Annotated in this window: 61 protein-coding genes and 1 riboswitch (2 of these 62 only partly in view); of the genes, 24 read left to right on the top strand and 37 right to left on the bottom strand. The window is 66.4% G+C overall.

Features of this window, described 5'->3' with window-relative positions:
- On the top strand, nt 1-196 hold the 3' portion of the coding sequence (locus M1247_RS12355; RefSeq protein WP_317156599.1) for a TetR/AcrR family transcriptional regulator. Its footprint begins 1,067 nt before the window's first position; 196 of the gene's 1,263 nt are visible here — the last part of the coding sequence; its start codon lies off the left edge, out of view; the stop codon is at nt 194-196.
- Here M1247_RS12355 and M1247_RS12350 read toward each other — a convergent pair.
- The 8 genes from M1247_RS12350 to thiC all read right to left on the bottom strand — a co-directional run bounded on the left by M1247_RS12350 (nt 163) and on the right by thiC (nt 7,397).
- The gene (locus M1247_RS12350; RefSeq protein WP_317156598.1) at nt 163-432 is read right to left on the bottom strand and encodes a DoxX-related protein; all 270 of its coding nucleotides are present in this window, start codon (nt 430-432) and stop codon (nt 163-165) included. The genes M1247_RS12355 and M1247_RS12350 overlap by 34 nt on opposite strands.
- 15 nt (nt 433-447) lie before the next feature.
- Nucleotides 448-1,932, bottom strand: coding sequence for a flavin-containing monooxygenase (locus M1247_RS12345; protein WP_317156597.1), 1,485 nt, complete (start codon nt 1,930-1,932; stop codon nt 448-450).
- A gap of 126 nt (nt 1,933-2,058) precedes the next feature.
- A complete protein-coding gene (locus M1247_RS12340; RefSeq protein ID WP_317156596.1) occupies nt 2,059-2,328 on the bottom strand; it encodes a DUF3303 domain-containing protein in 270 nt (89 codons plus the stop codon).
- On the bottom strand, nt 2,325-3,701 hold the full coding sequence (locus tag M1247_RS12335; RefSeq protein WP_317156595.1) for a cytochrome P450: 1,377 nt from the start codon (nt 3,699-3,701) through the stop codon (nt 2,325-2,327). The genes M1247_RS12340 and M1247_RS12335 overlap by 4 nt, the downstream gene beginning before the upstream one ends.
- A 46-nt stretch (nt 3,702-3,747) precedes the next feature.
- Entirely contained in the window at nt 3,748-4,308 is a 561-nt protein-coding gene (locus M1247_RS12330; RefSeq protein WP_317156594.1) for a septum formation family protein, read from the bottom strand.
- Between the two features lie 34 nt (nt 4,309-4,342).
- Nucleotides 4,343-4,960, bottom strand: coding sequence for an alpha/beta hydrolase family protein (locus tag M1247_RS12325; RefSeq protein WP_317156593.1), 618 nt, complete (start codon nt 4,958-4,960; stop codon nt 4,343-4,345).
- Nucleotides 4,957-5,793: a bifunctional hydroxymethylpyrimidine kinase/phosphomethylpyrimidine kinase gene (thiD, locus tag M1247_RS12320; protein WP_317156592.1), complete on the bottom strand. Its 837-nt coding sequence runs from the start codon at nt 5,791-5,793 to the stop codon at nt 4,957-4,959. The genes M1247_RS12325 and thiD overlap by 4 nt, the downstream gene beginning before the upstream one ends.
- Nucleotides 5,790-7,397 carry a phosphomethylpyrimidine synthase ThiC gene (thiC, locus tag M1247_RS12315; RefSeq protein WP_317156591.1) on the bottom strand — a complete coding sequence of 536 codons (1,608 nt, stop codon included), beginning with the start codon at nt 7,395-7,397 and terminating at the stop codon, nt 5,790-5,792. The genes thiD and thiC overlap by 4 nt, the downstream gene beginning before the upstream one ends.
- Nucleotides 7,387-7,496, bottom strand: a riboswitch (TPP riboswitch). (Overlaps the previous gene by 11 nt.)
- A 165-nt stretch (nt 7,497-7,661) precedes the next feature.
- Between thiC and M1247_RS12310 the strand changes: the two genes are divergently transcribed.
- Both M1247_RS12310 and M1247_RS12305 read left to right on the top strand, forming a co-directional pair.
- The gene (locus M1247_RS12310; protein ID WP_317156590.1) at nt 7,662-9,419 is read left to right on the top strand and encodes an MFS transporter; all 1,758 of its coding nucleotides are present in this window, start codon (nt 7,662-7,664) and stop codon (nt 9,417-9,419) included.
- Nucleotides 9,420-9,506: 87 nt separating this feature from the next.
- Nucleotides 9,507-10,238, top strand: a complete 732-nt coding sequence (locus M1247_RS12305) for a hypothetical protein (RefSeq protein ID WP_317156589.1) — start codon at nt 9,507-9,509, stop codon at nt 10,236-10,238.
- Between the two features lie 29 nt (nt 10,239-10,267).
- Here M1247_RS12305 and M1247_RS12300 read toward each other — a convergent pair whose 3' ends face one another.
- From M1247_RS12300 to M1247_RS12290, 3 genes are all read right to left on the bottom strand, one after another.
- Entirely contained in the window at nt 10,268-11,200 is a 933-nt protein-coding gene (locus M1247_RS12300) for an MPT63 family protein (protein WP_317156588.1), read from the bottom strand.
- 183 nt (nt 11,201-11,383) lie between these two features.
- Nucleotides 11,384-12,166: an exodeoxyribonuclease III gene (locus M1247_RS12295; RefSeq protein WP_317156587.1), complete on the bottom strand. Its 783-nt coding sequence runs from the start codon at nt 12,164-12,166 to the stop codon at nt 11,384-11,386.
- A 4-nt stretch (nt 12,167-12,170) separates the two neighbouring features.
- Nucleotides 12,171-13,028, bottom strand: a complete 858-nt coding sequence (locus M1247_RS12290) for a LysR substrate-binding domain-containing protein (protein WP_317156586.1) — start codon at nt 13,026-13,028, stop codon at nt 12,171-12,173.
- Nucleotides 13,029-13,156: 128 nt separating this feature from the next.
- Here M1247_RS12290 and M1247_RS12285 point away from each other — a divergent pair, with 128 nt between their 5' ends.
- Entirely contained in the window at nt 13,157-13,870 is a 714-nt protein-coding gene (locus M1247_RS12285; protein WP_317156585.1) for an SDR family oxidoreductase, read from the top strand.
- On the opposite strand, the gene M1247_RS12280 is transcribed toward M1247_RS12285, so the two are convergent.
- Nucleotides 13,857-14,774 (bottom strand): N-acetylglutamate synthase, CG3035 family, encoded by a 918-nt coding sequence (locus M1247_RS12280; RefSeq protein WP_317156584.1) that lies wholly within the window; start codon nt 14,772-14,774, stop codon nt 13,857-13,859. The genes M1247_RS12285 and M1247_RS12280 overlap by 14 nt on opposite strands.
- On the bottom strand, nt 14,774-15,367 hold the full coding sequence (locus M1247_RS12275) for a peptide deformylase (protein ID WP_317156583.1): 594 nt from the start codon (nt 15,365-15,367) through the stop codon (nt 14,774-14,776). Before M1247_RS12275 ends, M1247_RS12280 begins: the two co-directional genes overlap by 1 nt.
- Nucleotides 15,368-15,493: 126 nt before the next feature.
- Between M1247_RS12275 and M1247_RS12270 the strand changes: the two genes are divergently transcribed.
- The 7 genes from M1247_RS12270 (at nt 15,494) to M1247_RS12240 (ending at nt 19,519) form a co-directional block, all read left to right on the top strand.
- Entirely contained in the window at nt 15,494-15,802 is a 309-nt protein-coding gene (locus M1247_RS12270; RefSeq protein ID WP_317156582.1) for a nucleoid-associated protein NapA, read from the top strand.
- A gap of 48 nt (nt 15,803-15,850) precedes the next feature.
- Nucleotides 15,851-16,318: a LytR C-terminal domain-containing protein gene (locus M1247_RS12265; RefSeq protein ID WP_317156581.1), complete on the top strand. Its 468-nt coding sequence runs from the start codon at nt 15,851-15,853 to the stop codon at nt 16,316-16,318.
- A 9-nt stretch (nt 16,319-16,327) separates the two neighbouring features.
- Nucleotides 16,328-17,035 (top strand): superoxide dismutase[Cu-Zn], encoded by a 708-nt coding sequence (sodC, locus tag M1247_RS12260; RefSeq protein ID WP_317156580.1) that lies wholly within the window; start codon nt 16,328-16,330, stop codon nt 17,033-17,035.
- Nucleotides 17,016-18,146, top strand: a complete 1,131-nt coding sequence (locus M1247_RS12255) for a glutamate--cysteine ligase (protein WP_458695220.1) — start codon at nt 17,016-17,018, stop codon at nt 18,144-18,146. Before sodC ends, M1247_RS12255 begins: the two co-directional genes overlap by 20 nt.
- A gap of 9 nt (nt 18,147-18,155) precedes the next feature.
- Nucleotides 18,156-18,548: a hypothetical protein gene (locus M1247_RS12250; RefSeq protein ID WP_317156578.1), complete on the top strand. Its 393-nt coding sequence runs from the start codon at nt 18,156-18,158 to the stop codon at nt 18,546-18,548.
- Nucleotides 18,549-18,552: 4 nt separating this feature from the next.
- Complete coding sequence (locus tag M1247_RS12245) at nt 18,553-19,179, top strand: LON peptidase substrate-binding domain-containing protein (protein WP_317156577.1); 627 nt, start codon at nt 18,553-18,555, stop codon at nt 19,177-19,179.
- 145 nt (nt 19,180-19,324) lie between these two features.
- Nucleotides 19,325-19,519, top strand: a complete 195-nt coding sequence (locus M1247_RS12240) for a hypothetical protein (RefSeq protein WP_317156576.1) — start codon at nt 19,325-19,327, stop codon at nt 19,517-19,519.
- 14 nt (nt 19,520-19,533) lie between these two features.
- On the opposite strand, the gene M1247_RS12235 is transcribed toward M1247_RS12240, so the two are convergent.
- The 7 genes from M1247_RS12235 to M1247_RS12205 are packed head-to-tail and all read right to left on the bottom strand — an operon-like array spanning nt 19,534 to nt 26,572.
- The gene (locus tag M1247_RS12235) at nt 19,534-20,448 is read right to left on the bottom strand and encodes an SAM-dependent methyltransferase (protein WP_317156575.1); all 915 of its coding nucleotides are present in this window, start codon (nt 20,446-20,448) and stop codon (nt 19,534-19,536) included.
- Nucleotides 20,435-20,797 carry a monovalent cation/H(+) antiporter subunit G gene (locus M1247_RS12230; protein WP_317156574.1) on the bottom strand — a complete coding sequence of 121 codons (363 nt, stop codon included), beginning with the start codon at nt 20,795-20,797 and terminating at the stop codon, nt 20,435-20,437. The genes M1247_RS12235 and M1247_RS12230 overlap by 14 nt, the downstream gene beginning before the upstream one ends.
- The gene (locus tag M1247_RS12225) at nt 20,794-21,075 is read right to left on the bottom strand and encodes a monovalent cation/H+ antiporter complex subunit F (RefSeq protein ID WP_317156573.1); all 282 of its coding nucleotides are present in this window, start codon (nt 21,073-21,075) and stop codon (nt 20,794-20,796) included. The genes M1247_RS12230 and M1247_RS12225 overlap by 4 nt, the downstream gene beginning before the upstream one ends.
- 31 nt (nt 21,076-21,106) lie before the next feature.
- Complete coding sequence (locus tag M1247_RS12220; protein ID WP_317156572.1) at nt 21,107-21,640, bottom strand: Na+/H+ antiporter subunit E; 534 nt, start codon at nt 21,638-21,640, stop codon at nt 21,107-21,109.
- The gene (locus M1247_RS12215) at nt 21,637-23,235 is read right to left on the bottom strand and encodes a Na+/H+ antiporter subunit D (RefSeq protein WP_317156571.1); all 1,599 of its coding nucleotides are present in this window, start codon (nt 23,233-23,235) and stop codon (nt 21,637-21,639) included. The genes M1247_RS12220 and M1247_RS12215 overlap by 4 nt, the downstream gene beginning before the upstream one ends.
- Nucleotides 23,232-23,693, bottom strand: coding sequence for a Na(+)/H(+) antiporter subunit C (locus M1247_RS12210; protein WP_317156570.1), 462 nt, complete (start codon nt 23,691-23,693; stop codon nt 23,232-23,234). Before M1247_RS12210 ends, M1247_RS12215 begins: the two co-directional genes overlap by 4 nt.
- Complete coding sequence (locus M1247_RS12205) at nt 23,690-26,572, bottom strand: Na+/H+ antiporter subunit A (RefSeq protein ID WP_317156569.1); 2,883 nt, start codon at nt 26,570-26,572, stop codon at nt 23,690-23,692. The genes M1247_RS12210 and M1247_RS12205 overlap by 4 nt, the downstream gene beginning before the upstream one ends.
- A gap of 193 nt (nt 26,573-26,765) precedes the next feature.
- Between M1247_RS12205 and M1247_RS12200 the strand changes: the two genes are divergently transcribed.
- Nucleotides 26,766-28,190, top strand: a complete 1,425-nt coding sequence (locus M1247_RS12200) for an FAD-dependent oxidoreductase (protein WP_317156568.1) — start codon at nt 26,766-26,768, stop codon at nt 28,188-28,190.
- Between the two features lie 114 nt (nt 28,191-28,304).
- Here M1247_RS12200 and M1247_RS12195 read toward each other — a convergent pair whose 3' ends face one another.
- Nucleotides 28,305-29,621 (bottom strand): ArsB/NhaD family transporter, encoded by a 1,317-nt coding sequence (locus M1247_RS12195; RefSeq protein ID WP_317156567.1) that lies wholly within the window; start codon nt 29,619-29,621, stop codon nt 28,305-28,307.
- 12 nt (nt 29,622-29,633) lie between these two features.
- Nucleotides 29,634-30,092: a CBS domain-containing protein gene (locus tag M1247_RS12190; protein WP_317156566.1), complete on the bottom strand. Its 459-nt coding sequence runs from the start codon at nt 30,090-30,092 to the stop codon at nt 29,634-29,636.
- 230 nt (nt 30,093-30,322) lie between these two features.
- On the opposite strand from M1247_RS12190, the gene M1247_RS12185 reads away from it, so the two are divergent.
- The gene (locus M1247_RS12185) at nt 30,323-31,291 is read left to right on the top strand and encodes a sensor histidine kinase (protein WP_317156565.1); all 969 of its coding nucleotides are present in this window, start codon (nt 30,323-30,325) and stop codon (nt 31,289-31,291) included.
- Nucleotides 31,292-31,939 (top strand): response regulator, encoded by a 648-nt coding sequence (locus M1247_RS12180; RefSeq protein ID WP_317156564.1) that lies wholly within the window; start codon nt 31,292-31,294, stop codon nt 31,937-31,939.
- On the opposite strand, the gene M1247_RS12175 is transcribed toward M1247_RS12180, so the two are convergent.
- The 3 genes from M1247_RS12175 to M1247_RS12165 are packed head-to-tail and all read right to left on the bottom strand — an operon-like array spanning nt 31,906 to nt 33,284.
- Nucleotides 31,906-32,343 carry a DUF1707 domain-containing protein gene (locus M1247_RS12175; RefSeq protein WP_317156563.1) on the bottom strand — a complete coding sequence of 146 codons (438 nt, stop codon included), beginning with the start codon at nt 32,341-32,343 and terminating at the stop codon, nt 31,906-31,908. The two genes, M1247_RS12180 and M1247_RS12175, sit on opposite strands and share 34 nt — an antisense overlap.
- A 60-nt stretch (nt 32,344-32,403) precedes the next feature.
- Nucleotides 32,404-32,895, bottom strand: coding sequence for an SRPBCC family protein (locus M1247_RS12170; protein ID WP_317156645.1), 492 nt, complete (start codon nt 32,893-32,895; stop codon nt 32,404-32,406).
- Nucleotides 32,895-33,284, bottom strand: a complete 390-nt coding sequence (locus tag M1247_RS12165; RefSeq protein WP_317156562.1) for a hypothetical protein — start codon at nt 33,282-33,284, stop codon at nt 32,895-32,897. The genes M1247_RS12170 and M1247_RS12165 overlap by 1 nt, the downstream gene beginning before the upstream one ends.
- A gap of 21 nt (nt 33,285-33,305) precedes the next feature.
- On the opposite strand from M1247_RS12165, the gene M1247_RS12160 reads away from it, so the two are divergent.
- A complete protein-coding gene (locus M1247_RS12160) occupies nt 33,306-33,890 on the top strand; it encodes a TetR family transcriptional regulator (RefSeq protein WP_317156561.1) in 585 nt (194 codons plus the stop codon).
- Nucleotides 33,891-34,010: 120 nt separating this feature from the next.
- On the top strand, nt 34,011-34,196 hold the full coding sequence (locus M1247_RS12155) for a hypothetical protein (protein WP_317156560.1): 186 nt from the start codon (nt 34,011-34,013) through the stop codon (nt 34,194-34,196).
- A 3-nt stretch (nt 34,197-34,199) separates the two neighbouring features.
- Here the strand turns inward: M1247_RS12155 and M1247_RS12150 are convergent, their stop codons facing one another.
- Nucleotides 34,200-36,137, bottom strand: coding sequence for a DUF222 domain-containing protein (locus tag M1247_RS12150; protein ID WP_317156559.1), 1,938 nt, complete (start codon nt 36,135-36,137; stop codon nt 34,200-34,202).
- A gap of 992 nt (nt 36,138-37,129) precedes the next feature.
- Here M1247_RS12150 and M1247_RS12145 point away from each other — a divergent pair.
- On the top strand, nt 37,130-37,585 hold the full coding sequence (locus tag M1247_RS12145) for an SRPBCC family protein (protein ID WP_317156558.1): 456 nt from the start codon (nt 37,130-37,132) through the stop codon (nt 37,583-37,585).
- Nucleotides 37,586-37,595: 10 nt separating this feature from the next.
- Here M1247_RS12145 and M1247_RS12140 read toward each other — a convergent pair whose 3' ends face one another.
- The 8 genes from M1247_RS12140 to M1247_RS12105 all read right to left on the bottom strand — a co-directional run bounded on the left by M1247_RS12140 (nt 37,596) and on the right by M1247_RS12105 (nt 45,469).
- Entirely contained in the window at nt 37,596-37,910 is a 315-nt protein-coding gene (locus M1247_RS12140) for a type VII secretion target (protein WP_317156557.1), read from the bottom strand.
- Between the two features lie 30 nt (nt 37,911-37,940).
- Nucleotides 37,941-38,675 carry an EspA/EspE family type VII secretion system effector gene (locus tag M1247_RS12135; protein WP_317156556.1) on the bottom strand — a complete coding sequence of 245 codons (735 nt, stop codon included), beginning with the start codon at nt 38,673-38,675 and terminating at the stop codon, nt 37,941-37,943.
- Nucleotides 38,676-38,773: 98 nt separating this feature from the next.
- Entirely contained in the window at nt 38,774-39,517 is a 744-nt protein-coding gene (locus M1247_RS12130; RefSeq protein ID WP_317156555.1) for a hypothetical protein, read from the bottom strand.
- Nucleotides 39,518-39,551: 34 nt separating this feature from the next.
- Entirely contained in the window at nt 39,552-41,771 is a 2,220-nt protein-coding gene (locus tag M1247_RS12125; protein ID WP_317156554.1) for an AAA family ATPase, read from the bottom strand.
- Complete coding sequence (gene pssA, locus M1247_RS12120) at nt 41,768-42,625, bottom strand: CDP-diacylglycerol--serine O-phosphatidyltransferase (RefSeq protein ID WP_317156553.1); 858 nt, start codon at nt 42,623-42,625, stop codon at nt 41,768-41,770. Before pssA ends, M1247_RS12125 begins: the two co-directional genes overlap by 4 nt.
- Nucleotides 42,622-43,320, bottom strand: a complete 699-nt coding sequence (locus M1247_RS12115; RefSeq protein WP_317156552.1) for a phosphatidylserine decarboxylase — start codon at nt 43,318-43,320, stop codon at nt 42,622-42,624. The genes pssA and M1247_RS12115 overlap by 4 nt, the downstream gene beginning before the upstream one ends.
- 35 nt (nt 43,321-43,355) lie before the next feature.
- Nucleotides 43,356-44,543, bottom strand: a complete 1,188-nt coding sequence (gene moeA / locus M1247_RS12110; RefSeq protein ID WP_317156551.1) for a molybdopterin molybdotransferase MoeA — start codon at nt 44,541-44,543, stop codon at nt 43,356-43,358.
- A 2-nt stretch (nt 44,544-44,545) separates the two neighbouring features.
- On the bottom strand, nt 44,546-45,469 hold the full coding sequence (locus M1247_RS12105) for an SDR family NAD(P)-dependent oxidoreductase (RefSeq protein ID WP_317156550.1): 924 nt from the start codon (nt 45,467-45,469) through the stop codon (nt 44,546-44,548).
- 37 nt (nt 45,470-45,506) lie between these two features.
- On the opposite strand from M1247_RS12105, the gene M1247_RS12100 reads away from it, so the two are divergent.
- Genes M1247_RS12100 through M1247_RS12085 form a run of 4 tightly spaced genes read left to right on the top strand, consistent with a single transcriptional unit; the run spans nt 45,507 to nt 49,211 of the window.
- Nucleotides 45,507-46,019 carry a PH domain-containing protein gene (locus M1247_RS12100; protein WP_317156549.1) on the top strand — a complete coding sequence of 171 codons (513 nt, stop codon included), beginning with the start codon at nt 45,507-45,509 and terminating at the stop codon, nt 46,017-46,019.
- Between the two features lie 59 nt (nt 46,020-46,078).
- Entirely contained in the window at nt 46,079-47,485 is a 1,407-nt protein-coding gene (locus tag M1247_RS12095; protein ID WP_317156644.1) for a PH domain-containing protein, read from the top strand.
- Between the two features lie 49 nt (nt 47,486-47,534).
- Nucleotides 47,535-48,347: a class I SAM-dependent methyltransferase gene (locus tag M1247_RS12090; protein WP_317156548.1), complete on the top strand. Its 813-nt coding sequence runs from the start codon at nt 47,535-47,537 to the stop codon at nt 48,345-48,347.
- A 48-nt stretch (nt 48,348-48,395) separates the two neighbouring features.
- Nucleotides 48,396-49,211 carry an HAD-IIA family hydrolase gene (locus M1247_RS12085; RefSeq protein ID WP_317156547.1) on the top strand — a complete coding sequence of 272 codons (816 nt, stop codon included), beginning with the start codon at nt 48,396-48,398 and terminating at the stop codon, nt 49,209-49,211.
- Here M1247_RS12085 and M1247_RS12080 read toward each other — a convergent pair.
- Nucleotides 49,208-50,914 (bottom strand): DEAD/DEAH box helicase, encoded by a 1,707-nt coding sequence (locus tag M1247_RS12080; RefSeq protein WP_317156546.1) that lies wholly within the window; start codon nt 50,912-50,914, stop codon nt 49,208-49,210. The two genes, M1247_RS12085 and M1247_RS12080, sit on opposite strands and share 4 nt — an antisense overlap.
- 83 nt (nt 50,915-50,997) lie before the next feature.
- A complete protein-coding gene (locus tag M1247_RS12075) occupies nt 50,998-51,492 on the bottom strand; it encodes a cupin domain-containing protein (RefSeq protein WP_317156545.1) in 495 nt (164 codons plus the stop codon).
- A gap of 126 nt (nt 51,493-51,618) precedes the next feature.
- Here M1247_RS12075 and M1247_RS12070 point away from each other — a divergent pair, with 126 nt between their 5' ends.
- Complete coding sequence (locus tag M1247_RS12070) at nt 51,619-52,752, top strand: alpha/beta fold hydrolase (RefSeq protein WP_317156544.1); 1,134 nt, start codon at nt 51,619-51,621, stop codon at nt 52,750-52,752.
- On the opposite strand, the gene M1247_RS12065 is transcribed toward M1247_RS12070, so the two are convergent.
- Entirely contained in the window at nt 52,745-53,668 is a 924-nt protein-coding gene (locus M1247_RS12065; RefSeq protein WP_317156543.1) for an SDR family NAD(P)-dependent oxidoreductase, read from the bottom strand. The two genes, M1247_RS12070 and M1247_RS12065, sit on opposite strands and share 8 nt — an antisense overlap.
- Nucleotides 53,669-53,772: 104 nt before the next feature.
- Between M1247_RS12065 and M1247_RS12060 the strand changes: the two genes are divergently transcribed.
- Together M1247_RS12060 and M1247_RS12055 are read left to right on the top strand one after the other, a co-directional pair.
- Nucleotides 53,773-54,333: a TetR/AcrR family transcriptional regulator gene (locus M1247_RS12060; protein WP_317156542.1), complete on the top strand. Its 561-nt coding sequence runs from the start codon at nt 53,773-53,775 to the stop codon at nt 54,331-54,333.
- Nucleotides 54,330-54,962, top strand: partial view of an LLM class F420-dependent oxidoreductase gene (locus M1247_RS12055; RefSeq protein WP_317156541.1) — the 5' portion only. Its footprint extends 204 nt past the window's final position; 633 of the gene's 837 nt are visible here — the first part of the coding sequence; it begins with the start codon at nt 54,330-54,332; its stop codon lies off the right edge, out of view. The genes M1247_RS12060 and M1247_RS12055 overlap by 4 nt, the downstream gene beginning before the upstream one ends.

Here is a 54,962-nt window from a genome sequence, read left to right as displayed (position 1 = left end):
GGTGACGCCGCTGCGACCGCAGTGGAACGCGGGACAGGCACGTTTCGCCGTTCACGCTGCGCTGGCCCTGGTGATCGACCTGGGCCGGCTGATGGAATACCAGAACTCCACGCAGGCCCGGGTCGTCGTCGCCACCATGGTCGATCTGACGCTGCTGGGCCGTTACCGGTTGCGGACGGCGTTGCCGGCCAGGTAGGCGAGGTAGCCGAGGGTCCCGACGACGGCCACCCGGCGGGTCTTGCGGCTGACCAGCCCCAAACCCAGTGCCGTCTCGATCCCGCCGTTGGTGTAGATGTGCTGACGGGTGTTGCGCGGGAACGCGGGCTTGGTCACCGACTCGAAAAGCTGGGGGCTGGCGAAATGCGCGAGGCCGGCACCGGCCAGTCCCAGGCCGGCCAACTTGGCCACGGGCGAGTTCTTCTTGTTCTCCATCAGGTCCCTCTCTGATCAGGCAAATATGTAGTCGCTCAACGGGAAACGTGAAGCTTCCGTGACAGCCCGGCGGGTCGTCATCGGCCGTAGCAGCGTAGCCTCACCGCTCGGGTTGAAATAGTAGGACCGTGCGGAAGCGCAGTTGCCGAGGGTGAACAGTGAATCACCCAGCGCGGTGGTCATCCGGTCCAGGTACCGCGTGTTGGCTTCCTCGGTGACCTCGAAGGTGGTGGCGCCCCGGCGCTTCACCTCGCCGAACAGCCGGTCCATCAGGTGCATCTGGTATTCCATGGTGTTGAAGAAGTTCAGCCCGAGGAACGCGTACGGGCTGGCCAGGCTCAGGTAGTTCGGGAAGTGCGGCATCGAAACACCCTGGTAGGCCTGGAACCTCGTGTCACGCCACCACTTCCCGAGGTTTCGACCGTCCCGGCCGATCACCTCGATGGCGGGGAAGTTGGCCTCCCACAGATCGAACCCGGTGGCCAGCACCAGAGTGTCGATGACCGTCTTGGTGCCGTCGGCGTTGACGATGCCATCCGGTTCGATCACCTCGATGCCGTCGGCCTGCAGGTGCACGTGCGGTCTGGTGAACGTGCGGTAGTAGCCGTTGGAGAATGTCGGCCGCTTGCAACCGAAGTCGTAGTCGGGGGTGAGCTTGCGGCGGAGCTCCGGGTCGCGGATCGAGGCGAACCGATGCAACTTGGCCAGATCGGCCGCGGCGATGTTCAACCGGCGAAAGTACCGGTGCTTGAGCACCGCGGTGTCGACCATGAAGGCGTAGATGCCGTCGGTGACGGCGCGGATCACCCGCTGCGTCAGCGGAATCCGGGCGAACAATGTCCTGGCCCGTTCGGAGAACCTCAGGTCGATCTTGGGCACCACCCAGATCGGGGTGCGCTGATAGACGGTCAGGTCGGCGACGCGCCTGGCCAACTCCGGGATGAGCTGCACGGCCGTGGCGCCGGTGCCGATGATCGCCACCCGTTCGCCGTCGAGTTTGTGACTGTCGTCCCAGTCGGTGGTGTGAATGACCGTTCCGGCAAAGTCGGCGATCCCGGGGATGTCGGGAGTGCGCGGTTGGGACAGGAAGCCCGTGGCGGTGAACAGGTATCGGGAGGTGAGAGTCTGCCCGTCGGTCAGCCCGATCTGCCAGCGGCTTTCTTCTTCGTCCCAGCGGGCGCCCTCGACGGTGGTGTTGAACCTGATGTGGCGACGCACATCGTATTTGTCGGCCACGTCGTCGGCGTACTGCTTGATCTCGGCGCCCGTGGAGAACAGTCGCGACCAGTTCGGATTGGGTTCAAAAAAGTATGAGTAGGTGGTGGTGGGGACGTCGACGGCCAGGCCCGGATAGTGGTTGACGTACCAGGTGCCGCCGAGATCATCCTCCCGTTCGACGATCACGAAGTCCTCGATGCCCATCCGCTTGAGCTGGATGGCCGCGCCGATGCCGGCGAATCCTGCCCCGACGATGACTGCGTCGTGCACACCTGGACTCATGCAGCAGACAGTACCGCAGGTACCGGGTACTTTGTCGAGGGGGCGTTTGGACGTTCACGCGAGTAACGCCATGGCGGAAATCGGCGCCCGGATTTCGCCACTGCGTTACTTACGTGGGAGTCCAGCTCAGAACAGCTTGGCGAGCACCTCGCCGGCTTCGGTGTCCTCGACTGCCGGCGTGACGTCCATCGTCAGGAATTCGCCCCACTCAGCAACCGACTCGAACATGGCCTTGGCGTTATCGGTCTCGACGACCGCGAAGCCCTGCCCGTTCATGCCCCACCAGCGTCCCAACATCGTCACGCCGTCGGGCATCTGGGCGCCGTTCTTCTTGAACCGGTCGATGGCGTCGCGGTAATTGGTCTGGGACTGGGTCCAGTGCACGATGAACTTCATGGTGTTCTCCTTCTGGTGATACGGGCCGGGATCGGCGCCGCGGCGACCACGGTGAACGGTGTCTCCACCGGGAAATCGTCATCGATCGATTCGATGTGGACCGCACGCACAATCGTGGCCAACGCAAGCGTCGCCTCCAGCATCGCGAAGTGATCGCCCACGCAGGACCGAGGCCCACCACCGAACGGCAGGTATTGCCAACGGTTTCTGCCCGCCGAGCGCTCCGGGGTGAACCGCTCGGGGTCGAAGGTCAGCGGGTCATCCCACAGCGCCGGATCGCGGTGCATGGCGTAGAAGCTGACCGCCGCCAGCGTCCCGGCCTCGGCGCGGTAGCCGTCGATCGTCATCTCCTCGTTCAACGTGCGCATGGTTCCTGCGCCGGGCGGACACAGCCGCAGGGCTTCATGCAGGACCCGAATGGTGCACTCCAGAAGCGGTACGTCCTCGGGGGTGAGAGTCCGGGATCCGAGCGAGGCCACCTCGGCGTGGACCGCTGCCTGGATATCGGGGTGGTGGCCGAGTGCCCAGAGCGAGTAACAGAGTGTGGTCGACGTGGTGTCATGCCCGGCGAGCATGAACAGCACCAGTTCGTGGCAGATTTCGTCGTCATTGAGCCGGCCACCGGTCTCGGGGTCACGGGCATCGATGAGCGCACGTACCAGCGGTGCGTCCCGATCGGGATCACGTCGGGCCGACGCGAGAATCTCGGCTGCCAGCCGGTGCAGGCGGGCGTTGGCGGCGCGGGCGCGCCGCTGGCCGCCGGTGGGGAACCATTGCGGAAGGTTGATGGGACGCACCGCGCGATCGGCGACCCACGACAGCGCGGTGCGTAATGCCGGACCGACGTCGTCTGCGCGTTCGTCCAAGTCGAGACCGAGCACGGAACGACCGAGTGCTCGCAGTGTGAGTGCCCGGCAGTCGGTATCGAGATCGATGGTATGCCCGTCGATCCAGCCGTCGGCAAGGGATTCGGCAGCCTCAGCCATGTGTCCGGCGAAGCGGGGCACATGCTGTTTGGTGAACATCGGCTGCAGCGTGCGCCGGCGGGGCAGCCACCGGTCATGCGGCAGGTCGAGCAGATTGCCACCCATGAGCCGGCGCAACTCGACCATTGCCGTGGTGTTGCCGCGGTCGGCGACCGCGTCGGGCCGGCTCAACACATCACGAGCGCCCTGGGGCGAAGCGATCAGGACAATCGGTGGCAGCAGCCAGCGGGGTCCCAGTACGACGCGGCTGACGGGACCGCCGGCGTCGAGCAGGTGCTGAAAGCCCTCGATATAGGACCGCAGGCAGGTGATCTGTTGGCGGTACGGCAGCGGATTGCGGGGCGCCAGCGGCAGCGTCGTGGGGGCGCGACTGTCGATCTCGACCATGGATCGAGTGTGTGCCCGGCGGGGTCGCGAAACTTAGCGTAGTGCGCTACCCCAGTTTCCCGGTGCGGGGTTGTTCACTGGTCGCGACGCACGTCACCGTCCGGTCGCCCTTTTCCCAGGAATCCGCGGTCGGATACAGGACGAACAGGGTGAGATTCGGATCGTTGGTCGCCTGCGGCGCATATTGGGCCAGCGCAGGCGCGCACTTGTCGGTGTACTTGAGGACCGCGGTGTCACCGGGGAAATCACCGTCGGGCATGGGGAGCACAGCGAAGACCTCGCCCTTGTGCGGCGTATCGCACGCCACGGTTTTGACCGTCAGCACCCGGCTGGAATCGGGGATGTCCGCGAGGCAGTCACCCGTCGTGACGTTGGTGGCCTGTGTCGAGTCGCGGTCCATCAGAAAGTAGACCGCAGCGCCGGCGGCGATGACGATCACGCCGACCACGGCCGCCACGACGAGCACCCATTTCAGCACTCCGGACTTCTTCGCGTGCCCGGGGACCTCGCCGGGCTGCATCGGGTACGGGAGCGGCGGAGGCGGTGGATAGCGCGGGTCCGGTGGTGGGCCGTACGGCGGTGGCGGGGGACCCGGCGGCATCGTCATACCCCGACGATATCTGGAGACGAACCTGCGGCCGTCAGCCCCGCAGCCGTAGCGCCGCATCGACGGCGAGCGTCGGCACATCCAACGTCTTCGAGCCCAGATCGTGTCGTGCCCCGGTGATCTCGACCACCTCGGTGCGGCCGCCGACCAGCGCCGCGGCAGCCCTCAACTCGTCCATGGTGCCGAACGGATCGGCCGTGCCATGGGTGAACACCGTCGGCACCGCGATCTCGGGAAGATGCTCGGTGCGGGCCCGCTCGGGCTTGCCCGGCGGGTGCAACGGATAGGAGAACAGGGTCAGCACGTCGACAGTGGCCAGCTTCTCGGCCAGAGCCATCGAGGTCATCCGCCCGCCGTACGAGTGCCCGCCGGCGATCACCGGGCCGGGGCCGAGCGTGCGGGCCAACTCGACGGCCTCGACGATTCCTGCCTGGTCCGTCTTGGCCGATCCCGACGGCGGGCCCTTCGGGCGGCGTCGGCGATAGGGCAGGTTGTAGCGCACGGCGAGCCAGCCGCGGCGCGCCCATTCATCGCAAATCCTGACCAGCAGTGGCGATTCGCGGCTGCCACCCGCCCCGTGCGTCAGGACCACGACGCCCTGCGGGGTGCCCTGGGGTTCGTGAGCGACGCCCGCGATGGCCTCGACGCTCATGAGTGCAGTCTGAACAGTGCCGAGACGGGACCGTGGCCGTGCCCCAGTGGATAGGAGGCGCGGATACATTCGGTGACCCAGTTTTTCCCGAACTCGACCGCTTCCGGCACCGAAAAACCATGTGCCAGCGCACATGCCGTGGCAGCGGCGAGGGTGTCGCCGGCCCCGTGGTCGTTGCCGGTGTCCACGCGGGGTGCGGCGAACTCGTGGAAATCGCTCCCGTCGAAGAGGACGTCGGGACTCGCGGACGACGACCGCAGGTGCCCGCCCTTGACCAGCGCCCACTGCGGACCCAGCGCGTGCAGTGCCCGCGCCGCGTCACGCTGGGATTCCGCGTCGACGACGTCGATGCCGGTGAGCAGGCGTACCTCGTCGAGGTTGGGAGTGACCAGCGTGGCCAACGGAAACAGCTCGGTGCGCAGCGCGTCCAGTGCGCTCGGATGCAGCAGCGGATCACCGTGCATCGACGCGCACACCGGGTCGACGACCAGCGGCACATTGCCTGCGAGGTCCTCGGCCCGCCACGTCTCGGCGATGGTGGAGATGATGTCCGAGGAGGCCAGCATGCCGGTCTTGGCTGCGTTGATGCCGATGTCGGAGGTCACCGCGGAGATCTGATCCGAGACGATGTCCAGTGGGAGCTCGTGGAAACCCTTGACCCCGACCGAGTTCTGCACGGTCACGGCGGTCATCGCGACGCAACCGTGCAGGCCCAGCATGGCGAAGGTCCGCAGGTCGGCCTGAATGCCCGCACCGCCGCCGGAGTCGGAGCCGGCGATGGTCATCACCCGCAGCGGTGTCTGCCCGACGGGGGTCAACGGCAAGTAGTTCACGTCGACAATGGTAGATAGACGCGATTGCCGTGGTCGGCGAACTCCTGCGATTTCTCGGCCATGCCGCGTTCGATCTCGTCGGCCACTCCGTTCGGGTACGCATCGCGGATGTCCTGGGTGATGCGCATCGAGCAGAACTTCGGTCCGCACATCGAGCAGAAGTGGGCGGTCTTGGCGGGTTCGGCGGGCAGGGTTTCGTCGTGGAATTCACGGGCGGTGTCCGGATCCAGCGACAATGCGAACTGGTCGTGCCAGCGGAACTCGAAGCGCGCCTTGGACAACGCGTTGTCACGCAACTGGGCGTGCGGATGTCCCTTGGCGAGATCGGCTGCGTGCGCAGCGATCTTGTACGCGATCACGCCGTCCTTGACGTCTTTCCGGTCGGGCAGGCCGAGGTGTTCTTTGGGGGTGACGTAACACAGCATCGCGGTGCCTGCCTGGGCGATGATCGCCGCGCCGATCGCCGAGGTGATGTGGTCATACGCCGGGGCGATGTCGGTCGCCAGTGGCCCGAGGGTGTAGAACGGTGCTTCCTCACACCACTCCTCTTCCAGCCGCACGTTCTCCACGATCTTGTGCATCGGGACGTGTCCCGGCCCTTCGATCATCACCTGGACCCCATGGGATTTGGCGATCTTCGTGAGTTCGCCCAGGGTGCGCAGCTCGGCGAACTGGGCCTCGTCGTTGGCGTCGGCGATGGACCCTGGCCGCAGTCCGTCGCCGAGGGAGAAGGTCACGTCATAGCGCGCCAGGATCTCGCAGAGCTCGTCAAAATTGGTGTACAGGAACGACTCTGTGTGGTGTGCCAGGCACCAGGCCGCCATGATCGAGCCGCCCCGGCTGACGATGCCGGTGACCCGGTGGACGGTGAGCGGGATGTAGCGCAGCAGCACCCCGGCGTGCACCGTCATGTAGTCGACGCCCTGCTCACACTGCTCGATGACGGTGTCGCGGTACATTTCCCAGGTCAGCTTGGTGGGGTCGCCGTTCACCTTCTCCAGCGCCTGGTAGATCGGCACTGTGCCGACCGGCGCGGGGGAGTTGCGCAGGATCCACTCGCGGGTGAGGTGGATGTCCTTGCCGGTGGACAGGTCCATGATGGTGTCGGCGCCCCATCGGGTGGCCCACACCATCTTGTCGACCTCCTCGGCGATCGACGAGCTGACCGCCGAATTGCCGATGTTGGCATTGACTTTCACCGCGAACGCCTTGCCGATGATCATCGGCTCGCTCTCCGGATGGTTGTGGTTCGCCGGGATGACCGCGCGGCCGCGGGCCACCTCATCGCGCACCAGCTCCGGCGAAACACGTTCGCGTTCAGCGATATACGCCATCTCGGCGGTGATCTCCCCGGCCCTGGCCCGCTGCAGTTGCGTGCCGCGGTCTGCCACCACACCCGGTCGCGGTGGCAGGCCCGCGTTGAGGTCGATCACCGCATCGGCATCGGTGTATGGCCCGGAGGTGTCGTACAGGTCGAGGTGCTCGCCATTGGTCAGATTCACCCGGCGGAACGGCACCCGCATCCCGTCGAGATCTCGGTAGACCTTCGTGCTCCCGGTGATCGGACCTGTGGTCACGGACGGATGCACAACAACATCAGACATTTCGTCTCCCTACGCCGGCATTACCCGGTCAGGTTCGTACGGTCGACGGGCCTACCCGTCCTCTCAGCGCGCTCGGTGTGCGCTCCCGCGTATTTGATTTGGCAGCCCCCAACCTAGCGCAGGACTCCGTCGAGGGTCCAGGCAACGCCGGTTTGGACGTCAGGTCGAATCGGTTCGAATTGCCGTTGAAACTTTGTATAGCTAATATATGTGTTTTGGCATACGGCCGGTTGCGGCCCGATTTTCTGCTAGGCGAAAGCGCGCATGACGACTGACTTCGAGGCGACGAAATCCGGGGGCGATCCGGCGGCGGTCGAGACTGCCGTGCGGCGCAAGCGGATGGATCACGACCATCCCTTCTACAAGTGGGTGGTGCTGTCCAACACGACGTTGGGCACGTTGCTGGCCACCATCAACGCATCGATCGTGCTGATCTCGCTGCCCGCCATCTTCCGGGGGATCGGACTGAATCCGCTGGCTCCGGGCAACGTCAGTTACCTCCTGTGGATGCTGATGGGCTACCTGGTGGTCACCGCGGTTCTGGTGGTGTTGTTCGGCCGCCTCGGCGACATGTACGGCCGGGTGCGGATCTACAACCTCGGGTTTGTCGTGTTCACCGTGGCCGCGGTCGCGTTGTCGGTTGACCCGTTCCACCTCGGTGGAGGCGCGGTGTGGCTCATCGCATGGCGCGTGGTCCAAGGTGTCGGCGGCGCCATGCTGATGGCCTCGTCGTCGGCGATCCTCACCGACGCCTTCCCGGCCAACCAGCGCGGCATGGCGCTGGGAGTCAACATGGTCGCCGCCGTCGCCGGGTCCTTTCTCGGCCTGCTCATCGGCGGGGTGCTCTCGGAATGGGACTGGCGGGCCATTTTCTGGGTCGGCGTACCGGTCGGCATCCTGGGCACCATCTGGAGTTACCGATCGCTGAAAGAACTCGGCGTGCGCAGTCCCGGCCGGCTGGACTGGGCCGGGACATTCACCTTCGGCGTCGGGCTGACCGTGCTGCTGATCGGCATCACCTACGGCATCCAGCCCTACGGCGATGCCAGCACCGGGTGGACCAATCCGTGGGTGCTGGGGTCGATCGTGGCCGGGCTGCTGCTGTTGGTGGTGTTCTGCGTGATCGAACTTCGGGTCGAGCATCCGATGATGAACATCCGCCTGTTCCGGATCACCGCGTTCGGCATGGGCAACCTGGCCGGATTGATGTCCTCGGTGGGTCGCGGCGGGCTGCAGTTCATGCTGATCATCTGGTTGCAGGGCATCTGGCTTCCCTTGCACGGCTACAGCTTCGAATCCACCCCGCTGTGGGCCGGTATCTACATGCTGCCGATGACCATCGGGTTCCTGGTGTCGGGTCCGCTGGCCGGGACCCTGTCGGACCGGTACGGCGCGCGACCGTTCACCGTGGGCGGCATGCTGCTGATGGGCGTGACTTTCGTGGCGCTGGTGATGATCCCGGTCAACTTCGACTACTGGCTGTTCGCGGCGTTGGTCTTCCTCAACGGGCTGGGTGGCGGCATCTTCACGGCGCCGAACACCGCCTCGATCATGTCCTCGGTACCTGCGGCCGAACGCGGCGCCGCCTCGGGCATCCGGGCCACGTTCTTCAACGCCGGATCCTCGTTGTCGATCGGCATCTTCTTCTCGCTGATGATCATCGGTCTGGCCGGAACGCTGCCCACCGCGATGAGCGCAGGCCTTGAACAGCAAGGCGTTTCGGCGGCGGTGGCACACGACGTCGCACAACTTCCTCCGGTCGGCAGCCTGTTCGCGGCATTCCTGGGCTACAACCCGATCGCCGAGCTGCTGGCCCCCTCGCATGCGCTGCAGCAGCCGGGTGTCAATGCCGACGTGCTCACCGGGCAGGAGTTCTTCCCGCAGCTGATCACCGGACCGTTTCATACGGGCCTGATGGTGGTGTTCATCGCAGCCGCGGTGATGATGCTGCTGGGCGCGGTAGCGTCGCTGTTCAACGCCGGTCGCTACGGCACTGACGTGGGTGCCGACAACGAGCGCTGACGCATCTGTCTCAGCACGGCCACCGGTAACGCTCCGCGCACTACCATTTGCCTAGGCGGTAGTCAGGTTCTATCGGAGGTGTTGGCATTGAGTACATCCCCGCCACCCGATTCGGGATCTTCCGGGCCGGAGATCCCTGAACCGGGCGAGTCGGGCGGCTCACCACCGCCGATGTGGGACCAGTTGTTCGAGCTCGACGGTGTCCGGCGTGGTGGCCATGCAGGGGTGTTGCCGCGCAGCACGTCCGGCACGCCGCGGCGCCGTCGCCCCCTGATCCTTGCCGGAGCGGTGGTTGTGGTGGCCGTCGTCGTTCTGGTCGCCTGGCTGCTGTGGCCGGCTCCGGGCAACCCCAATGAGGCTGGTTCCAACGCAACGGAATCCAGCACCGCTGCCGCTGAGGCACAGGAACGACTGTCGGGCATGGTCCCGGCCGGCTACCGGATCGACAGCTGTTCGCCTGCCGGAACGCCGGACGCAGCGCTGGCCAAGGTGTCGTGCGGGGCGAACACCGATCCGAACGGACCACCGATGGCGACCTACACCCTGGTCGCCGACAAGGCCGCGCTCACTACGGTTTTCAACGAGGTGGTCAAGGCGTCCACCACTGTCGAATGCCCCGGACGGATCCAGTCACCCGGACCATGGCGTCGTAACGCGACACCGAAACAGGTCAGCGGCACCCTGTTCTGCGGTCTTCAGCAGAATCGGCCGGTGGTCGCGTGGACCGACGAAGCCCGGCTGATGATGGGTGAGGCCCGCGCCGGCGCGCAGGGGCCGACCTTCCCCCAGCTCTACGCGTGGTGGTCGGCACATTCGTAACTCCCACCAGCGCAAAAGAAGTGCGATCGTCAGGGAGTCGGTGTTCCCGGGTTGGCTGCGGGAACGAGCGTCGGGATGCCCCCAGCGGTGAGCGGGGCCTCGCTGCCCGCGGGTGGGGCGGCGGGAGCCGGGGCGGGTGCGCCAGGCGCTGGGGCGGCCTCGACGCCCGCGGGAACCGGAGTGCCCTGGCTGCCGCCGGGTGCAGGTGCGGCTTCGGCGCCCACCGGGACGGGAGCATCAGCAGGCAGGGGAGTGCCCTGGCTACCTGTCGGCAGCGGCGCACCCTGGCCGGCCGGGAGGTCGGTGGCGCGGGTACCTGCGCCCGCGCCCACCGGTACCGGAGCGTTCGCCGCCGGCGCGGGAATGTTGGCCGCCGGTGCGGGAGTGGCGACCGGAGCCGGGGCGGTCACAGCGGGTGCGGGTGCGGTGCGCGCAGGCGCCTGGCGGGCGGGGACCTGGCGCGGTGCGGGTGCCGCCGACTCCACCCAGGTCAGCAGGTCCTGATCGCCGGTGCTGTAGACGACACTTGTCGGCTTCTCGCCGGTGACGTCGAAATAGACCTTGCCGGTGGTCTTCTGGCCCTGGGCCAGGGTGGCGGGGTTGACGCCCTGGGGCGTGGCGACCTGGAACAGCACTCGGTAGTTCTGACCGTCGGCGGCACGGGCATTGAGGTTGGAGACGATGGGGGTGGCCGAGCCCTCGAGGGCTTCGTCGGTGGCCGTGGCCTCCCAGAGCGTGCCCTGGACGCGGTAGGGGATGGTGTCGGTGCTGGGCTTGAGGTCGTTGATCGTCCAGGCCTGGACGACGTTGCCGTCGGCGAGTTTGGCCTGGCTGCCGATCGGGCTCGTGGGAGCGGCACCGGCGTCGGCTTCGGCGAAAGCGGTCGCCGCGCCGATCGTGCCTGCTGCTCCCGCCACGGCAACACCGGCGGCGAACACGGCGGTCAATCTGGATATGTTCATGGGCAATTCACTCCCTAGTCGTCCTGTGACGGCTCCCCCGAACTGGGTGCTCACTGTGAGCGAAGTTAGCAGCCGTAACGATCGTACGTAACCGTTTTCTACATCCGTGAGAGTGACGAAATGGTCGATTTGTCGGGGCCGTAGCAGCCATTACGCTGATCTGGCGACACGATCCGGCCTCGCTCAGGTCAGTTCGACGAGCACCGGGGCGTGATCGCTCGGGCTCTTGCCTTTACGTTCTTCGCGGACGATCTCGGCATGGGTCACCCGTTGGGCCAGCGCGGGGGAGCCCAGGATGAAGTCGATCCGCATGCCCTGCCGTTTCGGGAACCGTAGCCGCGTGTAATCCCAGTAGGTGTAGACCCCCGGGCCCGGGGTGAAAGGCCGCACCACATCGGTGAATTGAGTGTCGACGATGGCGTTGAACGCGGCCCGTTCCGGCCCGGTGACATGGGTGGAACCGACGAAGAAGTCGACGTCCCACACATCCTCATCGGTGGGCGCGATGTTCCAGTCGCCGACCAGCGCCACCTGGGCATGCGGTTCGGCGGTCAACCATTTGTGCGCGTTATCCCGCAGCGCTGCAAGCCATTCCAGCTTGTATACGTAGTGGGGCGAATCGACGGTGCGTCCGTTGGGGACGTACAGGCTCCATACCCTCACCCCGCCGCAGGTCGCGGCAAGGGCCCGCGCCTCCGAGGCGGTGTCCCAGACGGGCTGGCCGTCGAAACCGATCTGCACGTCATCGAGACCGACCCGCGAGGCGATCGCCACCCCGTTCCACTGGCCGAGCCCGTGGTGGACCACCTCGTAGCCGAGGGCGGCGAACGGCATCGTCGGAAACTGCTCGTCGGAACACTTGGTCTCCTGCATCGCCAGCACATCCACGTCCGCACGGGCCAACCAGTCGGTGACCCGGTCGACGCGGGCACGGATCGAGTTGACGTTCCAGGTGGCCAGGCGCATGGGCTTAGACGGTACTGGCGTCGACCTGATGCAGGAACGCGCGGGCGGCCGGACTCGCGCCCGCGGTGAGCGCCAACGCGAGCGTCCGGGTGGTCCTTGGCAGCAGTGGGCGAGCGACGATCCCGGCGGTCGTACCCATGCGGGCCTCCGGCAGGATGCTCACCCCGAGTCCGGCGCGCACCAGGTCGATGACCGCGCTCATCTCGTGGGCCTCGAACGCGGCCCGGAGTTCCACGCCCGCCGTCGCGGCGACCGGAGTGAACACGGCTGCGCAGCCGCCTGTGGAACGGATGAACGGCTCAGCCGCCAGATCGGAATACGCGACCGCATCCTGTTCGGCGAGCCGATGTCCGACGGGCAGGACCGCCACCATCTCCTGCTCGCCCAACACCGTCGTCTCCAGCTCCGGCGCCGGAAGACTGACCACGCCCACATCGGCAGCGCCACGGGCGAGCCAATCGCGGATCTCGGGTTCGCTGCCTTCCAACAGGTGCACCGTCACGAGTGGATGCTCGTCGGCGAACACGCGTAGCGCCGGTGCGATCACCGTCCCGGTGGTGAACGGCAGGCTGGCCAAACGCAGAGTTCCGGTGACGCGGCCCGCAAGTTCGGCGACCTCGGTGTGCATCTGCTCGATGTGGTGCAGGGCCCGGCGGGCGTGCCAGGCGGCTCGGGTTCCGGCGGCGGTCAGTGAGACCCCGTCGCGGTGGCGGCGCAGCAGTGGCAGGCCCAGTTCGCCCTCCAGACTGGCGACGGCCCGGCTGACGGCGGGCTGCGACAGGTCGAGCACGCGGCCCGCGGCGGTGAAGCCCTGCTGGTCGGCCACCGCCAGGAACGATTTGAGCTGCAATAACGTCGGCATCCGAGCCTCTTCTCCGAACTATGCGGAATCTACCTCCGCATATATCAAAAACAGTATGGAAGAAGGGAAATTCCAGAACGTTTACGTAATACAACTGAGGAACGTCGATACTAGGTAAGGAAACGCACATGTCGTCACGACGGGTACTGATCACCGGAGCCTCCAAGGGCATCGGGCGCGCGGTCGCCGACCGCCTCGCAGCCGCGGGCCACCACCCGGTCGGTTTCGCGCGGAGCGCCTCCCCTGATTTTCCTGGGACCCTCATCGAGGTCGATCTCAGCGACCGGACAGCCACCGACGCGGCCCTGGCCGCCGTCCTGCGCGATGGCCCGATCGAGGCGGTGGTGAACAACATCGGCCTGGCTCGATTCGCGCGCATCGGCTCGATCGATCTGGATGACCTGTTCGAGACCTACGACATGAATGTGCGCACCGCCGTGCAGGTCGTGCAGGCCGCGCTTCCGGGCATGCGGGACGCCGGCTGGGGCCGCATCGTGAACGTCACCAGTCTGACGACTCTCGGCACCCCTGAACGCACTCCCTACGCGGCGGCCAAGGCGGCGCTGGAAGCGGCCACCCGGATCTGGGCCGTCGAACTGGCGACGACCGGGATCACGGTCAACGCGGTGGCACCCGGCCCGACCGAAACGGAGATGTACCGGATGCGTAGTCCTCAGGGATCGGCACGGGAACTGAGTCTCCTCAACACCATCCCGCTCGGTCGGGTGGGCACTCCCCGGGAGATCGCCCATGCGATCTGCGCCCTGCTCGACGAGGACGCGGGCTATATCACCGGCCAGGTCATCCGGGTCGACGGCGGTGGCAGCATCAGCGCGGCGTGATCACGTCTTCCGCGGCGAGGTAACGGTTCTGGTGATGCAGCCGGAAGCCCATCGACGTGTACAGGGCGATGGCCGGGTCGTTGTCGACCTCCACCTGAACGTAGGCGCGCCGGGCGCCCAGCTCGGCGCCCCAGCCCAGTAGCGCCTCACAGACGGTGCGGGCATGGCCCTGCCTGCGATGCTGAGCCGCCACGCGCACCGACGAGATACCAAGCCACGGCGTGCCGTCGGGCGCTGGGGTCACCGCGCCGCGCCCGACCGCCTGCTCCGGGATCGAGGCGAATGTCACCTGACCGTCGAGCACCGCGGTCAGCACGTCGACCGGGACATCGCGTTCGTAGGTCTGCCGCCATTGTCGGTCCGGTTGACCCGCCAGCGTGACGCCCGGTGTCGAGGGTTGCGCGGGCGTGACGCCGGGGGGCAGGTCACACACCATCACCCGGGTCGGCTTGAAGCCCGCCGCACGCAGCGGCAACAAGCGCTCGGGCACGCTCAGCCAGGCCGGCAGGCCGCGCTGCCGGTACCACTCGATCACCGCGGGCAGGTCCGTAATCTGCGCTGAAAACCCCAGTGGAACAGCTGAGTTGGCGCGGCTGGTGGCACCGTGTCCGGCGCGCAGGAACCAGCCGTCCAGCCACTGCTGTTCGGTGCCGGGCCAGGCCAGGGCGGCCGCATGCTCCAGCGCGCGGATCTCCGAGGCGCGCACCGGGACGTGGGAAAGCTCACGCACGCTCACGACGGCGTCGGGGGCGACGTCGACCAGTTCGCCTGACTTGGTGCGCACCGACACCGTCGGCTCGAGCCGCTCCACGTATCCGACCACGTCGGTCAGCGGTTTGTCCGCCCCGGCTCCGAGGCGGTAACGCAAGCTCACCCGGGTGCCCACCGCGGGAAGCAGTGGCATCAGTGGCCGAACGGGTCGGGATCCTCGCCGGGATTCCAGGACAACCCGGGCACGCCCCAGCCGTTGCGCTTCACGGCGCGCTTGGCGGCGCGGGCGTGCCGGCCGACCAGCTTGTCGATGTAGAGGAAGCCGTCCAGATGCCCGGTCTCGTGCTGAAGCATCCGGGCAAACAGATCATTGCCCTCCAGCGTGATGGCCGAGCCGTCAGCGTCCAGGCCCGTCACCCGCGCCCAGTCGGCCCGGCCGGTCGGAAAGTTCTCACCCGGAACCGACAGGCAGCCCTCCTCGTCGTCATCCGGGTCCGGCATCGTCTCGGGCACTTCGGAGGTCTCCAGAACCGGATTGATGATCACGCCGCGGCGACGCGACGTGCGACTGCGGGTCTCTGCGCAGTCGTAGACGAACAACCGCTTGGCGACGCCGATCTGGTTGGCAGCCAGGCCAACCCCGTTGGCGGCGTCCATGGTGTCGTACATGGTTTGGATGAGCTCGGGCAGATCTGCGGGTAGCGAACCGTCAGCGCCGACCGGCACCGGCTCGGTCACGGTGTGCAGAACAGGATCTCCGACAATGCGAATCGGTACGACAGCCATGGTTGGCAAGCTTATGTGAGCCGACTCGCGGGCTCAGGTGTCACCTCAAGCCAGGAAGGCGTGGTTGAATATCGGCGAACCACAGCGATGTCATTTCTTTAGTGTCGGAAGGGTCCAGGGAGCAATATGGACGGCGCCATGGCGCGTACTGAGCAATCCGGGAACGACTCTGATCTGACCGATGGGCTTACGCGCCGCGAACACGATATTTTGGCCTTCGAACGCCAATGGTGGAAGTACGCGGGTAGCAAGGAAGACGCGATCAAAGAGCTGTTCTCCATGTCGGCTACGCGGTACTACCAAGTGCTCAATGCGCTGGTGGACCGCCCGGAGGCGTTGGCTGCCGACCCCATGTTGGTCAAGCGGCTGCGCAGGCTGCGGGCCAGTAGACAGAAGGCGCGGGCCGCGCGTCGGCTCGGCTTTGACGTCACATAAGGCTCACGCTGTGCGGGATCGGGCGGTTCGCTCGATACAGTGGACCCGATGAACCAGCGAGAATCCTCCGGGCTACCCCTGCGCGCCATGGTGATGGTGTTGTTGTTCCTCGGGGTCGTTTTCCTGTTGGTCGGGTTCCAGGCGCTCGGCTCTGACGACGCTTCCTCCGGCGAGGAGTCAACGGTGGCCGCGGCCACCACCACGACCACGAAGACCTCGGCGAAGGCCGAGCCCGAACCTGCGGCGAGGGCTGAGGTGCGGGTCTACAACATCTCCGAGGTCGCGGGTGCAGCAGAAGAAACTGCCAACCGGTTGCGTGACGCCCACTGGGATGTCACCGAGACAGGCAACCTGACCCTGGAGGGCGTCGCGGGCACCACCGTGTTCTTCGGCGAAACCCCGGGCGAGCAGGAAGCCGCCGACGAGGTGGGCAAGCTGCTTGAGGCGCCCGTGGAACCAAGGCGCGCTGAACTTGCCGAGCAACCACCGGGCGTGATCGTGGTGGTCACCGGTTAGGCTTTGCACATGCTGAAGTCCGTCAGTGTTGCCATCCTGTTCGCTGCCCCCGTCGTCGCGTTGAGCGCCTGCGCTCCCAACGAGCCGGTGGCCACCCAGCCCGGTACCACCCCGGCGATCTGGACCGGGTCATCGTCGCCGTCGGCCTCTCCCGGTGAGCACGGCAGTGGGCACAGCCCGGGCGGTGCGAGCACCGCAGGTGAGACGTTGACCGCCGACATCAAGACCGCGGACGGCACGTCCGTCGCGACCGCCGACTTCCAGTTCGCGAACGGCTTCGCCACCGTGACCGTCGAGACCACCGCGCCCGGGCACCTGACTCCCGGATTCCACGGCATGCACATCCACTCGGTGGGCAAGTGCGAGGCCAACTCGGTGGCCCCGACCGGCGGCGCTCCCGGCGACTTCAACTCCGCCGGTGGTCATTTCCAGGTCCCCGGACACACCGGCCACCCGTCCAGTGGCGACCTGAGTTCTCTGCAGGTCCGCGCGGACGGCTCCGGCAAGGTCGTGACCACCACCGATTCGTTCACCGCCGAGGATCTGCAGGCCGGTACCAAGACCGCGATAATCATCCACGAGAAGGCGGACAACTTCGCCAACATCCCGCCGGAGCGCTACCAGCAGGTCAACGGCACTCCCGGACCCGATCAGACCACGATGGCCACCGGCGATGCCGGAAGTCGAGTGGCGTGCGGTGTTATCGGCGCCGGCTAACAGCCGCATCGACTTCGCCGGGTCACCCCGGCCCACCGTCGGCGTCGAATGGGAGTTTGCTCTCGTCGACGCCGACACCCGCGAGCTGAGCAACGAAGCCGCGGCGGTGATCGCCGAGATCGGCGAGAACCCGCACGTGCACAAGGAACTGTTGCGCAACACCATCGAGATCGTCACCGGCATATGCGAGAACACCGGTGAGGCGATGGATGATCTGCGCGGCACGCTGCGCACCGTGCGTAGCAGCGTCCGCGGCCGCGGCATGGAGTTGTTCTGCGCTGGCACGCATCCGTTCGCGAGCTGGTCGTCGCAGCAGTTGACCGATGCACCCCGTTATGCCGAACTGATCAAGCGCACCCAGTGGTGGGGACGGCAGATGCTGATCTGGGGTGTGCACGTGCACGTCGGTGTCTCGTCGGCGCACAAGGTGATGCCGATCATCTCCTCGCTGGTCAACCAGTATCCGCATCTGCTGGCGTTGTCCGCGTCGTCGCCGTTCTGGGAGGGCGAGGACACCGGCTACGCCAGTAACCGGGCGATGATGTTCCAGCAGCTCCCGACAGCCGGCCTGCCGTTTCAGTTCCAGGCCTGGTCGGAGTTCGAAGGCTTCGTGCACGACCAGAAGAAGACCGGCATCATCGATGATCTCAACGAGATCCGTTGGGATATCCGACCGTCACCGTATCTGGGCACGGTTGAGGTGCGCGTTTTCGACGGAGTGTCCAACGTCCGTGAACTCGGCGCGCTGGTGGCGCTGACCCACTGCCTCATCGTCGACTTGGACCGCCGTCTCGACGCGGGCGAGCAACTGCCCACCATGCCGCCGTGGCATGTGCAGGAAAACAAGTGGCGCGCTGCGCGTTACGGTCTGGACGCGGTCATCATCCTCGACGCCGACAGCAACGAGCGTCTGGTCACCGAAGACCTCGACGAACTGCTGAACCGCCTCGAGCCGGTGGCCAGGTCATTGCACTGCGCCGACGAACTGTCCGCCGTCGCCGACATTTATCACTCGGGAGCCTCCTACCAACGGCAGCGCCGCGTCGCAGAGGAGAGCGACGGCGACCTGCGTGAAGTCGTTGACACCCTGATCGCCGAGCTTGAGTTATAGGGTGCAGCTATGCGGCGTTTGATGGTGGCAGGGCTTGCTGTTGCGGCGATCGGATTAGCCGGCTGCAGCACCGTCACCGACGGACAGCCCATGGCCGACCCTGATCAAACCGGCATCACGACACCCACCACCACTCGACCCGCGCCCACCACCACGCCGCGGACACCCAGATCACCCACCGCCACCAAGCCTCCGGCTCCCGGGATGGCCAGTACCACCTGCGGCGACTACCTGGAGATGGATGAGGCGACCAAACGGGAGGTGATCGCTGCGATCGGGGCGGACAACGAACTCATCGGGATGAATCCCGAGCTGTGGATCGGTATGGCCGACATGATGTGCCGGTTCACCGACAAGACCACTCTGGTCAGAGATGCCGTCACCGGAGAGAGCTTCGGCTGACGCAATGACCGCGACGCCGATGTTCCCGCTCGAGGTGGCGATGCTGCCCGGCGAGGAACTCCCGCTGCGGATCTTCGAACCCCGCTATGTGGCGATGGTGGGGGACTGCATGGCAATGGCGGAACCGGCGTTCGGCGTGGTGTTGATCGCGGCCGGTCGTGAGGTCGGCGGTGGTGATCAGCGCTGCGATGTCGGGGCGCTCGCCCGGATCGTGGACTGCCAGGACTTCGGCGTCGAGCGATACCGGCTCAGATGTGTGATGGGCGAACGACTTCGAGTGGTGCGCTGGCTCGAGGACGACCCGTATCCGCGCGCCGAGATCGAGATCTGGGCTGACGAGCCCGGCGACCCGGTGGACGCGTCGCGCGTCGCTGATGTCGAGGACCGGATGGTCGCGCTGTTCGACCGGATCGGCGAAGCCCGTGGCACCCCGATCCGCAGCCGCGACATCGTGGCGGGCGCCAGTGCCGATCCGGTCAATCATCTGTACGCGTTGGCCGCCCGGGTTCCGATGGGGCAGGCCGACCGGTATTCGATCTTGTCGGCACCGACGCAGGCGGCCAGGTTGGAGGCGCTGAGCGAAGCTGTCGACAGTGTCACCGCATTGGTGGAATTTCAGCTGTCGGAGTAGCTACTCGACCCCTGACAGGAAACCGGCGCAATCCTCCCAGCGTTCTTTCATCGACGCCCCGTCGCCACCGGCTTAGTGTTGGGCACCCGCTGGCCCGATATTGAGGAGACGTCCGATGTACCTGCAAGCCACTGCGCTTCACCGCGTGAAACTGTTGGCAGCGGCCGCCGGACTCGGCGCCCTGTCGGTCTTGGGCTTCGTGGCCGCGATCGATGGCGCCGCTCCGAGTTCGGCCGCGACGTCGGCCATGAAGAGCGGTAGTACGACAACGATGAGCCCACCGCCGGCAACGCCCGAAATTTCGTTTGCCTCACCGACCGTGAAGGCTCCGCACAAGTAGCGCGTTGCCGGTACTCAACTTTCGTAGTGTTCGACCAACACAGCTTCGACGAACTCGGTTGGCATACTGCCCCCTTCGGCGTCTGGTGAAACGGCACGGTGATAGCGGGCCATCAGGTCGTCGGCCTCGATCATCGATACCTGCCAACCTCGCTCACTCAACCACTCGGTGACCATGGCCCGTTCCTCGATGAACCACAGGCCCTCCGGGTCGGGCATGTCCTCGCCTGCCGCACCGGCTTGCTCGCGCAGCTGCCGCATCTGGTCCCGGCGTCGGGCCAGGTACCGCTCGGTGAAGAACTCGGCGGCGAAGGCTTCGACGCCCACCCTGCTGCCCAATGCCGACAGCCCCGTGATCCGCTCGAACAGAACGTCCTGTGCGTCGGCAGGCAAGTAGGGCAGTAGGCCCTCGACCGACCATGCGGTCGGCTGCGTGGCATCGAATCCCATGGCTTGCAACGACTTCGGCCAGTCCTGGCGCAGGTCGACGGGAACAGCCACATAGTGGGTTCCCGGCTGCGCATGCTGCGACTGCAGAACCTCGGCTTTGAACTGCAGCACCTGCGGTTGATCGATCTCGTATACCGCGCTCTCCTGTATCCAGGGCAGTCGCCAGGCGCGGGAGTCCAGGCCGGCGCCGAGGATCACCGACTGCCGGATGCCGTTGGCGCCCGCGGCGATGAAGAACTCGTCGAACCACTTGGTGCGTGACGCGGCGTAGCCCGAGATGGCGCGGATCCGCTCTGCCATCGGCCCGCGCGGCCGCCGCCAACCGCGTGCCGTGGCGGCGTCGAGGAATGCCTGTGCATAGGGGTCGGTGAACAACGGATGCTCAGAAGTGGTCTCGTCCGCCCGCGCCATCGCGACCGCAAGCGCGGTGGCGCCGACGCTTTCGGTGATGTCCCAGCTGTCGTCGTCACGCCTGGCCATGAGGTCCGGATTCCCCTTCTCCGTCGAACTCCCGCAACTCATCGCGGATCAGCATGTCTTCTCGAACGTTCTGCTCTCGATACGCCAGCTGACCCACCCTGTTGGCGATCACCGGCGCGGTGATGAGGGTAAACAATCCGGTGAGAATCAGCATGCCGACGTCGGCATGACCGCGCAACCGGATCGCGGCGCCGGCCAACACCAGCAGCAGACCGAGCACCTGAGGCTTGGTTGCGGAATGCATCCGGGACAGGGTGTCGGCGAAGCGCACCACGCCGACCGCGGCGGTCAGGGCCAGAGTCGACCCGCCGAGTATCAGTACCGCGGTGATGACGTCGAGAATGTTCACAGTGCTCTCCGGCGGCCTTTGTCGGTGTCGGGCACGCGGAACCGCGCCACGCTCACCGAACCGACGAAGCTGATCAACGCCAGGGCGGTCAGGCTGTAGGTCACCGTGGTGTCAAGGCTGAAGGCCGCCCAGGTACCGATCGCACACAGCGTCACCGCGACGAGGGTGTCCAGTGCCACCAGCCGGTCCAGGGTGCTCGGCCCGGCCAGCAATCGGAACATCGTGATGGCCGCGGCGGCGGTCAGCATGACCGCGGCAATGGTCCAGACGATACTCATGCGCGATCCGCCTTCGCTCCTCGCTGGACGTTCATGCAGTCTCCTTGCTGGCCGATGGGCGCCAGTCAGCCTCGCGTTCGAACGCGGCCACCAACATGCGCTCCAAGGTGGAGATTTGGCGATGGAATCGGTTCACCGCACTCTCGGAGCCCACGTCGATGACGTGCACGTAGATCAAGCGGCGGGTCTGGTCGATCTCCAAGACGATGGTTCCGGGGGTCAGATTGACGATGTTGACGCCGAGCGCCAGCACCAGATCCGATTTCACCGCCAGATGCGCCCGCAGTACCGCGTTCTGCGGCGGCGTCCCGGGTTTGACCGCCAGCCAAGCCATCTGGAACGAGGACATCACCAGCCATGCGCCGACCCGGATGATCAGCCGCAGCAGGGACAACAGATGGACCCGGCCCTCGACGGGGACGGCGGGCAGCGGCAGCAACAACGTGATCACCAGAGCGACCGCCAGGCCCGACAAGATGTTGGCCGCAGAAACACTGCCCCACAGCAGCACCCACACCAGCATCAGCCAGCAGAGGATCCAGGCTCGCAGCAGCACCCATCTCATTGCACATCACCTCCGAGCACTGCCGAGATGTACTGACCACGATCCAACACTTCGGCGGCGGCCCGCTCGCTGTAGCTGATGATCGGGCCGGCAGCCACCGTCAGCGCCAAGCCGACCAGGATCAGCGCGGCTGTCGGCACCAGCATGCCGACGGGCATCCGGCCCACGTTGTCACGGTCGGCGAACTCGATGTCCTCCGCATCGTCGAGCAGGACCGCGGGTGCGGCGGCGGCCAGATGCCCTTCTGGCGCGTCGGCCCTGGACCGCCAGAATGCTTTCGTCCAGACCCGGGCCACCACGTACAGCGTCAGCAGGCTGGTGACCACCGCACCGGTGACCAGAATCCAGGCCAAGGCCGAACCGTTCTCGGCGCCTGCCTCCAGCAGTGCCACCTTCCCGATGAAGCCCGAGAACGGCGGAATGCCACCGAGGTTGAGCGCCGGAATAACGAAGACAAACGCCAGCACCGGGCTGGCTGCCGCCAGCCCGCCGAGTCGTTGCAGGGTGGACGCGCCGGCTTGCCGCTCGATGAGCCCGACGACCAGGAACAACGTCGTCTGCACCACGATGTGGTGCGCCACGTAGTAGATCGCCCCCGACATGCCCAGCTCGTTGCCCAGCGCAATGCCGAACACCATGTAGCCGATGTGGCTCACCAACGTGAAGGACAGCAGCCGCTTGATGTCGCTCTGGGCGATGGCGCCGAGGATTCCGATCACCATGGTCAACAGACCGGCCACCAACAGCACGGAATCCAGCTTGCCACCGGGGAACAGCAGCGAATGGGCGCGAATGATCGCGTACACACCGACTTTCGTCAGCAACCCGGCGAACACCGCGGTGACCGGTGCCGGCGCGGTCGGATACGAGTCCGGCAGCCACGTCGACAGCGGGAACACCGCGGCCTTGATACCGAACGCCACCAGCAGCACCGCGAACAGCGCGACCCGGGTGCCTTCGGACACCCCGCCGAGGCGTACGGCCAACTCGGCCAGGTTCAACGTGCCGGTCGCGGCGTACACCAGGGCAATGCCGATCAGGAAGATCAGCGACGACACCATCGACACCATGACGTAGGAGATGCCGGCGCGGACCCGTTCCTCACTGGCGCCGATGGTCAGCAGCACGAAGCTCGCGGCCAGCAACACCTCGAAGCCGACGAACAGGTTGAACAGGTCACCGGCCAGGAACGCCGTACACACACCGGCGGACAGCACCAGGTAGGTGGGCAGGAAGATCGACACCGGCTGGCGTTCGTCGCCGTCGCGGATACCCTGCCCGATGGCGTAGACCACGACGGCGAGCAACACGATGGAGGACACCACCAGCATCAGCGCGGAAAGCCGGTCCACCACCAGGGTGATTCCGAGCGGGCCCATGCCCGGGACGCTCTGGCCCCAGCCGCCGACGTGCAAGGCGAGCGTGCCGTCGCGGTCGGCCAGGTAGAGCAGCGCCACACACACCGCGACCACCGCGACCAGGGCGACCTGGGCGATGATCCGCTGCAGCTGCGGGCGTCGTCCGGCGACCAGCGTGATCGCCGCGGCCAGTGCGGGAATCAGCACGGGCAGCGGTATCAGGGCTTGGGCGGTCATTTGGAACCCTCGAATCCGGGCAGTGCGTCCAGTTCGTCGGGAGCGTCGGTGTCGCGGCTGACATCGGCGGGCGGCAGTTCCTCGTCGTCCTCGGTGCCGGACTGCTGCGAGACGCGGGTGTCCTCGGGGTCGTTGCTGACTTCCTCGACCGTGGTGAGGCGGTACGACCGGTAGGCCAGGGCGAGCACGAATGCCGCGATACCCATGCTGATCACGATGGCGGTCAGGATCATGCCCTGCGCCAACGGATCTGCGGTGGTGGAGGAGCCGTTGCTGCCCCGGCCACGGATCGGCGGATTACCGGAGGCACCACCGGCGGTCAGGATCAGCAGGTTGACCGCATTGCCGATCAGGAGCAGTCCCAACAACATTCGGGTCAGGTTGCGTTCCAGCAGCAGGTAGACCCCGGTGCTGGTGAGGCCGCCGACGATGATCAGGGGAACTAGAAATGTCGTCATCGTGCCCTCGTCTTCAACCGCTCGGCGGCATTGCTTATCTCCACGTCAACTCGGGCACCGAGGCTGCGCAGCACGTCGAGCACGAGGCCGACGACGATGAGATACACGCCCAGATCAAAGAACAACGCGGTCACGAACTTCACCGAACCCAGCACCGGCAGGTCGAACTCCACCAGCGCCGACGACAGTGCAGGCGCCCCCATCAGGACTGAGGCCACCGCGGTCCCGGCGGACAGGCCAAGCCCCGTGCCCAGGATCTTGCCGGCGTCCAGCGGCAGTGTCTCCCCGAGTTCATAGCGACCACCGGCCAGGTAGCGCAGCACCAGTGCCAGCCCGGCGGTCAGTCCACCGGCGAACCCGCCACCGGGGGTGTTGTGTCCGGCGAAGAAGAAGTATGCGGACAACACCATGATGAGCGGGAAGATGACGCGGGTGGCTACCTCGAGCACCAGCGAGCGGTACCGCGGATCGCGCAGATCGCTGCCGCGCAGCCAGGTGACGTCGCCGACGGCGGGGCTGTAGGCGCCGATCGGTCCGATGTCGGGTTGTCCGACGGCAGTGCTGACTCGAGGTGCCGAGCCGAATCGCCGGTTCCGGAAGACCAGGGATGCCACGCCGGTCGCGGCTACCAGCAGCACCATGACTTCGCCCATGGTGTCCCATGCCCGGATATCGACCAGCAGCACGTTGACGGTGTTGGCGCCGTGCCCGCGGTAATAGGCGGCGTCTGGCAGCAGGTCGGCGATACCGGCCCCGGTACGGGCGGCCATCGCATACACCGCGAGCGTGGTCACCGTGGTGCCCACCGCCAGCGCCAGCAGGGCACGCGGAAGGCGATTGCGGTTGATGTTCGTGGCGTCGGCCTCGGCCGGAAGTGACCGCAGCACCAGCACGAAGATGACCAGAACCAGTGTCTCGACCAGGAATTGGGTCAGCGCCAGATCGGGCGCACCGTGAAACGCGAAGATCGCGCCGCAGCCGTAGCCCGTGACGCCGACCAGCAGGACCGCGGCGAGCCGGTTGCGCATCACCGTCGCGCCGATCGCGGCGGCCAGCATCAACAATCCGACCACCACCTGCAGCGGCGAGTCCCACAGTGCGATGTCCGGGCGGTCGCGGGCTCCGATCGCCAGCGTCACGATGGGCAGCAGCACCAGGGTGCACAGGATCACCGACTGGGTGGCGGGCAGAGAGCCGCGCTGCGTCGATGCGGTCAGCCGGATCGAGACCACGTCCAGACCGCGGATCACCGCGTCGTAGATACGGTCGGCATTGCCGAGCGGGACGTACGGGAGCTGCTTGCCTCGCAACCGGCTTCGAGTGACGAACAGCGCAGTGCCCACAGCGAGCACGATCACCGACAGCACCAGCGGCAGGCCTACGCCATGCCACAGTGCCAGGTGGTAGCCCGAGCCACCGGGCAGCGTGTCGGCGTAGGCGTCGAGCGCGTTGTCCAGGCCGGCCGGCCACAACCCGAACACCAGGCCCGCGGCGGCCAGGATGGCCGGCGCGGCCAGGAAGGAAACCGGGGGATGATGCATTTCGGCGACCCGGGTGCTGGGTTTCGGTAATCCCTTGGTGGCGAAGGCTCCCCAGATGAAGCGCAGGCTGTACATGGTGGTGAAAATCGACCCGAACACGATGCCGGCAAGCACGTACGGCGCGGCGGAGCCGAGTGCCGGACTGTGTAGCACCGTCTCCAGGTCGGCTTCCTTGGCGACGAAGCCGAAGAACGGTGGCAACGCCGCCATGCTGGCGGTGGCGCCGACGGCGATGATGAGCAACGGTCGATGGTGGCGCCCCAGGCCGGCGAGGCGGCGGATGTCGCGGGTACCGGTGGCGTGGTCGATCACGCCGACGACCATGAACAGCGCGGCCTTGAACATCGCGTGCGCGCACAGCATGGCCAGCCCGGCCAGCATCATGTCCGAGCCACCCGCGCCCACCATCACGGTGATCAGCCCCAACTGGCTCACCGTGCCGAAGGCCAGGATCAGTTTCAGGTCGTATTCGCGGACCGCCCGCCAGCCGGCGATCAGCATGGTGAGCAGGCCGAGGCCCACGACCATGGGTCGCCACAGCGGCGTGTCGGCGAAGCCTGGCGTCATCCGGGCCACCAGGTAGACACCCGCCTTCACCATCGCCGCGGCGTGCAGGTAGGCGCTGACCGGGGTCGGTGCCGCCATCGCGCCCGGTAGCCAGAAGTGCAGCGGCACGATGGCCGACTTGGACAGCGCACCGATCAGGATCAGCGCCACGCCGATAGATGCCGCCGCCCCGGTAGGAGGCGCGGCGATGAGCTCCGACAGCAGATAGGTGCCTGCCATGTTTCCCAGCACCACGATGCCGACCAGCATCGCCAACCCGCCGAACGTCGTGACCAACAGCGCCTGGGTGGCGGCACGTCGGCTGGTGGCCCGCTCGGCGTAGTGCCCGACCAGCAGGAACGACAGCACCGTGGTGGTTTCCCAGAACACGTAGAGCACCAGCATGTTGTCGCTGACCACCAGGCCGAACATGGCGCCGGAGAACGCGACGAGTTCGGCCGCGAAGCTGGGCAGACGTTTCTCGAGGTGTCCATCGTGATGGCGGAAGTAGTCGGCGCAGTAGAACAACACCAGTGCTCCGATGGCCAGCACCAGCACGCTCATGATCGCGGCGAGCGCGTCGAACCGCAGAGTGATGTCCATCGACAACTCGGGCACCCACGGGACGTTCACCGTCGGGGCCGGGCCGTCGCCGGGCCAGTTCAGTGCCACCCACACCAGCGAGCCGAGTGGCACCAGACTCAATGGATAGAACGCCGCCCGCCCCCATCTGGCCACCAAAAGTGGCGCCAACGCGGTGGCGACCGCGTGGGCGAACAGGACGGCGAGCATGGCACTCCGATCTGGTTGGGGTCGGGGTGTCGGCTACCGATGAATGCTCGCGCGATGAGCATCTGTAGAGATGCGCGCCGCACGGAGAGCACCGGCTGGGCAGCTATGTCGTTTTGACGAACGCCATTCTACGTGGGCGGTTGTGGCTACCGTCATCGTGCAGAGGCGCAATGCGATGAAGGGGTGAATTCGCGTGGCAACCGGAGATGTCGTGGTGGTCGGTGCCGGGCCGACCGGTTTGATGACCGCCTGCGAGCTTGCGCTCGGTGGTGTGAAGGTGCGGCTACTGGAGGAGCGAACCACCACGCCCAACATCACCAGGGCATTCGCTGTCCATGCCAGAACATTGGAATTGCTCGACGGGCGTGGGCTGGCCGACGAACTGCTGTCCCGAGGCGTGCAAGTCCATGAGGTCGTGCCGCCCGGTGGTGCGACGTTGGACCTGCGTCAGCTTCCCACCCAGTTCGCCATGGTGCTCATCGTCCCGCAAAGCGGGACCGAGCATGTGCTGGAAGCCCGCGCCGCCGAACTCGGCGTCGAGTTCCGGCGCGGAGCGAAGGTGGTCAGCCTGCGCCAGGACGCCGATTCGGTGACGGTCGAGTTGGCCGGCGGGGACAGCGTGCAGGCCGACTATGTGGTGGGTTGCGACGGTGCACACAGCACCGTGCGGCGACTGGTCGGGATCGACTTCGTCGGCAAACAGTACGAGACCCACATTCTGTTGGCCGATGTGCAGTTGGCGTCACCGCCGTCCGAATCGCTGTTCGCGCGGACCGGCGCCGAAGGCGTGGTGCTGTTCGTCCCGTTCGGCGACGGCTGGTTCCGTGCCATCGCGTGGGACCGCCTGCGTGAGCAGGAGCCGCTGGACGAGCCGGTCACGCTCGACGAGATGCGTGACGCATTTCGCCGTATTGCCGGGCAGGACTTCGGCATGAGCGAGATGCGGTGGAGCTCGCGGTTCCTCAGTGAGCGACGCCAGGCCCGTCATTACCGGTCCGGGCGGGTGTTCCTGGCCGGCGACGCGGCCCACGTGCATTCCCCGCTGGGCGGGCAGGGCATGAACACCGGGCTCGGGGACGCCTTCAACCTGGGTTGGAAGATCGCGGCGGCAGTGCGGGGCCAGGCGCCGCCGTGGCTGCTGGACAGCTACGAATCGGAGCGCCACCCGGTCGGCGCCGACGTGCTGCGGCTCACCGACGCGTTCAATCAGGTGGTGCTCAGCTCGTCAGTCGCGCGACGGCTGAGGGTTCTCGTGCTCGGGGCCGTTCTGCGAATCCCACGCACACAACGGTTTCTGGCCGAACGGCTCAGCGGCATCGGCATCGCCTATCCACGGGCGCGCGACGAGGACTGGCTGGTCGGCCGACGGATCGCCGACATCGACTGTGCAGGCACGCCTCTCTACGAGCTGCTGCGAGAGGGCAAGTTCGTGCTCGTCACCGCCGCGCCGGTGGACGTCGCCGGGTGCGATGTGGTGCGGGCGATCGACAAGCGGCCCGAGCTGCCCGACGCGGTTCTGGTGCGTCCCGACGGGTATGTGGCCTGGGCCAGTGAACGGCTGCCACGGTCTTCTGAGGTGCGTGCGGCGATCACCCACTGGACTTCTGCGTCGCGGTGATGTGTCGGTGATGTGTCGGTGGCGGGGTGCAAGCATGCCGCCATGGGCGGGGTACTGATCGGCAGCGAAGCACTGGCCAAACAACTCGTCATGCGCAATGAGCTTCGACATCCTTCAGAAGTAGCGCAGCCAGACGTAGACCCATGCCAGGACGGTGCTCAGCAGGGTGACCACGACGCCGTAGCGGGTGAACTGCCAAAAGCTGATCGGATGCCCGGCCCGCTTGGCGATTCCGATGGCCACCACGTTGGCGCTCGCCGCGATGGCAGTGCCGTTCCCGCTGAAGCAGGCGCCCAGCGCGAATGCCCACCACAGCGACTGACCGGTGTCCGCGTCGGGCGCGTGGGCCACCATGCTTTCCACCACCGGCGTCATCGTCGCGGTGTAGGGAATGTTGTCGACGAACGCGCCGACGATCGACGAGCCGAACAGCAGCGCAGAGGCCGCGCCGAACCAGTTGTCGCCGAACGCGGACTCGGCGACCGAACCCAGCGCCCCGATGACACCGGTGTGCACCAGACCGGCGACCATCGCGAACAGGCCCATGAAGAACACCAGCGTCGGCCACTCCACCTCCGGCAGCACCTCGCCCACGTCGATGTCGGTGACCAGCAGCATGGCCCCCGCGCCGAGTAGCGCCACGATCGACGGCGCGACGTGCAGCACCGAATGCAGCCCGAACCCGACGATCACCAGCGCGAGCACCGCCAGCGAACGGATCAGCAGGCGGGTGTCGGTGATGGCGCGCCGCTCCTGCAGGGCCATCACCTCCTCGATGTGCATCTCGCCGGCGCGCAGATCTTTGCGGAACAGCAACCGGGTGAACAGCACGAACAGCACGAAGATGATGAGCACCGCGGGGGCCATGTGGATGAGGAAGTCGTTGAATGTCAGACCGGCGCGGCTGCCGATGATGATGTTGGGCGGATCACCGATCAGGGTCGCGGCCCCGCCGATGTTGGAGGCCAGCACCTCGGCGATCAGATAGGGCTGTGGGGCGATGCGCAACCGGTCGCAGATCACCAGGGTGACGGGCGCGATCAGCAGGATGATCGTGACGTTGTCGAGCACCGGTGAGGCGATCGCGGTGATCACCATCAACATCACCATGAGCCGAAAAGGCTTGCCGCGGGAACGTTTAGCGGCCCAGATGGCCAGAAAGTCGAAGAGGCCGGTCTGCTTGACGACGCCGACGATGACCATCATCCCGAGCAGCAGGAAGATGACGTTCCAGTCGATGCCCTCGTGCTCGGAGTAGAAGATCTTCGCGCCGGGAATCAGCCCAAGCAGCGCCATCAGGCCGGCGGCGACCAGAACGGTCTTGACCTTGTCGGCCCGCTCGGTGGCGATGAACCAGAACGCGACGACGAAGATCGCCAGCGCCACTATTGGGGCGAGCGAAGCGACGGGAAATAGGCCAGTGGCGAGCACGCGCCGACTGGATCAGTCGTTGGGACCGGCAACCGCCAGACTGGTCAGTAGCCGTTCGAGTGTCACCGCCCCGGTGAGTCGGCCGCTGCGATCGACGACCGCGATCAGCGGGCTGCGTTTGGTGGCCATGACGGTGGCGATTTCCAGCAGCGTCGCGTCGGGTGCGACGGTGGCCGGTTTGGCGACGGGGGAGGGGAGGCAGTCGCCGACGGTCAGCTTGCCGGGGCCATGCCAGAACAGGTCGGCGTGGATCTCGTCGACGGTGCGCACCAACGCCGGGTCGTCCCGGTAGGTTTCGGGAATCGTCAGGCGCAGCACCTGCGTTCCGGGCAGCACCGCGATCGGCCGATCGACTTCATCGACCACCACCAGGCCGGGCAGCCGGTTGACGACCATCAACTGGACCGCTTTGGATACCGGGTCGTCGATGCGCACGGTCGGCGGGTGTACGGCGATTTCGTGAGCTTGCATGTCTTGGTTCCATTGCGCTGGGGCGGTAATTGTCATCGTCCTCGCTCTCCGATCGTTCGGGACGGCAGTGCAAAATTCCGGCCACCGCGTTTGGCCTTTTCGGGCTCCTCCAAGCAGGTGTTGTCAGTCTGTGCGCCCGTACTGTCCGGTGGCTATCGGGGCGGACACCCATTCGAGGGGGGATGGCGCCTGTATGGACAAAAGACGTCGGGTCGGTCCACGCTGGTGAGGTGAAACCGGCGCGGACCCCGGCGGCGGCGCTGTTCCGCCGGGTGTTTCTGATCAACGGCCTGATCTTCATCCTGGGCACGTCGATCCTCGCGGTGTCGCCTGCGACGGTTTCCTCGCGCATCAAGCTCACCGAGATTCCGGTGCTGCTGGTGGGACTGGCGATCATGCTGACCGCCAACGCTTTCCTACTCCGGTCAAGTCTTGCCCCCCTGGATCGGCTCGCCGCGTTGATGCGGCGAGTCGATCCGCCCAAGCGCAGCGACCGGGCCGACGACGAGGACAGCGGCGATCTGCGCCATCTGATCACGTCGTTCAACGCCATGCTGGATCGGTTGGAGACGGAGCGGACCACTGCGAGTGCGTCGGCGCTGGCGGCGCAGGAGAACGAACGGCAGCGGATCGCGCGGGAACTGCACGACGAGATCGGTCAGACCCTGACCGTTGCCCTGTTGACCCTGAAACGCGCCGTCGATCGGGCACCGCCGTCGATTCGCGATGAGCTCGCCGATTCCCAGGAGATCGTGCGGGCCAGCCTCGACGAGGTGCGCGGCATTGCCCGACGGCTGCGTCCCGATGCGCTCGAAGACCTCGGACTGCACAGTGCACTCAACGCCCTGTGCAGCGACTTCGCCCACGCCTCCGGGATTGCCGTCGTCAAACACATTGCGCCTCAACTAGATCGACTCAAGCCTGATATCGAGCTGGTCTGCTACCGCATCGCCCAGGAGAGTTTGACCAATGTCGCGCGGCATTCCGGGGCGCGTAAGGTGTGGTTGGACTTGCACATGGGCACAACGGAGTTGACGTTGCGCGTTGCCGACGACGGCCGTGGCGGAGTGCAGGACGAAGGCGCAGGCATCAACGGCATGCGGGAGCGGGCGTTGTTGGTGAACGCCACGCTGGCCATCACGTCACCGGAGCACGGTGGCACCGAGGTTCGACTGGTCATCCCACTGCGAGGAGGTTGAGTGGCGGCGCGGATCCTGCTGGCCGACGATCATGCGCTCGTGCGCAGCGGGCTGCGGATGATCATCGACGCCGAGCCCGATTTACACGTGGTGGCCGAGGCGGCCGACGGGTATGAGGCGCTGACTGCGCTCGATGAAACACCGGTTGACCTGGCTATTCTCGACATCGCCATGCCGCGGATGACCGGATTGCAGGCCGCGCGTGAGATCAACCGGTCGCACGCGCATGTCCGGATCCTGATCCTGTCCATGTACGACAACGAGCAGTACTTCTTCGAGGCGCTCAAGGCGGGAGCGTCCGGCTACGTGCTGAAGTCGGTGGCTGACCGCGATCTGCTGGAAGCCTGCCGGGCGACGCTGCGCGGGGAGCCATTTCTGTACGCGGGCGCGGTGACCGCATTGATCCGCGACTACCTGCACCGCGCGCAGGAGGGTGGGGAGCTGCCAGGGAATATCCTCACGCCTCGCGAAGAAGAAGTGCTCAAGCTGATCGCCGAGGGATATTCGACGCGGGAGATCGCAGCGACACTGACGATCAGCGCGAAAACCGTTGACCGGCACCGCACCAACATCCTGGCCAAGCTCGGCCTGCGCGACCGCCTGGCGTTGACCCGTTATGCGATCCGGGCCGGCCTCATCGAACCGTGAGTCCAGATCGGGATGGCATGCGACGCAACACCGATGCCCCAGCCCATGATCGGCCAGACCGGCCAGAAGTACCAGGCGCCGCCGCCCAATCCGACGGCCAGCCAGATCCCAAGCATGAGTAGGGATCCGGCGAGGTACGCGGCGAGATGGAGCCGAACGCTCATTCGCGCGGCCCGCAGTTGAGCCTGGCGTCGGCGGGGATCGTTGCGGCGCAATTGGGCGACGGGCAGATCGGTGAGGAGCTGACGCAGTTCGCCGGTGGTCTGTGCGCCGAAGGCGGTGTGTAGGCGGTCCTCGTATTCGGCCATGGTCAGGTAGCCCTGGGCGAGAGCCTGACCGAGGTCGTTGGCGGTCTTCTCCCGTTCGCGGTCGCCGGCTCGTGTGGTGTCAACAGTGGCGGGCATGGCAGCTCCCCGGTTATCTAGGCAGTGACAAGTTGACTATCCCATGCGAACTTGCCAGCGTCAAGATCCCGTCGTCGCCACCTCGCGCTCGGCGAGGGTCCGCAGTGTGAGCAGCTGTTTACGCATCATCACGGCGTCGCCCAACGCGAGTGCCCGCCCGAGGATTCGCGGTCCGTCGAACAGCACCCGGACATGCAGGCGCGTCCCCTCGCCTTCGGGCCGCACGGTGTAGCTGACGGTCACTCCTTTGGCAGTCAGCGTGATGTGCTCGCCGTCGACGAATGACCGCAGTGCGAACATCGTCATGAACCGCTGGCCGGGCGCCAATTGCGTCAGGTCGGGATTGCGGGTCGTGGGACTGCGCCTGCCGAAGTTGTCGAGCAGGTCGTAGCTGTATGGCGCGACGCGCAGCTGGCACAGCCAACCGAACACGGTCGACGGCGGTGCCGCGATGCTGATCGCCCGGTCGGCCCGGGTGGCGGCACTGGCGGCGAACGCGTCGCAGGGCAGGGGTGCCGAGCGTTCCGGCCCGCTGGCCCCCCAATTCAGCATCACGCCGAGACTTTTGGTCGTGGCCGCAGCTGTCCTGCAATGCGTTTGAGCATCCACTGCACCGCAACCCGGTGGCCGCCCGAGCCGATCACCAGTGCGCGGTAGATCTTGCCGTGCAGGCCGGGGAATGCCGCCCAGGTCTGTGAGCGAATGCGGGTGCGATGCGGCGTGAGTGCATCGAGTTCGAACACCCAGTTGTAGACCGAGAATGGGTGGCGGCCCTTGAGGACGAGGCGTTCGCGGGGCTTGGCCTCGCCGATGGCGAATCCGAGCGGTGCGCGCGGATCGGCCGGGTCGTCGCACAACACGCGCAGGACGGCTGCCCATGTTGTTGCCGCGTCGGCGTCGACGGTTATGGCATGCTCATCGATATAGGGTAAACGTTCCATATAGAAGGACTGTACTAGATCGTGGCACCTCCGCGGAAGCATGAGACCGCTGTGATCCTCGACGCAACGCGTGCGCTGGTATTGGCCGAGGGGCCGCGGGCGGCCAGCGTCGCGGCCATCGCGAAAGCCAGCGGCGCCCCGGCGGGCACGCTCTATCACCGGTTCGGCAACCGCGACGGAATCCTCACCGCAGCCTGGCTACGTGCGCTGGAACGCTTTCAATCCAGAGCCATGGCGGCCTCTGGCGAAACAGCATTGGAAGCCGCGGTAGCCATGGGCGTCGCCGCTGTTCGCTTCGCCACGGAGGTGCCCGAAGACGCCCGCTTGCTGCTGACCATCCGGCCCAGCGACCTGCTCGACGGAGCGCCCGACGCGGAATTCGAATCCGTGCTCGCCACGATGAATACCCCGCTCATCGAGCGGCTCCGCGAGCTGGCCCGTGAGCTCTACGGCAACCATGACGCCAGGACGATGGACTTGATGGCCCGCGCGGTGGTCGACCTGCCGTACGCCACGGTGCGGCGGCACGCCAACGACGACGAACTACCGCCCTGGCTGGAAGAAGACCTGGCCGCGGCCGTCCGCGCGTTGCTCTCCCTGCGGTGAAATACGCTCAGCGAGGCGGCATTTGATTGCCGAGGTTGCCGGCCTCTTGCTGATCGGTGCCGGTGTATTCGGTAGCGGCGGACTTGAGCCTTGACGGCAAGGTCATTGGACAAGCTCTGCATGACCTGCGCGGCCGAGCTACGCGATGACTGGGCAGGCCCGAGTGCGGTGTTCCAGGTGTGGGCGTCACGTGTTCCGTGTGTCGTTGTGGCGGCGCTCGTTGAGGTGGCTACCGGGCTGGATCTCGGTGGCGTCATCGACAGTTGGTGGGATGCGGCGTCGGGGGCAAGCCCCGGGCTTGCGTAGATTTCAGGGTCCGCGTGCTTGGTTGCTGGTGTGGGCGTAGTTGGTGCTGGTGGTTTGCCGGGGGTCGGGGTACTCGCAGGTGTCGGGGTTGGTGTCGATCGTCGCGGGGTCGTCGTCGAGCCAGTCGAGGGGAGTCCATGGGTTGAGCGGCTCTGGGTGGTCGAGGTCGGCGGTGCTCGGTGGGGTTTCGGTGGGCTGGTCATACATGTTGGCCCACTCGCGGTCCCATTCCAGGATCGCTTCGAGGTCACACACGGGGATTGACTCGGGGTGCCAGTCGAGGTCTGCGATTGTGTCCCCGTGTGGTTCGCGTTGCGCTTCCCACTGCGGCTCGCCCTGCGGTTCGTGCTCTGCGTCCCTCCCCGGTTCGGGTTCTGCTTGCCGTTCCGGTTCGCGTTCTGGCTCGGACTTCGGCTCGGGTTCTGCGTCCCACCCCAGCTCGGCTTCCGGCTCGGGTTCTGCTTCGCACTCTGCTTCCGGCGCCGGTTCGGGTTCCGCCTCCGACCCTGGCTCGGATGTCGGCTCTGGCTCGCACTTCGGTTCTGGCTCGGGCTTCGGGTGGGGTGGGTTTTGGGGTGGGGTGAGGAGGAGTTCGGGGCGGTGGTGGTAGTTGATGCGGGCTTGGCCGTGATCGAGGGCGGCTGGGGGGTGCCATTCGACTTCGCCGGTGTCGGTGATGGTGGTGGTGTAGCCGCCGTCGGAGTGGACGAGACGATTGTCGGGCCCACACGCGAGGGCCATGTCATCGACATTGGTGTAGCCACCGTCGGCCCAATCCGCCACGGCGTGGTGGACCTGGCTGCCGTAGGCACCCACGGTGCAACACGGTTTGGTGCAGCCACCGTCGCGGGCGATGAGCATGATCCGTTGGGCCGGGGAGGCGATGCGTCGGGCCCGGAAATAGTTCAACGCGGATCCGGTGGCCCGGTCGAACACCGCCAGGTGGTGGCTGGCGTGGGCTGCCATCCGAATGACATCGTTGATGGGCAGCGTGGTGCCACCGCCGCTGAGGCCGATCCCGGCGCGGGATTCCAAATCGTGCAGGGTGGTGCGGATGATGATCGACACGGGTAGCCCGTTGAGTTGACCCAGGTCCCCGCTCATCAACGCGATCCGTCCGATGACGATCAGCGCGTCGTGTTGGCGTTGGGCCAGGCTGCGGTGATCGTTGTCGATCTGGGCTTGGGTGGGGGTCCCGGTGGTACAGGGTTCCTCGTCGTCGGGGTTGCACATGCCGGGGGCGGCGAGCTTGGCGAACAGCACTTCCATGACTGCAGCCAGTTCGGGGCTCAGTCGGGCGGTCAGATCGGTCAGCGCGTCGCGGCCCTGTTTGGCCATTGTGACCCCGCGTTTGCGTTCGCGTTCGGTCTCCTCGGGTTCGGGGCCGTCCTGATCGAGCAGAAACAACCGCAGTTCGGCGGTGTCTTTGAGTTCTTTGGGTCCGACCCCGACGGCGACGCGGACCAGGTCGGCTTCAAACTGCTCACAGGTGGTGGGGTCGATGAAGCCGGGCAGCCGACCGATCGCGTCGCGCAGCACGGACACGTGATCAGCGTTGATCAGCCCGGCCTGTTGGGCGGCGGCGACCGCGGCCCGCAGCGGCGGTAAGGGTTCACCGGTCAGGGTGCGCCGCGGCCCCAACTCGGCCGCCTCGGCCAGGCGGCGGCCGGCCTCAGCGGTGGACAGTCGCCACCGGATCCGCAGCACCTCGTTCCAGGATTTGGCCCCCAATTCCCGCGGTGAACAATCGGTTTGCAGTTGGGCCAGCAGTCGATGCGACGGGGAGGGTAGCTGAGAGCGCAGCGTCTCGTATTCGTCGAGCACGGCGAGCAGCTCAGTACGGGTCAGCGAGCCGACCTCACAGGCCGCGAACGCGTCAAACGCCGCCCGCAACCCGGCAATCGCCGCGACCACACCACCCTCCATACATCGAACATACATTCGACCACCGACAAGTCCGCGCCGAACTATCGCGCCTCAGGACATCGGCGACTATCGGGGACGCTGGTGTTCGCGATGTGGTCGAACACGTCGACCCCGGCTTGGGGCCCACCGTGCTCGACGCGGGACGTCGACATAACACGGCGGGCGGCGGGTCATCAGGCCACGCCGAGATCGCGAGCCGGCACGAGGATCGATGGGTTCATGGACAATTACCGCCCGAGTCCCGGGGTAGAAGTGCCACCACCAAGGCCACCCGAATCGTCACCGATGTCCTGAGGAATGGCAATCCGTCGTGTGGCCGTTTGAAGAAGGGCGTTGTATTGCGTGGCGGCAACTGGAAGTGGAATCACTTCGTTGGATCACCGTCAATTCGGCCGTCCAGAGACTGGAGGCGTTCTATAGCTCGCCCGTCGGTGAGTTCCTCGCGTCGCTCGGGATGGTGCCAATAGAACCGGACCAACTCGACGAGTGCGGTACCCTTCCGTGGGCAATCTGTCCGTGACGTTCTCGACCTCGGTCCATTTCCCGGCTTTGGGCTGCAGTAGCGTAGTGAATTCAAATCCCTCGGTAGTGAGAACCAGATAGCTGAGGGAGCCCTGGGTAGATAATTTGATCCAGCACCATGTTGGGACAGGCCCCGCTGCCAGGAAATAGGCATCAGCCAGGTGGAGATCGTTCCCGCGATGATTAGCCGGCGCAGATTCTTTTCAATTGCTTTATCGGGCAATATGCGGGTCCCGGTGGCGTCGAATGATGCTTGAAATGCTACCGTTTTCGATTCCACCATCATGGAGACCGAGTAGACGCAGGTCAGTGACAGGCCGAGTGCAACGACTATCGTGACAAGTGAAAACTGTATTCCCGCGCTCACTGCCCAGATTGCTAACATCGCCATAAAGACCAGCGTGACCGCAATCCCGAATCTTCTGGTGAATGTGTCCATCTCGGCCTTTGCATATGATGTAGATACAGTCGGTAAGGTCTGACGCATGGATGACAATGCCGACGTTCAGCAAGTGGTAACGGCAAGTCGGGAGATCGCCGCACCAGTGGAGACGCTCTTCGAGCTGATCGCAGACCCGTCGCAGCAACCGCGGTGGGATGGCAATGAGAACCTGGCGAATGCTCAAGCAGGCCAACGGGTGCGCGCCGCCGGCGATGTATTCACCATGACTATCACCAACGGCAGTGTCCGGGAGAACCACGTCGTGGAATTCGAGGAGGGCCGCCGCATAGCGTGGCGGCCGGGTGAAGAGGGGAAAGAGCCACCCGGTCATCTGTGGCGCTGGGAGCTACAGCCGTTGGGCGACAACCGAACTGTGGTCACGCACACCTACGACTGGTCACAATTGACCGACGAGAAGCGCAAAGTCCGAGCTCGCGCTACCTCGGCCGACGATCTGCAGTCCTCGGTCGATCGGTTGGCGGCGCTCGCTGAGACTTAGGGAGCGGCGGTCAGCGCGGAGGCATCTGGCCCGTGAGCTTTCCCTGCTCCTGCTGATCGGTGCGCGAATAATCGGCAGCGGCCGTATCCAGCTTCCCGGCAAGCTCATTCGAAACTGAATTCATCGCCTTGGTCGCGGCGGTGCGTGACATCTGCGCCTCCCCGAGCGCTGCGATGCTCAAGGAGCATACGAGACCGTGGGTCCGGCCAACCGTCATGGTGGCTCCGTCGGTCGCACGCTCGGCAGCCTCGATATTTGCGGCCACGTTTCGCTGTGAGCTCGCAAGGTTTGTCAAATCCGTTGCGGTGACCTTCAAGTCGCTCATATGCAGTTGCTCCGTCCTGTCGTCAGATCATCACGCCTGCGCGTCGGCAGCGATCTGGTCGTACCCGGCTCCTGCGCGACGAATCAGCGTCGCGTTGTGCGCGGAATTGTTAATCAGGTCTTTGTACCGGCTCAAGGCAAACGGCATTGTCGCTGCGACCGCTGCGATTTCGATGCCAAGTGAGATGACTGGGCCGCCGGGCACAATCGCCTTCGCCAAGATGGCGGGCACGATGGACAAACCAAGAGTTGTCTGGCATCGGTCCAACATCTTGCGGGTGACATCGATCTGTTCGGCTTCATTCGCCAGGGCATCCTTGACCGTGCCATCGATCTCCGCCATCCGCGCTGCCCGATGTTGCTGTTCCTCATTTCGTTTGCCGTACTCATCGGAGGATCCGCCCGCCCAACTATCAGGTGACATTGTCGCTTCCAAGGACTGACCGGTCTCCTTGAACTTGTCCGATCCCTGATTGAACGCTTCGCCCGTATCTGGATCCCCGAAGCCGCAGGTGTTAGCCATCCCCATCATCGCCAGCAGGGCGGCCTGGATGACGGGGGTTGCCGCGGCTTTAGCGGCATTCGCGGCCCCTAGTTTTGTTCCCAACTCCTGTGCGGCAGGTTGTAACAAGCCAACGAAGTCGGCGCCGACGCCGGCCATGCCCCATCCGACGTGTCCGTCATTTCCACCCATGCTCGATGGATGATCGTTGACGAGGCCGTTGAACCAGTTCGCCGAGGAATACACGTCTACAAAGGTGCCCATTCCTCGTGCTTCTCCTCGCTGTGTGGCGGTCCTACTGAGCCTAACGGTCCGCTCGGCTTGCGCGGTGCATCAAAATTATGGGGCTGCGAGGCCGCACATCACGAGGATGTGCCGGGTTTGACTTCACCTTGGACGGTCTGCAGGCGTTGGAGCGCCAGGCCGTCAGCCAGTTCCCCACGGTTCTCGGGGTGTTGCCAGTAGAACCGGACGAACTCCAATAAGGCGCGCCCGTCCGGTGTGAACAGGGCCGAGTCTTTGACTATCCGGGCCTTGTCGTTCGCCATAGCCATGACCAGTGGACTCCTGGCAGCGGTGTCATCGGGCACCACACTGGTGACATCCGTGACTTCGGACCATGCGCCGGCCTTGGTCGAGAATACTTCGGCAAACTCGAAGCCGGTGGGCGTCAGCCGTATGCGACTGATCCCTGGCCGTCTCAACGTCACCACCACCAAGAGGAGGCAGACCACTGCCGGTCCGGCGAAAACAAGCGCATACATCCGGCTGATGTCTGGTGGCAGTGGTATGGCGAGTTTGCCTGCGGCGCCAAACCCTGCGAGCAAGCCCAGGGCCACGGTCCCGGTAGCGACACCCAACAGCACTACCGCCTCTATGCGCTTGTCGATCCGGATTGTCGTCCCGGTGGCGTCAGAGATACCCCAAGCAACGGCTGTTGGGAGCAAGATCCAGGTGAGTAGGCCCAGGAACCAGAAAGCGCCGGAACCGAGCGCGACCAATGTCGTCAGATACTCACCATGAACTAGCGTGACGATTGCCCACGCTATGGATGCCAACGTCGGCAATCCCAGTGCGACCATGGAGAAAATTCGAATGGCCTTCACACCGACTCCGCTCTCCCCACAGCCAGCCCTCTCCTCAGCGCCCGGCCGAAAATTCTCGCAAGGACTCGACCTGCGCGGGATCCAGTGACGGACGGACGGTTTCGCGGGCGTTGGCGACGTCGGCGGCCGTGACGTCGGCCGCGTCGATCGAGCGCCGCATCGCTGTCAGCGCGGCTTCGCGCAGCAGCGCAACACAGTCCGCCGCGCTGTAGCCGTCCAACTGTCCGGCCAGGCTGTCGAGATCAACGTCGGGGGCCAGCGGAATCGACTTGCCTGCGGTGCGCAGGATTTCGCGACGGGCCTCGGTGTCGGGTGGCTCCACGAAAACCAGCCGCTCGAGCCGGCCGGGCCGCAGCAGCGCAGGGTCGATGAGATCCGGGCGGTTCGTCGCGCCGAGCACCACCACGTCGCGCAACGGGTCGATGCCGTCCAGTTCGGTCAGCATCGCTGCGACGACGCGATCGGTCACCCCGGAGTCGAAGCTCTGCCCGCGCCGCGGGGCCAGCGCGTCGATTTCGTCGAGGAACACCAGCGAAGGCGCGGAATCGCGGGCGCGGGCGAACAGTTCGCGCACTGCCTTCTCCGATGAGCCGACCCATTTGTCCATCAGCTCAGCACCTTTGACGGCATGCACCGACAGCCGTCCGGAACTGGCCAGGGCCCGTACCACGAACGTCTTGCCGCAGCCGGGTGGTCCGTAGAGCAGCACTCCTCGTGGCGGTTGCACGCCAAGCCGGGCGAACGTGTCCGGATGCTGCAGCGGCCACAGCACGGCCTCGGTGAGTGCCTGCTTGGTTTCGACCATGTCGCCGACGTCGTCGAGGGTGACCGAACCGACCGATACTTCCTGGGATGCCGAACGCGACAGCGGCCTGATCACCGTCAGCGCCCCGGTCAGATCCTCCTGCCGCAGTGCCGGTTCCTCGCCTTCGGTGCTGGCGCGGGCGGCCGCACGCAGGGCGCCTTCACGTACCACGGCGGAGAGGTCGGCGACCACGAACCCTGGTGTGCGGTCGGCGATCTCGCCGAGGTTCAGTTCGGAGGACGGCACGCCGCGCAGCAGCACTTCCAGCAGCGCTTTGCGGGTGGCACCGTCGGGCAGGCTCAGGCCCAACTCGCGGTCGCACAGATCGGGGGCGCGCAGCCGCGGGTCCACCCCCTCCGGCACGGCGGAGGTAGCGATGAATGCGACCCCGCGGGTTGCCACCGCGTCGCGCAGTTCACCCAGGATCAGGGTCGCCACCGGTTCCGGTGGGCGGTCGGTACTGGCCGGCAGTAACGCGTCGACGTCGGTGATCAGCAGCACCCCGCCACCGTCACTGACGGTCTGCACCGCCGAGGCCACGCTGCGTAACCGGTCCTCGCTGTGCAGCGCGCCGACTTCGGGCCCATCGAGTTCGATCAGCCGGCGCGACGCGCACACCGCACGCACCATGGTGGCTTTGCCCACGCCGGCCGGACCTGACACCAGAACCCCCAGATCGGGTGTGGCGCCTAGAGTTTCCAACAGTTTCGGCTCATCGAGTGAAAGCTTGAGCCACTCGGTGAGCTTGCCTGCCTGGGTGTGTGACCCTTTGAGGTCATCGAAGGTCACCGTGGGCTCGGCGCGGGCGGAGCTGATGGTGTGCCGACCGGTCGGCGCCGGCTCGGCGGCGGGTTCGACACCGACACCAGCACCCCATGACACCACCGAATTCGGCTGCACGCTGACCGGTCCTGCGGGATCCGTGCCGGTGACAGTCAGCAGTTCGGAGGTCCAGGTGATGCCGACCGACGACGCGAGCGCACTGGTCGCCGCCGACGTCGAGGTACCTGGGCCGAGATCGCGAGGTAGCAGCGATACCGTGTCACCCACCGTCATCACCTTGCCCAGCAGTGCCTGACGCAACGTAGCCGACGAGATGGACTGCGTGGCCAGCGTCGAGCCCGACACCGTCACCGAACGGGAGCCGTACACCGTCACCGGGGAGACGATCACCGTGGTGTTCTCCCGCACCCCGGCGTTGGACAAGGTGATGTCGTCGAGCAGCGCGGTACCGGCCGGGATACCCGATCCGGCCAGCCCGACCACCGCCGCCGTGGTCCGGGATCCGGTCAGCGAAACCGCGTCCCACTCCCGAATGCCCAACGCAGCAAGAACTTCCGGGTGCAGGCGGACAACTCCGCGGCGGGCGTCGAGGGCAGAGGTATTGAGCCGGGCGGTCAACCGTAGGTGACCCAGTGGTGGCTCCGGTTCGACGCCGAGTTCGGTCATCGACGCGGTCCGGGCCTGCGCAGGCCGAGCCGGGCCGCCGACCGCCGATGCGGTTGCGCCCGGCGGATGGCTCGGCGGGCCTGCCTCTGCTGTTTGGGTTTGTCCTCCCACAATTCGGGGTGTTCACGCAGCCAAGCCTTGGTGCGCACCGCAAATGGAATGTGGATGACGTACGCGAGAATGATCACCAGAATCACGATGTAGCCGTAGAACACCGAGGCCGCCACGCCCAGCGCCACCAATGCCAGCAGCGGCACCACCATGTTCGACGGCACTGCGAACGTGTGGATCTTGCGCATCGACACCGTGGACACCACCAGCAGTGAGACGCCGATCATCCAAAGCGACACCGCCCATTCGGAAGTCCACCAGCCGTCGCCGAACTGCATCTTGGCCGCCAACGGACCGATCGCGCCGATCGCCCCGGCCGGGGCGGGCATGCCGACGAAGTAGTTCTTCTCGTAGCCGGGCTGATCGCCGTCGAGCATCGCGTTGAACCGGGCCAGCCGCAGCACGATGCACACCGCGTACAGCAGCACCACGATCCAGCCGACGCGAGACTGGGACAGCAGGGTCGCGTAGACGATGAACGCCGGAGCGACACCGAAATTCACGGCATCGGCCAGCGAGTCGATCTCCTCGCCCATCTTCGAGGTGGCATTGAGCATGCGGGCGACGCGGCCGTCGAGCGCATCGAGTATCGCGGCCACCGCCAGAAACGCCATCGCCTCCGTTTCCAGGCCGTCCAGGGCGAACTTGACCGAGGTGAGGCCGAGGCAGATGGCGGCCACGGTCAGCATGCTGGGCAGCATCCGGAACGTCACCGTGGGCGTTTTGACGCGCGCCTTGATCATGGCAGCTCCGCGAGCACGGTTTCGCCGGCCAGCGCGCGCTGACCGTGAGTGACGAGCAGTTTCGAGCCGATCGGCAGGTAGGTGTCCAGGCGGGAACCGAACCGGATGAGCCCGTAGGTGTCGCCGATGGCCAGTTTGTCGCCGACGTGCGCGTTGCACACGATGCGACGCGCCACCAGCCCGGCGATCTGCACGGCGATCACCGCAACACCCTCGGGAGTGCGGATGACGACGCTGTTGCGTTCGTTGTCCTCGCTGGCCGCCTCCAACTCGGCCGAGTGAAAGCGGCCGGGACGATGCTGCACGGCCACCACTTCACCGCCGATCGGCGCCCGCTGGACGTGGGCGTCGAGCACCGACAGGAAAATGCTCACGCGCAGCATGGGCGAATCGGGCAGGCCGAGTTCGGCAGGCGGGGCCGCCTCCTCGATGAGACACACGAGACCGTCGGCGGGTGCCACCACCACGCCAGGACGAGTGGGTGGGACGCGGTGTGGATGCCGGAAGAACGCCGCGTTCGCGCCCGCTGCCAGCAGGCCGGCACGGCGTACCCAGCGGCGATTGCGTCCGAGCGCCGCGACGGCGAGGCTTGCGCCGACGAACGGCAGCCCCGCCGAATGCATCGGCGGAACGGTGGATCGCACCAGCGCCGCGAGGCGTTCTGGACCGGATTGGAGGTCGGGGCGTCTGGCCATCGGGAGGATTCTACGTGCGCCGGGTGTCGGAATCGTCAGCTCAGGTCCCACACCGGGACGGGCGACCCGGCGGGCAGTTCGATGACGTCCTCGCCGATCTCCAAAAGGCAGTTCGCCGAGGCCAGCCAGCGCAGATGATGCGACGCCGGCGGGCCGTAACTCGTGACGTCGTCCCCGGTCAGCACGCCGCGCCGGAACTGTCGTTTGCCCCGCGGTGAGGTCAGGTCCTCGGTCAACACCGCGGTACGGCGCGGCCGGCCGGGTTGGGGAGCGCCCATGGCGCCGCGCAGCGGCGAGCGGACGAAGACCTCGAAGGACACCAGCGCGCTGACCGGATTGCCGGGCAGGGTGATGATCGGAATACCGTTCACGGTGCCCGAGCCCTGCGGCATGCCGGGCTGCATGGCCACCTTCACGAACTCGACCTGCTCCGCGAGTGCGTCTTTGACCACCTCGTATGCACCGGCACTCACGCCGCCGGTGGTGATGATCAGGTCGGCATCGGCCGCATGCCGGTCCAGCGTGGCGCGGAAGGTGTCGACATCGTCGCCCGACATCGCCGAGGCGAGCACCTCGGCGCCCGCATCGCGGATGGCCGCGGCCAGCATCACCGCGTTCGATTCGTAGATCTGACCGGGTTGCAGCGGGGTGCCCGGCGCCACCAGTTCGGTGCCGGTCGACATCACCAGCACCCGCTGCCGCGGGACGACGGTCAGCTCGGCGAGCCCCAGCGCGGCGGCCAGACCCAGCGCGGCCGGGGTGATCAGCTGGCCGGCGCGCAACACCACGTTCCCGGCGGTGACGTCCTCACCGGCATGCCGGATGTGCTGCCCGATTTTCGCCGTAGCGCGGATCGTCACGGTGTCGATCGCGCCGTCGGTCGCCTCGACCGGCACCACCGCGGTGGCACCCGCGGGTAGCGGTGCGCCTGTCATGATCCGGTGTGCGGTGCCGGATTTCAGCGTCAACTGATCGGTGCGGCCTGCGGGGATGTCCTCGGCGACCGGCAACAAGACCGGGTGCTCCGCGGAGGCTCCGGCGACATCGTCGGCGACGACGGCGTAGCCGTCCATGGCCGAGTTGTCGAAACCCGGAAGTGACAGCGGCGCGGTGACATCCTCAGCCAGTACCAGCCCCAACGCGTCGGTCAGTGACAAGCGTTGGGGGGCACGAGCTTTGATCAACCCCGCGACGATGGCCTGGTGTTCTTCGACAGTCCGCATGGTTACACCGGGTAGCTGACGCCGGTCAGCTCCTCCGATACCGCCCAGAGCCGGCGCTGCACCTGCGGGTCGTGCGACTGGCTGCTGGACCGCACCAGCTTCGGGTGGCCCCGCAACTCGCGGAAGCCGTCGGGGCCGTAGTACTGACCGCCGTGTGCCGCGGGATCCGTCGCGGCCCGCAGCGTGGCCAGCGCACCCATGGCGGGGCTGTTGGTGACCAGTCCGGCTACCTGGCGGAACCCGGGTAAGCCCGATCCCGGGATGTGACGCATGAGTTCGGTGTTGGAGATGCCGGGATGGGCGGCGACCGCGATCGTCGGTTCTTCCTTGGCCGCCAGGCGGCGCTGCAGTTCGTAGGTGAACAACAGGTTCGACAGCTTGGATTGGCCATAGGCGGCCACCCGGTTGTAGCTGCGTTCCCACTGCAGATCATCGAAGTGGATGGCCGCCTGGATGCGGTGGGCCATGCTGGCGACCGTGACGACGCGTGAGCCCTCGACGGGTAGCAGGTGATCGAGCAGCAGCCCGGTCAGCGCGAACGTCCCGAGATGATTGGTGCCGAACTGCAGCTCGAACCCGTCGGCGGTGGTCTGCTTCGGCGGGTACATCACGCCGGCGTTGTTGATCAACAGGTCGATGCGCGGGTAGGCGCCCTTGAGTGCGTCGGCGCCGCCGCGAACCGAGTCGAGCGAGCCCAGATCGAGGGCCTGTAGTTTCACGTCGGCCTTCGGTGCCGCGGCGGTGATCCGGTCCACCGCCTCACGGCCCTTGTCCAGGTTGCGCACCGCGACGACCACGTGCGCGCCCTTGGCGGCCAGCACTCGCGCGGTCTCATAGCCCAAGCCGGTGTTGGAGCCGGTGACGATCGCGATCCGGCCTGATTGATCGGGGACGTCGCCCTCGGTCCATTTCGTGTTGGCGCTCATGGTTCGAACTCTACGTTTCGTCGGGCATGCTCGAACCATGGACAGTCCTCCCGGTGTGACCCTCCTCGATCCGGCCCGCCCACCGAGCGGTAAGGCGCCGTTGGTGTGGGCGCTGGGGGCGGCGATTCCGTGGGCGGTTCTGGTGGTGGCGCAACTGGTGTGGTTGGTCGTGGACCGGCGGCTGCTGTGGCTGCACGGATTGGCCGCGGCCGCGACGGTACTGGGCATCGTGATGTTCGTCGTGGTGGTGCCGTTGTGGCGATACCGGGTGCACCGCTGGGACATCAGCGTGGACACCGGAACACCCGCGGTCTACACCCGCAGCGGCTGGCTCGTGCAGGAGCGGCGCATCGCGCCGATCTCGCGGGTACAGACCGTGGACACCTACCGAGGACCGCTGGACCGGCTGTTCGGGCTGGCCAATGTGACGGTGACGACGGCCTCCTCGGCCGGCGCGGTCCGTATCGTCGCGCTGGATTCCGATGTCGCCGACCGGGTCGTCGCGCAGTTGACCGACATCGCCGCCATCGGCGAACAGGACGCCACGTGATCGACGGTCCGCCGGCGGAACCGGCCGTGCAGCCGCAGTGGCAGCGCCTCAGCACCCGGATGCTGTTTGTGCACCCGGTGCACGAGATCATGGGGCAGATCCCGCTGCTGGTGGGGTCGGTGGTGCTGGGTTCGGCGACGGGCAACCCGCTGTGGACCATCGCGGCGATCGTGCTGACGGTCGCCTTCGGCTTGGCGCGATGGTTCACCACCACCTATCGCATCGAACCCGATGAGGTGCAGCTGCGTACGGGCGTGTTGCAGCGCAAGGTGTTGTCGGTGCCGCGCAACAGGATTCGCTCGGTATCGACCGATGCTCGGCTGTTGCACCGGTTGCTCGGGTTGACCGTGCTGCGGATCAGCACCGGTCAGGAAGCCAAGGGCGATGCCGAGTTTGCGCTTGACGCGGTCGAGGCCGGGCAGGTGCCGCGGTTACGCGCCATACTGCTCGCCGACGCCGTGCCGGTGGCCGAAGCCCCGACCGGGCGGGTGCTGGCGCGCTGGCAGCTGTCGTGGCTGCGGTACAGCCCGCTGAGTTTCACGGGCCTGGCCATGATCGCTGCCGCGGTCGGTCTGGTGTATCAGGCAGGTGCCGGTGCGGCACTGCAGAATTCGACGCTCGCCCGATCCGGGCTGGACGCCGCCGAGCGTTTCGGAGTGTTTGTGACCGTGGCGGTGGCGGTGATCGTGGTGCTGGTCGCCTCGGTGGTGCTGTCGGTGCTGCGGTCTCTCGTCACATACGGAAACCTGCTGCTGCGACGCGATTCCGACGTCCTGCACCTGCAGCACGGGTTGCTCCGGTTGCGCGAGAACACCTACGACATGCGGCGGCTGCGCGGTGGGACGCTGCGTGAGCCGCTGCTGGTGCGGGCGTTCGGCGGGGCCCGGTTGGACGCGGTGATGACGGGAATCGGCGGTGCGGGCGAGGCGTCGCTGCTGTTGCCGCCCTGCCCGGCCGGCACGGCCCGGACCGTACTGGCCGACCTCATCGACCGGCCCGACGCGGTGAACGGTCCGCTGCGGACCCACGGCGCCGCCGCGGTGCGTCGGCGTTGGACGAGGGCGCTGCTGCTGCCTGCGGTGGCCGGTGTGGTCTTGGCAGTCGCCGGAACGCCGGCCTGGGCGTGGTTGCCGTGGGCGTTGGTCACGGTGTGTGCGGCACTCCTGGCCGCCGACCGGGTGCGGGCCCTCGGGCATCGGGTGGCTGATGGCTGGCTGGTGGCCCGCAACGGCAGCCTGGAACGTCGGCGCGACTGCCTGGACACGGCCGGGATCATCGGCTGGACCGTGCGCCAGACACTGATGCAACGCCGCGCCGGGGTGGCCACCCTGATCGCGGCGACTGCCGCGGGGGAGAAGCGCTACGAGGTGCTCGACGTGCCCGCCGAGCAGGCCTGGTCGATCGTCGCGGCGGCGTCGCCGTGGGTAGCCGACAACCATTGGGTCGAGGTCCGGGCTCGCGGCTGACTCCCGAAAATCGAGTGACATCGCCAGGTGCCGGTGATCCCATGGATGGATGGAGCTCGACACCGACATCGCACAGCACTACGCGCAGGGAGTGGAAACTGATCGGCTCACGACGTGGGGCCGGATGGAGGCCGTCCGCACCCGCGACCTGATGAAGCGGTACCTGCCGTCCGCGCCGGCCGAGGTGCTCGACGTCGGCGGCGCCGAGGGGGCATACGCATTGCCACTGGCGCGGCAGGGGTACCGCGTTCATCTCGTCGACCCGGTACCCCGGCACGTCGAGGCCGCGCAGCGGGCCTCTGCCGCACAGGGCGACGCGCCGTTGGCCGGCGTGCAGTTGGGTGACGCCCGGGACCTGTCACACATCGCCGACGACAGTGTCGACGCGGTGCTGATGCTGGGCCCGCTGTACCACCTGACCGACGTCGTCGACCGGGGGCGGGCGCTGGCCGAAGCGAAACGGGTGCTTCGGCCCGGTGGGGTGCTACTCGCGGCGGCGATTTCACGCTACGCATCGACACTGGACGGTTTGCGCACCGGCGCACTCGACGATCCCGAGTTCGAATCGATCGTTGTCGACGACCTGGACAGCGGGGTACATCGCAATCCCAAGGTCGATGCGAAGCCGGAGTGGTTCACCCTGGCGTACTTTCATCTCCCCGACGAACTCCGCTCCGAAGTGGCGCAGGCCGGCTTCACCGACGTAAGGGTGCTGGCCGTCGAGGGGCCGGTCCTGCTCGATCAGGCGACCTTGGACGACCCGATACGTCGTGCAACAGCCCTGCGCGCGATCGAACGAATCGAGGCCGAGCCGGCTCTGCTGGGCGCCAGCCCCCATCTCATGGCGGTGGGGTTTACCTAGGCCGGGGGCCTGACTTGCGCTGACCGGTCAGCCGTTTAGGGTCGCTGCATGGCTATCGGTGGGGTGCTGTTCGACATCGATGGTGTGCTGGTGACCTCCTGGCAGCCCATCGACGGCGCGGCCGAGACGTTGCGGGTGCTCGAAGACCACCAGATCGCCCGGTCGTACCTGACCAACACCACCACCCGCACCCGGGCGCAGATCGCCGAGCTGCTCAGCGCCGCGGGCATGGCCGTCGCCGCCGACGAGGTGATCACGGCCGCCGTGCTGACCGCCGATTACGTGCGGGACCGGTATCCGGACGCGCGGTGCTTCCTGGTGAACAGCGGGCAGATCGGTGAGGACATGCCCGGCGTGGACGTCGTGTACTCGAGTGACTTCGCCGGGCCTGAGACCCCGGAAACACCTGACGTGGTGCTGCTCGGCGGGGCCGGTCCGGAATACAGCCACTTGACGCTGAGTTGGGTCTACGACTGGATGGCGCAAGGCGTTCCGGTGGTCGCCATGCATCGCAGCACCGCATGGAACACCACCGACGGGCTGCGCATCGATACCGGCATGTACCTGATCGGCATGGAGGAGACCTGCGGGCGCAAGGCCATCGCGGTCGGTAAGCCTGCGCCCGAGGGCTTCCTCGCGGCCGCCAACCGGCTCGGCGTGGACCCCGATGAGATGTACATGGTCGGCGACGACCTCAACAACGACGTGCTGGCCGCCCAGATCGTCGGCATGGCCGGGGTGCTGGTGCGCACCGGAAAGTTCCGCCAGGACACGTTGGACCGTTGGGCTGCAGATGATTTCGCGATGCAACCGAACTTCGTGATCGACTCGGTCGCAAATCTGCCGGAGCTGCTGGGGCTTTAGGCCTTCAGGCTCCGCACGGCCTCGATGCGCTCCTTGAGTTGGTCGGTGGTCGCCGCCGCGACAGGTGGGCCACCGCAGAGCCTGCGCAGCTCATTGTGGATCCAGCCGTGCGGCTTGCCGGTGCGATGGTGCGCGATCGTCACCAGTGCGTTGAGCTCGCGGCGCAGATCACGTAGCTGCCCGTGGGTGGTGCGGGAAGGCGGCGGCCCGCCTGCCTCGGCGGCAGCCACGGTGCGCCTCGTGAGTTGCTCATCCTGCCTGCGGCGCAACAGATCCCGCATCTGCTGGGCATCGAGAAGGCCAGGGATGCCCAGGTAGTCGGCCTCCTCGTCGCTGCCTGCCGGGGTGGCTGTGCCGAACGAGGAGCCGTCGAAGATGACCTGGTCCAATTCGGCGTCGGCGCCGAGGTATTCGTAAGCGTTGTCCAGGTCGCTCTTCTCGTCATTGCGCTTCTCGGCAGCTTCGAGCGCCTCGTCATCCAGCCCGTCGGGCTCGCGGTGTGGCTTGCCCAGCACATGGTTGCGTTGGGCTTCCATCTCGCTGGCCAACAGCAGCAGGTTGGGCACCGAGGGCAGAAAAATGCTGGCGGTCTCCCCGGCCCGGCGGGAGCGCACGAACCGGCCGATGGCCTGCGCGAAGAACAATGGCGTGGACGCGCTGGTGGCGTATACCCCGACGGAAAGCCGTGGCACGTCAACACCTTCGGAAACCATGCGCACGGCGACCAGCCACCGGCTCGACGCCTCGGAATACTGGCTGATCCGGTCCGAGGAGCCGGGGTCGTCGGACAACACCACGGTCGGCGCCTCGCCGGTGATCTTGACGAGCAGGTCGGCGTAGGCCCGTGCGGCGGTCTGGTCGGTGGCGATGATCATGCCGCCGGCGTCGGGCACATGCTGACGCTTCTGCTGCAGTCGTTTGTCCGCGGCGGCGATGACCGCGGGCATCCACTCGCCGGCCGGGTTCAGCGCGGTGCGCCAGGCGCGGGCCGTCTGCTCGGCGGTCAGCGGTTCACCCAGTCGCGCCGCATGTTCCTCGCCGGCACTGTCGCGCCAACGCGCCTCACCCGAGTACGCCAGGAACACCACAGGGCGCACCACCCCGTCGGCCAGCGCCTCGGAGTAGCCGTAGACGTGATCGGCCTGCGAGCGTTGGAAGCCGCCCTCATCAGGTTCGTACCGGACGAACGGGATGGGGCTGTCGTCGCTGCGGAACGGGGTCCCGGTGAGGGCCAGCCGCCGTGTCGCGTCGCCGAACGCCTCCCGGATCGCCTCGCCCCAGCTCTTGGCGTCGCCGCCGTGGTGGATCTCGTCGAAGATCACCAGCGTCTTGCGGTTCTCCGTCCGCACCCGGTGGCGCGTCGGGTGGCTGGCCACCTGCGCGTAGGTGACGACGACGCCGTGGTACTCCGCCGACGTCTGCGAGTTGGAGTTGCTGAATTTCGGGTCGAGCGCGATGCCGTTGCGGGCAGCCGACGCGGCCCACTGGACCTTGAGGTGCTCGGTGGGCACCACCACGGTGATGGCGTCGACCGTACGATCGCTGAGCAGCTCGGCGGCGATGCGCAGCGCAAACGTTGTCTTACCTGCGCCAGGGGTGGCGACCAGGAGGTAATCGCGAGGCTTGCTGGTCAGATACCGCACCAGTGCCTTGCGCTGCCAGCCCCGTAGTGCCTGGGTGCTGGGCGCTGCGTCAGCCCGCACCCGAGGACTCCTCTCAGTCGGAAAGCAGTCTAGGCCAGCGCGTTACGTCAGCGCATCTCTGCGCCGAACGGCCGGGCGTGTCGTCAGACGAAGAAGTTGTCGTTCTTGAGGAACCACTCGGTGCGCTCGTCGTCGCTGAGGTCCGCCAGCTGCGCGAAACCTTCGAAATAGGCCTCGCGGGGCGCCCCTGGAGCAAACAGCATCAACAACGACGTCGGCGCGTCGGCCTCGTTGCGGAAGCCGTGGATACCGCCCGGCGGGACGTACAGGAAGTCTCCCTGGTTGCCGTCCGTCCAGTCGTTGCCGTCGTAGAGCTTGACGGTCCCCGACAGCACGAAGAACGCCTCGGACATGGCCCGGTGGAAATGCGGACCCGGTCCACCGCCCCGGGGGCTGATGTCGACGCGGTAGAGGCCGTAGTCACCGCCCGTCTGCTGTTGGTTGGCCAGGTAGTGGTACTTCACCAGGCCGAACGATTCGTAGTCCGGTGGCTCGTCGGCACGGCGTACCCAGGCGCTGACTTCGGGTTCGTCCTTGGTGTAACGGGCCGGGGGATATGGCGGCACGACAAGCGACACGACGTCAGCCTAGCCCGGTCACCCTCTCGTTGAAATCGGCGCGACAGTGACGGGGAGTTTCGCAAATGTGCCAGGCAGGAGGCGGTCTGCGTGTAAGGCTTCGCGTCACGGCACTACCGCAGGCCCGTGTGGCAACTGCCGATCACGGAAGAGCAGAGCGAAATGGTCAAATGCCGCAAACAGCTGGTTCCCACGATCGCCGCGGCTTCGCTGCTGTTGACGCTCGGCGCTCTGTCGAATGGCGTCGGCCACGCCGAAGAGGCAGTGCTGATTCCAGGAGCTACCGTTTTCAAGGCGATCAACCCGTTCTACTCGATGATCGCCACCAGCTATCCGGATATCGGCATCCACTTTCACGAAGATGCCGACCCGCGGCTCGTCGACTACTCGCAGAACGCACTTGCCTCTGACCGGGCACTCCTGGACGGTGTGAAGCAAGCGACCATCGCTGTGCATGAGGTCGACGGCAAAGTCGTGATCATCGGCGAGTCGATGGGCAGCATGGTTGCGTGGCGGGTTGCCGCAGAGCTGGCCAATGGGCCCGATGCTCTACCGAAAGATGATGTCAGGGTTATCTTGATCGCTCCGCCGGAAGTCGGTGTAGCCGAGTACTTCAAGGAGGGCACCTACATACCGGTCTTGAACTACCGGGTCACCCGCATTGTGGATTCTCCCTATCCCACCACGATCGTGATCGGTGAGTACGACGGCTGGGCTGACCCGCCCGATCGTCCGTGGAACCTGATCTCTTCGGCCAACGCGGCGTTGGGCATTGCCTACATCCACGGTCCTCCGATATCGGCTACCGATCCGGACGCGGTGCCTGCCGAGAACACGACGACCCACACCAACACCGCGGGCGGGATCGTCACCACTCATTTCGTCCCGGCCGAGAACCTCCCTCTGACGCGGCCATTTCGTGATCTCGGTGTGCCCGATGCGCTCGTGGACAAGGCCGATGAGGTCCTTCGTCCCGTCGTCGATGCCGGGTACGTTCGACACGATCGGCCCGGTGACGCCCGCCCGTATCTGCACGACGGCGAGATCCACCGCAATGTTCAGAATCAGCAGCAGATCCGGAAACCATTGCGCGAGCGCATCGAGAAGGCCCGGGACGCCGGTAAAGAGCGGCGGGAGCACCGCGGCGAACTACACCGGGCCATCCGCAAAGAACTGCGGGACCGTGTCGAGGCCGGCCTCGCTCCGTTCAAGAAGAAGATGGCGGAACGTCAGAAGCCCGAGCCGTCCGCCGTCAGCTGACGACGGGCTCAAGCTGCGCGAAGCGCACCCCGGTGAGTTCCTCGGAGACCGCCCACAACCGGCGCTGCAGAGCGGCGTCGTGCGACTGGTCGCTGGAGGGCACCACCTTCGGGTAGCCGCGGAGGCCACCGGGGCCGTCCGGCCCGAAGTACTGCCCGCCGAGTGCGCCAGGGTCGGTGGCCGCACGCAGGGTCGGCAGGGCGCCCGCCGCCGCGTCCTGGAACAACGGCCGCATCGCGGGAACAGCGCGCTGCAGGACGCGGGGCAGATGCCGCAACAGCTCGGTGTCGGACCCGCCCGGGTGTGCGGCCAGGGCAGTGGTCCGCTCGCCGGTCAGCCGGCGCTGCAGTTCATACGTGAACATCAGGTTGGCGAGTTTCGACTGGCCGTATGCACCGACCCGGCTGTAGCCGAGCTCCCATTGCAGATCGTCGAAGTGGATGGCGGCGTTGACGCGGTGCCCGATACTGCTGACCGTCACGACCCGGGAGCCGGGCGCGGCCAGCAGATGGTCGAGCAGCAGGCCGGTGAGGGCGAAGTGACCGAGGTGGTTGGTGCCGAATTGGAGCTCGAAACCGTCGGCCGTGGTCTCCTTCGGCGGGTACATGACGCCGGCGTTGTTGATCAGCAGGTCGATGCGGTCGTGCCTGGTCCTGAGCTCCTCGGCGGCTTCCCGTACCGATGCCAGTGACCCCAGGTCGAGGCGCTGAAGTTCGAGTTTGGCGTCCGGGACGGCGCGGGTGATCCACTCGGTCGCAGCGGCGCCCTTGTCGAGGTTGCGGACCGCGAGTACGACGTGGGCGCCCTTGGCGGCAAGTGCCTTCGCCGTCTCCAGTCCGAGGCCGGTATTGGCTCCGGTGACCACGGCGGTGCGGTCGGTCTGGTCGGGAATGTTGGCGGTGGTCCACTTGGTCATGAGAGACTCCTGAATAGTTAAACGGGGTGAGCATTCCGGTTGGGTCCGACTATACGGAACGCGCGCCCCGCTTTGTCAATGGCGACGCGGTGAGAGGTGATGTGATGCGCGCGGATGCGGCCCGCAACCGTGCCCGGGTCCTGGAAGTCGCCTACGGCACGTTCGCAGCCGAGGGGTTGTCGGTGCCGATCGACGAGATCGCCCGCCGCGCCGGTGTCGGCGCCGGCACTGTCTACCGGCACTTTCCCGCCAAAGAGGACCTGTTCCGGGCCGTCATCGCCGAACGGATACGCAGCGTCGTTGATGACGGCCGCGCACTGCTGGCCGACGCGGATCCCGCCGATGCGCTGTTCTTGTTCCTGCGTTCGATGGTGCTGCAGTGGGGCGCAGCCGACCGCGGCCTGGTCGACGCGCTCGCCGGTCTGGGCATCGACGTCAACACCGTGGTGCCCGAGGCAGAAGGCGAATACCTGGGCGTGCTCGGCGACCTCCTTCGGGCCGCGCAGCAGGCGGGCTCCGCGCGGCGCGATGTGACAGTCGCGGAAGTCAAGGCGCTTCTGGTCGGTTGCCAGGCCATCCAGACCTATAACGCCGAGGTGGCCGAACACGTCACCGATGTCGTCTTCGATGGGTTGCGGGCGTCGAGAGTAGCCTCGGCTGAATGAGATTCGGGATCTCCACCTTCGTTGACGATGACAGTATCGATCCGGTGTCACTGGCCCGTGCGATCGAGGAGAGGGGCTTCGCTTCACTGCTCGTCGCGGAGCACAGCCACATCCCCGCCAGTCGCGAGTCTCCCTATCCGGCCGGCGGCGACCTGCCGTCGGCGTACTACAACACGCTCGACCCGTTCGTCACACTCGCTGCTGCGGCGGCGGTGACTTCCTCGATCGAACTGTTTACCGGCGTCACCCTGCTCATCCAGCGCGACCCGATCCACACCGCCAAAGAGGCCGCGAGCATCGACCACATCTCCGGCGGGCGGTTCACGTTCGGCGTCGGCGCCGGCTGGAACCTCGAGGAGATGCGCAATCACGGCACGGATCCGAAAACCCGTGGCGCCCGACTGGACGAGAGCATCGAAGCGATCAAGGCGTTGTGGACCACCGAACCCGCCGAGTATCACGGCAAGCACATCGATTTCGAGTTGTCCTACTGCCGGCCCAAGCCGGTGCAGAAGCCGCATCCGCCGATCTACATCGGCGGCAACTCGGATGCCACCGTCAAACGGGTGATCCGTCACGATGCGGGCTGGGTCTCCAACCCACTGCCGACGGAGATGCTGGCGCAACGG

This window comes from Mycobacterium appelbergii, assembly GCF_032883035.1.
Classification (GTDB): domain Bacteria; phylum Actinomycetota; class Actinomycetes; order Mycobacteriales; family Mycobacteriaceae; genus Mycobacterium; species Mycobacterium appelbergii.
The sequence above is the reverse complement of the archived record's forward strand: the minus strand, read 5'-3'. Positions and strand labels throughout refer to the sequence as shown.

What these genes read in the sequence shown, in the direction of transcription:
- M1247_RS12170 (WP_317156645.1), bottom strand. Translation starts at nt 32,895, where the DNA reads ATGCTGAATTGGGGGGCCAGCGGGCCGGAACGCTCGGCACCCCTGCCC.
- M1247_RS12220 (WP_317156572.1), bottom strand. Translation starts at nt 21,640, where the DNA reads ATGAGATGGGTGCTGCTGCGAGCCTGGATCCTCTGCTGGCTGATGCTG.
- M1247_RS12190 (WP_317156566.1), bottom strand. Translation starts at nt 30,092, where the DNA reads ATGCAAGCTCACGAAATCGCCGTACACCCGCCGACCGTGCGCATCGAC.
- M1247_RS12155 (WP_317156560.1), top strand. Translation starts at nt 34,011, where the DNA reads ATGACCTGCGCGGCCGAGCTACGCGATGACTGGGCAGGCCCGAGTGCG.
- M1247_RS12345 (WP_317156597.1), bottom strand. Translation starts at nt 1,932, where the DNA reads ATGAGTCCAGGTGTGCACGACGCAGTCATCGTCGGGGCAGGATTCGCC.
- M1247_RS12140 (WP_317156557.1), bottom strand. Translation starts at nt 37,910, where the DNA reads ATGAGCGACTTGAAGGTCACCGCAACGGATTTGACAAACCTTGCGAGC.
- M1247_RS12350 (WP_317156598.1), bottom strand. Translation starts at nt 432, where the DNA reads ATGGAGAACAAGAAGAACTCGCCCGTGGCCAAGTTGGCCGGCCTGGGA.
- M1247_RS12105 (WP_317156550.1), bottom strand. Translation starts at nt 45,469, where the DNA reads ATGAGCGCCAACACGAAATGGACCGAGGGCGACGTCCCCGATCAATCA.
- M1247_RS12280 (WP_317156584.1), bottom strand. Translation starts at nt 14,774, where the DNA reads ATGCCACTGCTTCCCGCGGTGGGCACCCGGGTGAGCTTGCGTTACCGC.
- M1247_RS12095 (WP_317156644.1), top strand. Translation starts at nt 46,079, where the DNA reads ATGCTGTTTGTGCACCCGGTGCACGAGATCATGGGGCAGATCCCGCTG.
- M1247_RS12205 (WP_317156569.1), bottom strand. Translation starts at nt 26,572, where the DNA reads ATGCTCGCCGTCCTGTTCGCCCACGCGGTCGCCACCGCGTTGGCGCCA.
- M1247_RS12085 (WP_317156547.1), top strand. Translation starts at nt 48,396, where the DNA reads ATGGCTATCGGTGGGGTGCTGTTCGACATCGATGGTGTGCTGGTGACC.
- M1247_RS12150 (WP_317156559.1), bottom strand. Translation starts at nt 36,137, where the DNA reads ATGTATGTTCGATGTATGGAGGGTGGTGTGGTCGCGGCGATTGCCGGG.
- M1247_RS12125 (WP_317156554.1), bottom strand. Translation starts at nt 41,771, where the DNA reads ATGACCGAACTCGGCGTCGAACCGGAGCCACCACTGGGTCACCTACGG.
- M1247_RS12060 (WP_317156542.1), top strand. Translation starts at nt 53,773, where the DNA reads ATGCGCGCGGATGCGGCCCGCAACCGTGCCCGGGTCCTGGAAGTCGCC.
- thiC (WP_317156591.1), bottom strand. Translation starts at nt 7,397, where the DNA reads ATGTCTGATGTTGTTGTGCATCCGTCCGTGACCACAGGTCCGATCACC.
- M1247_RS12310 (WP_317156590.1), top strand. Translation starts at nt 7,662, where the DNA reads ATGACGACTGACTTCGAGGCGACGAAATCCGGGGGCGATCCGGCGGCG.
- pssA (WP_317156553.1), bottom strand. Translation starts at nt 42,625, where the DNA reads ATGATCAAGGCGCGCGTCAAAACGCCCACGGTGACGTTCCGGATGCTG.
- M1247_RS12265 (WP_317156581.1), top strand. Translation starts at nt 15,851, where the DNA reads ATGAACCAGCGAGAATCCTCCGGGCTACCCCTGCGCGCCATGGTGATG.
- M1247_RS12270 (WP_317156582.1), top strand. Translation starts at nt 15,494, where the DNA reads ATGGACGGCGCCATGGCGCGTACTGAGCAATCCGGGAACGACTCTGAT.
- M1247_RS12335 (WP_317156595.1), bottom strand. Translation starts at nt 3,701, where the DNA reads ATGGTCGAGATCGACAGTCGCGCCCCCACGACGCTGCCGCTGGCGCCC.
- M1247_RS12115 (WP_317156552.1), bottom strand. Translation starts at nt 43,320, where the DNA reads ATGGCCAGACGCCCCGACCTCCAATCCGGTCCAGAACGCCTCGCGGCG.
- M1247_RS12175 (WP_317156563.1), bottom strand. Translation starts at nt 32,343, where the DNA reads ATGCCCGCCACTGTTGACACCACACGAGCCGGCGACCGCGAACGGGAG.
- M1247_RS12295 (WP_317156587.1), bottom strand. Translation starts at nt 12,166, where the DNA reads ATGCGCCTGGCCACCTGGAACGTCAACTCGATCCGTGCCCGCGTCGAC.
- M1247_RS12235 (WP_317156575.1), bottom strand. Translation starts at nt 20,448, where the DNA reads ATGGCCAGGCGTGACGACGACAGCTGGGACATCACCGAAAGCGTCGGC.
- M1247_RS12100 (WP_317156549.1), top strand. Translation starts at nt 45,507, where the DNA reads ATGGACAGTCCTCCCGGTGTGACCCTCCTCGATCCGGCCCGCCCACCG.
- M1247_RS12225 (WP_317156573.1), bottom strand. Translation starts at nt 21,075, where the DNA reads ATGAGTATCGTCTGGACCATTGCCGCGGTCATGCTGACCGCCGCCGCG.
- sodC (WP_317156580.1), top strand. Translation starts at nt 16,328, where the DNA reads ATGCTGAAGTCCGTCAGTGTTGCCATCCTGTTCGCTGCCCCCGTCGTC.
- M1247_RS12285 (WP_317156585.1), top strand. Translation starts at nt 13,157, where the DNA reads ATGTCGTCACGACGGGTACTGATCACCGGAGCCTCCAAGGGCATCGGG.
- moeA (WP_317156551.1), bottom strand. Translation starts at nt 44,543, where the DNA reads ATGCGGACTGTCGAAGAACACCAGGCCATCGTCGCGGGGTTGATCAAA.
- M1247_RS12245 (WP_317156577.1), top strand. Translation starts at nt 18,553, where the DNA reads ATGACCGCGACGCCGATGTTCCCGCTCGAGGTGGCGATGCTGCCCGGC.
- M1247_RS12215 (WP_317156571.1), bottom strand. Translation starts at nt 23,235, where the DNA reads ATGACCGCCCAAGCCCTGATACCGCTGCCCGTGCTGATTCCCGCACTG.
- M1247_RS12165 (WP_317156562.1), bottom strand. Translation starts at nt 33,284, where the DNA reads ATGGAACGTTTACCCTATATCGATGAGCATGCCATAACCGTCGACGCC.
- M1247_RS12300 (WP_317156588.1), bottom strand. Translation starts at nt 11,200, where the DNA reads ATGAACATATCCAGATTGACCGCCGTGTTCGCCGCCGGTGTTGCCGTG.
- M1247_RS12090 (WP_317156548.1), top strand. Translation starts at nt 47,535, where the DNA reads ATGGAGCTCGACACCGACATCGCACAGCACTACGCGCAGGGAGTGGAA.
- M1247_RS12330 (WP_317156594.1), bottom strand. Translation starts at nt 4,308, where the DNA reads ATGACGATGCCGCCGGGTCCCCCGCCACCGCCGTACGGCCCACCACCG.
- M1247_RS12250 (WP_317156578.1), top strand. Translation starts at nt 18,156, where the DNA reads ATGCGGCGTTTGATGGTGGCAGGGCTTGCTGTTGCGGCGATCGGATTA.
- M1247_RS12065 (WP_317156543.1), bottom strand. Translation starts at nt 53,668, where the DNA reads ATGACCAAGTGGACCACCGCCAACATTCCCGACCAGACCGACCGCACC.
- M1247_RS12275 (WP_317156583.1), bottom strand. Translation starts at nt 15,367, where the DNA reads ATGGCTGTCGTACCGATTCGCATTGTCGGAGATCCTGTTCTGCACACC.
- M1247_RS12340 (WP_317156596.1), bottom strand. Translation starts at nt 2,328, where the DNA reads ATGAAGTTCATCGTGCACTGGACCCAGTCCCAGACCAATTACCGCGAC.
- M1247_RS12210 (WP_317156570.1), bottom strand. Translation starts at nt 23,693, where the DNA reads ATGACGACATTTCTAGTTCCCCTGATCATCGTCGGCGGCCTCACCAGC.
- M1247_RS12135 (WP_317156556.1), bottom strand. Translation starts at nt 38,675, where the DNA reads ATGGGCACCTTTGTAGACGTGTATTCCTCGGCGAACTGGTTCAACGGC.
- M1247_RS12290 (WP_317156586.1), bottom strand. Translation starts at nt 13,028, where the DNA reads ATGCCGACGTTATTGCAGCTCAAATCGTTCCTGGCGGTGGCCGACCAG.
- M1247_RS12145 (WP_317156558.1), top strand. Translation starts at nt 37,130, where the DNA reads ATGGATGACAATGCCGACGTTCAGCAAGTGGTAACGGCAAGTCGGGAG.
- M1247_RS12325 (WP_317156593.1), bottom strand. Translation starts at nt 4,960, where the DNA reads ATGAGCGTCGAGGCCATCGCGGGCGTCGCTCACGAACCCCAGGGCACC.